At 40.0% G+C, this 45923-nt stretch carries 38 protein-coding genes (1 of these 38 only partly in view); 26 read left to right on the top strand and 12 right to left on the bottom strand.

Features of this window, described 5'->3' with window-relative positions:
• Both P20311_RS09965 and P20311_RS09970 read right to left on the bottom strand, forming a co-directional pair.
• Positions 1–1247, bottom strand: the beginning of a protein-coding gene (locus P20311_RS09965) for a TonB-dependent receptor (RefSeq protein WP_036985049.1). The gene continues 1960 nt to the left of window position 1, outside the view; only the first 1247 of its 3207 coding nucleotides appear in the window; its start codon is at positions 1245–1247; its stop codon lies off the left edge, out of view.
• Positions 1248–1290: 43 nt separating this feature from the next.
• Positions 1291–2145, bottom strand: coding sequence for a S1/P1 nuclease (locus P20311_RS09970; RefSeq protein ID WP_008112341.1), 855 nt, complete (start codon positions 2143–2145; stop codon positions 1291–1293).
• A gap of 236 nt (positions 2146–2381) precedes the next feature.
• On the opposite strand from P20311_RS09970, the gene P20311_RS09975 reads away from it, so the two are divergent.
• A complete protein-coding gene (locus P20311_RS09975; protein ID WP_008112343.1) occupies positions 2382–3251 on the top strand; it encodes a hypothetical protein in 870 nt (289 codons plus the stop codon).
• Positions 3251–4198 carry a hypothetical protein gene (locus P20311_RS09980; protein ID WP_008112345.1) on the top strand — a complete coding sequence of 316 codons (948 nt, stop codon included), beginning with the start codon at positions 3251–3253 and terminating at the stop codon, positions 4196–4198. Before P20311_RS09975 ends, P20311_RS09980 begins: the two co-directional genes overlap by 1 nt.
• Positions 4199–4323: 125 nt before the next feature.
• Here the strand turns inward: P20311_RS09980 and ushA are convergent, their stop codons facing one another.
• Positions 4324–5943, bottom strand: coding sequence for a bifunctional UDP-sugar hydrolase/5'-nucleotidase UshA (gene ushA / locus P20311_RS09985; protein WP_008112347.1), 1620 nt, complete (start codon positions 5941–5943; stop codon positions 4324–4326).
• A gap of 75 nt (positions 5944–6018) precedes the next feature.
• Complete coding sequence (locus tag P20311_RS09990; RefSeq protein ID WP_008112349.1) at positions 6019–6213, bottom strand: hypothetical protein; 195 nt, start codon at positions 6211–6213, stop codon at positions 6019–6021.
• Positions 6214–6509: 296 nt separating this feature from the next.
• Between P20311_RS09990 and P20311_RS09995 the strand changes: the two genes are divergently transcribed.
• Complete coding sequence (locus P20311_RS09995; RefSeq protein WP_008112351.1) at positions 6510–7253, top strand: peptidylprolyl isomerase; 744 nt, start codon at positions 6510–6512, stop codon at positions 7251–7253.
• A gap of 356 nt (positions 7254–7609) precedes the next feature.
• Here P20311_RS09995 and P20311_RS10000 read toward each other — a convergent pair whose 3' ends face one another.
• Entirely contained in the window at positions 7610–8029 is a 420-nt protein-coding gene (locus tag P20311_RS10000; RefSeq protein WP_008112352.1) for an MAPEG family protein, read from the bottom strand.
• A 153-nt stretch (positions 8030–8182) separates the two neighbouring features.
• Between P20311_RS10000 and P20311_RS10005 the strand changes: the two genes are divergently transcribed.
• Entirely contained in the window at positions 8183–11065 is a 2883-nt protein-coding gene (locus P20311_RS10005; RefSeq protein ID WP_008112354.1) for an insulinase family protein, read from the top strand.
• Between the two features lie 102 nt (positions 11066–11167).
• Here P20311_RS10005 and P20311_RS10010 read toward each other — a convergent pair whose 3' ends face one another.
• The gene (locus tag P20311_RS10010) at positions 11168–12550 is read right to left on the bottom strand and encodes a Na+/H+ antiporter NhaC family protein (RefSeq protein WP_008112356.1); all 1383 of its coding nucleotides are present in this window, start codon (positions 12548–12550) and stop codon (positions 11168–11170) included.
• Between the two features lie 302 nt (positions 12551–12852).
• On the opposite strand from P20311_RS10010, the gene P20311_RS10015 reads away from it, so the two are divergent.
• Entirely contained in the window at positions 12853–13368 is a 516-nt protein-coding gene (locus P20311_RS10015) for a GNAT family N-acetyltransferase (protein WP_008112358.1), read from the top strand.
• Here the strand turns inward: P20311_RS10015 and P20311_RS10020 are convergent.
• Genes P20311_RS10020 through P20311_RS10030 form a run of 3 tightly spaced genes read right to left on the bottom strand, consistent with a single transcriptional unit; the run spans position 13365 to position 16854 of the window.
• Positions 13365–13973, bottom strand: coding sequence for a PqiC family protein (locus P20311_RS10020; RefSeq protein ID WP_008112359.1), 609 nt, complete (start codon positions 13971–13973; stop codon positions 13365–13367). The genes P20311_RS10015 and P20311_RS10020 overlap by 4 nt on opposite strands.
• Positions 13973–15628: an intermembrane transport protein PqiB gene (gene pqiB, locus P20311_RS10025; protein WP_008112360.1), complete on the bottom strand. Its 1656-nt coding sequence runs from the start codon at positions 15626–15628 to the stop codon at positions 13973–13975. Before pqiB ends, P20311_RS10020 begins: the two co-directional genes overlap by 1 nt.
• Complete coding sequence (locus P20311_RS10030; RefSeq protein ID WP_008112361.1) at positions 15625–16854, bottom strand: paraquat-inducible protein A; 1230 nt, start codon at positions 16852–16854, stop codon at positions 15625–15627. Before P20311_RS10030 ends, pqiB begins: the two co-directional genes overlap by 4 nt.
• A gap of 139 nt (positions 16855–16993) precedes the next feature.
• Here P20311_RS10030 and P20311_RS10035 point away from each other — a divergent pair, with 139 nt between their 5' ends.
• Positions 16994–17200 carry a hypothetical protein gene (locus tag P20311_RS10035; RefSeq protein WP_008112362.1) on the top strand — a complete coding sequence of 69 codons (207 nt, stop codon included), beginning with the start codon at positions 16994–16996 and terminating at the stop codon, positions 17198–17200.
• Positions 17200–17763 (top strand): transporter substrate-binding domain-containing protein, encoded by a 564-nt coding sequence (locus P20311_RS10040; protein ID WP_008112363.1) that lies wholly within the window; start codon positions 17200–17202, stop codon positions 17761–17763. Before P20311_RS10035 ends, P20311_RS10040 begins: the two co-directional genes overlap by 1 nt.
• Here the strand turns inward: P20311_RS10040 and P20311_RS10045 are convergent, their stop codons facing one another.
• On the bottom strand, positions 17764–18573 hold the full coding sequence (locus P20311_RS10045) for an acyl-CoA thioesterase II (protein WP_008112364.1): 810 nt from the start codon (positions 18571–18573) through the stop codon (positions 17764–17766).
• Positions 18574–18812: 239 nt separating this feature from the next.
• Here P20311_RS10045 and dnaK point away from each other — a divergent pair, with 239 nt between their 5' ends.
• The 11 genes from dnaK to P20311_RS10100 all read left to right on the top strand — a co-directional run bounded on the left by dnaK (position 18813) and on the right by P20311_RS10100 (position 31495).
• Positions 18813–20729: a molecular chaperone DnaK gene (dnaK, locus tag P20311_RS10050; RefSeq protein ID WP_008112365.1), complete on the top strand. Its 1917-nt coding sequence runs from the start codon at positions 18813–18815 to the stop codon at positions 20727–20729.
• A 215-nt stretch (positions 20730–20944) separates the two neighbouring features.
• Complete coding sequence (gene dnaJ / locus P20311_RS10055; RefSeq protein ID WP_036932825.1) at positions 20945–22084, top strand: molecular chaperone DnaJ; 1140 nt, start codon at positions 20945–20947, stop codon at positions 22082–22084.
• 104 nt (positions 22085–22188) lie between these two features.
• Positions 22189–22650 carry a Cys-tRNA(Pro) deacylase gene (ybaK, locus tag P20311_RS10060; RefSeq protein WP_008112368.1) on the top strand — a complete coding sequence of 154 codons (462 nt, stop codon included), beginning with the start codon at positions 22189–22191 and terminating at the stop codon, positions 22648–22650.
• Positions 22651–22832: 182 nt separating this feature from the next.
• A complete protein-coding gene (locus P20311_RS10065) occupies positions 22833–23201 on the top strand; it encodes a response regulator (protein ID WP_008112370.1) in 369 nt (122 codons plus the stop codon).
• 136 nt (positions 23202–23337) lie between these two features.
• The gene (locus tag P20311_RS10070) at positions 23338–23589 is read left to right on the top strand and encodes a hypothetical protein (protein ID WP_008112372.1); all 252 of its coding nucleotides are present in this window, start codon (positions 23338–23340) and stop codon (positions 23587–23589) included.
• A 163-nt stretch (positions 23590–23752) separates the two neighbouring features.
• Positions 23753–24016 carry a hypothetical protein gene (locus P20311_RS10075; RefSeq protein ID WP_008112375.1) on the top strand — a complete coding sequence of 88 codons (264 nt, stop codon included), beginning with the start codon at positions 23753–23755 and terminating at the stop codon, positions 24014–24016.
• Between the two features lie 170 nt (positions 24017–24186).
• Positions 24187–25917 (top strand): ATP-binding protein, encoded by a 1731-nt coding sequence (locus P20311_RS10080; RefSeq protein WP_008112377.1) that lies wholly within the window; start codon positions 24187–24189, stop codon positions 25915–25917.
• Complete coding sequence (locus tag P20311_RS10085; RefSeq protein WP_008112379.1) at positions 25910–27271, top strand: sigma-54 dependent transcriptional regulator; 1362 nt, start codon at positions 25910–25912, stop codon at positions 27269–27271. The genes P20311_RS10080 and P20311_RS10085 overlap by 8 nt, the downstream gene beginning before the upstream one ends.
• Before the next feature lie 173 nt (positions 27272–27444).
• Entirely contained in the window at positions 27445–28401 is a 957-nt protein-coding gene (locus P20311_RS10090) for a porin (protein ID WP_008112381.1), read from the top strand.
• Between the two features lie 11 nt (positions 28402–28412).
• The gene (locus P20311_RS10095; RefSeq protein WP_008112383.1) at positions 28413–29888 is read left to right on the top strand and encodes an SLC13 family permease; all 1476 of its coding nucleotides are present in this window, start codon (positions 28413–28415) and stop codon (positions 29886–29888) included.
• Between the two features lie 188 nt (positions 29889–30076).
• Complete coding sequence (locus tag P20311_RS10100) at positions 30077–31495, top strand: coniferyl aldehyde dehydrogenase (protein WP_008112384.1); 1419 nt, start codon at positions 30077–30079, stop codon at positions 31493–31495.
• Positions 31496–31558: 63 nt separating this feature from the next.
• Here P20311_RS10100 and P20311_RS10105 read toward each other — a convergent pair whose 3' ends face one another.
• The gene (locus P20311_RS10105; RefSeq protein ID WP_008112386.1) at positions 31559–32284 is read right to left on the bottom strand and encodes a tetratricopeptide repeat protein; all 726 of its coding nucleotides are present in this window, start codon (positions 32282–32284) and stop codon (positions 31559–31561) included.
• A 316-nt stretch (positions 32285–32600) separates the two neighbouring features.
• On the opposite strand from P20311_RS10105, the gene P20311_RS10110 reads away from it, so the two are divergent.
• The gene (locus P20311_RS10110) at positions 32601–33464 is read left to right on the top strand and encodes a DUF6279 family lipoprotein (RefSeq protein WP_008112388.1); all 864 of its coding nucleotides are present in this window, start codon (positions 32601–32603) and stop codon (positions 33462–33464) included.
• A gap of 111 nt (positions 33465–33575) precedes the next feature.
• The gene (locus P20311_RS10115; protein WP_024600916.1) at positions 33576–34598 is read left to right on the top strand and encodes a GGDEF domain-containing protein; all 1023 of its coding nucleotides are present in this window, start codon (positions 33576–33578) and stop codon (positions 34596–34598) included.
• Here P20311_RS10115 and P20311_RS10120 read toward each other — a convergent pair.
• Positions 34595–35533, bottom strand: coding sequence for a LysR family transcriptional regulator (locus P20311_RS10120; RefSeq protein ID WP_008112392.1), 939 nt, complete (start codon positions 35531–35533; stop codon positions 34595–34597). The genes P20311_RS10115 and P20311_RS10120 overlap by 4 nt on opposite strands.
• 118 nt (positions 35534–35651) lie before the next feature.
• Between P20311_RS10120 and P20311_RS10125 the strand changes: the two genes are divergently transcribed.
• The 6 genes from P20311_RS10125 to P20311_RS10150 all read left to right on the top strand — a co-directional run bounded on the left by P20311_RS10125 (position 35652) and on the right by P20311_RS10150 (position 45607).
• Positions 35652–36821: an efflux RND transporter periplasmic adaptor subunit gene (locus P20311_RS10125; RefSeq protein ID WP_008112393.1), complete on the top strand. Its 1170-nt coding sequence runs from the start codon at positions 35652–35654 to the stop codon at positions 36819–36821.
• Between the two features lie 9 nt (positions 36822–36830).
• Positions 36831–39980: an efflux RND transporter permease subunit gene (locus tag P20311_RS10130; protein ID WP_008112395.1), complete on the top strand. Its 3150-nt coding sequence runs from the start codon at positions 36831–36833 to the stop codon at positions 39978–39980.
• Positions 39973–41385: a TolC family protein gene (locus tag P20311_RS10135; RefSeq protein WP_008112396.1), complete on the top strand. Its 1413-nt coding sequence runs from the start codon at positions 39973–39975 to the stop codon at positions 41383–41385. The genes P20311_RS10130 and P20311_RS10135 overlap by 8 nt, the downstream gene beginning before the upstream one ends.
• A gap of 8 nt (positions 41386–41393) precedes the next feature.
• Entirely contained in the window at positions 41394–42419 is a 1026-nt protein-coding gene (locus P20311_RS10140) for a zinc-binding dehydrogenase (protein ID WP_008112398.1), read from the top strand.
• Positions 42420–42709: 290 nt separating this feature from the next.
• On the top strand, positions 42710–44965 hold the full coding sequence (locus tag P20311_RS10145) for an acyl-CoA dehydrogenase (RefSeq protein WP_008112400.1): 2256 nt from the start codon (positions 42710–42712) through the stop codon (positions 44963–44965).
• A gap of 324 nt (positions 44966–45289) precedes the next feature.
• A complete protein-coding gene (locus P20311_RS10150; RefSeq protein ID WP_008112402.1) occupies positions 45290–45607 on the top strand; it encodes a heavy metal-binding domain-containing protein in 318 nt (105 codons plus the stop codon).
• The last annotated feature ends 316 nt before the right edge of the window (positions 45608–45923 follow it).

Consider the following 45923-nt stretch of genomic DNA (forward strand, 5'->3'; position numbering starts at 1 on the left):
CTTGATGCAAACTGAACTGATGTGCCACCAGTACCAAAGTTTGTTTCATCTTTGTCATCTTGCCACTGATAGGTAAAATCTAAGCGATGATCATCAGCAATGTTCCAGCTTAATTTTACAAGTAATGTTTCGTTGGTGTCTTTAGGGTCGCCTCCAAGAGAGTCTGTTAAGCCGTATTCGTTATTTAGAATATTAAGGAAACGGTTATAGCTTTCTTCACTCACATCGTATTCGTTGGTTGCGCCTGAACCTTCAAAACCATAATCTAAATCTAGTTCGCTTGACCATTTATTGTAGTTAACAAAGTAAAATAAGGTATCGTCTATAAGTGGGCCGCCAACATTAAAACCGTAGCGTTTTTCAGTTTGGTTAGGTTCTACTTGTTCAACAATGTATGTGCGGTGACCATCGTCATCTAAAACAGGGCGGTTATCAGCAAACACTTGAGATATGCTGTCTACATCGCCAGCAATATCTGGTGTTGATGTTTCGTAAAAACCAGAAAACTTAAGTTCGTTAGTACCTGACTTAGTTACCGCGTTAATAGTACCACCACCAAAGTTGCCTTTAGAGGCTGAAAATGGAGAAACATCAACAGAGATCTGCTCAATCGCATCAAGGGCTACAGGGGGCTGCGAAGTAGGGTAGCCGCCGTAACTTAAACCAAAGTCGTCATTTTGGCCAATACCATCTACAGTTAAACCATTTGTACGTGGGTTGCTACCGGCAAAGGTTAGCTCGCCGCTACCATTAATACTAGCAAGTGGGTTTAAACGTGCGATGTCTTTAATGTCACGATTAAAGCTAGGCATGTTGTTGATGGTATCTTCACCAAACGTGCTGCTAGAACCACCCGATTGTTGGACAATTTTATAACCAGACACTTCAATTTTTTCAATATTGAGTGGTGCTAATTGCGACGTTAATCGGTAAGTTTCGCCAAGGTTTAAAAAGATATTTTCAACGGTGGTATCGTTAAACGTATCAGAGTCGATGATCACAGTGTAAGGTCCACCAACACGTAAACCATTTGCAATGAAAGTACCACTTTCATTGGTCGTTAGTTCACTAATTGTGCCAGTTGGTTGATGAACAACCTTAATTTTAACGTTTGCAGCGCTCGCACCTGAAGGTGTGGTTATTTTACCACGCATTGCAGATGAAGTGTCAGCAGCCATAGCGCTTGTTGAAACTCCTAGAGCAAGAATTACTGCTCCAGTTAATTTCGAAAGGCGAAGCTTAGTCATAATGTTGATTTCCCATTTAGATGATTTAAGTTAGAAACTGAATTTATTTTTGTGTTTGCTGTGTTAAGGCCATTTTTGATTGCGTGTTAGCAGGATCAAATAATGTATTTAACAATCCAGCCAAGCGAATTCCCGCTTGTTGCAAGCGTGTTTTCACAATAGGGGTGTTGTTGTAGATATAGTCGTAGCTAATCTGTTCTTCTGTTGATTCATATATTTTTAGGGCTAAGTTGTGCGACTCTTCAAGCCAGCTTGTTGGTGTACTTTGTAAATATTCACTAATTAGCTCGCTGTTGTTGGTATTTATAAACTGAGCGTATTCAGTAAAAGATAAGTTTTCGTTTTCTACTAACTTGGTATCCCATAGGCTATGTAGATTGGTTTGTTGGTTAAAAAAAGAAACCTTAACGCGATTGCCGCCTCTATCTTCTGCTCTTCCTGCATGAAATGGTTGATGGCTGTCACCCACTAAATGCACCAAAAAACGCAAGCTAAACTGTTTGGCCGCAAGGCTTGATTTATCATCTTTCAACACGCGGATAGAGTAGTGAATGCCTTCTAATATGTTTGTTACTGATTCTTTGTGTTTAGTGTGGTCGTGGTCAAAACTAAAGGTCGCGTTGTCATCAGCATTAATGTAATGCCAACGAGATGATTTTTTTTGCCAAAAGTCACCTGGTGCAGATCGCATTTCGTCAGGCCATGTTGAAATCTGAGCTAAAGATTCACCGTTGAGATAGGGGATAAGTACAGTCTTAGTAGTTTCGCTTATGTGCGACTCTGCAATTTTACCCACTACACGATGCCCGTTTTGGCCCCAAGCATTACAATCTGTGCTTGCAAATATTGCACTAATTAAAAGTGTTAAAGAAAGCGAATATTTTACATTTTTGTACATTGAAGCATCCTAGTTAGTGTGACATTTATTTTGTAAACGCTGATAAGGTCAATTGTCCTCATTTTTTTAGTTGATAGAAAGGACTCAATAAAATTCATATTTTCTTGTTTAAAATTGTTTTTATTCAATGGTTTGGGTTTGACAGGTAAAATTACCTGTTGTAATAAGTAATTAAAATTGTTCAAATGAGCTATTACTCTAATTTAAACGGGTGCTTTTTGAATATTAAGAAGTTAATGTTGCATAAAATATCAATTGTTACATTTATGTTTCTAGGCGTGTTGCTAAGTTGGTTTTCAGGTCAAGTTATTGTGGGCGAGGAAGATATAACGTTTCCAGTAATAATAGAGACATCAACGACATGTCAAACAACGGCAACGGCTAATAAGAGTCAACTTATAGTATTTACCCCCTCAAAATACGTTGCTCAATTACTTACTAAAAACTTGTGTGATGATAAAGTTGTGGCTAAGCAATATGGCTCTGTCATTGGCTATTGGGGATATAGAACCGTTGATAGCTTAGAGTTTGTAGGTAAAGGTATTGCAGATTTAATTTTAGCGAAAAATAATATTATGGATGCGTTTAAGGCTGAATCTACTTACAACTATCAGCCTGTGGTTGGCTTTTCTGATTACACTGCGTTTTTTATCTCTTCAAAAGAAAAACCAAAGATCAGCAAACAATATTTTTTAGATAAAAAAATCGGTCTGTTAGATTATCCAACGAGTCGCTCAGGACACATTTTACCCAAACAAGCCTTTAAAGAGCTAGGCCTAAACATTGCTCAGCTAAAAATAACCTATGCGAGTTCACACAATGAGTTGAGAGAATTATTGGCGAACGGGGAAGTAGACCTTATTGCCTCTTTTTGGAGAGAAAGTGACAGTCAGCGTTTTTCAAAAAATTATATTACGCCTATTAGTAGTAATGTGGCAGGCACCCGTTGGTACTTAAAAATGCAGCATAATAATACTGATTTACTCTGTGCTGTACAGTCTCACTTATTGAGTATGTCTAAAGAACAATCGTTTCAATATTATCAAAATGTTGAGCCATATTGGCAGTGCAACAGTTACCCCGTTACCTTTATAGGGGAGTCGTAATGAATAGGTTAATATGGATAATATGCACAATTTTTTTATTCTTGTTTTTCTCGTCTGTTTTTTATATTTCGACAATACAAAAACAACAGCAAGTAAATAAATTACAAATAATACAAATAGAAAAACAAATCGCTTTAGACTTACCTTTGTTAGATTTATCAAATGAGCTGCTTAAACACTCAGGTAATAAAGCAGCTTTACTTAATTATATTCAAACCTTAAACACCTTTATTAATAGTACCGATATTGAGGTTGTAGCTATAACGCCACAACATGAATTTGATGCTTCTTTAAAAACTTCCACAGAGTTTATTCGAGAGTTAAATAGTAATAATGGTGTGGTGTTCATCGTTTTCTCTTTGAGACAGCCGTATTTTACGGGTGATGTGGTAGCTATTTATGGGATGCTTTTTATTCTTAGTATATTACTTACGTACTTAATAAAATTAGCCTATATCAACAAAAATGATGATAAGCAGGTTATTCACGCAGAATCAAATACTACAGAGTCAAAACCATTAACCCTGATTATTGATTTAAAAAGTAAAACATTATCGAGTAGCGTTTCTTTGGAGCACCAAGTAGCTCTGGCAAACAAACCGTTATGTTTTTATTTAGCGCTTGTGGAATACTGCACTAACAATCCAGAGATCAAGCTTAATCATAACAAGAATGTACCCGAGGAATTGATAGAGCTTGCCAATAAGTATTTCTATCGTTTAGTTGAGCTTGGTCATACAGTAAGAAAACGTCCAAACTTTAATAACAGTCTAGAGAAAACATTGAGTGAAATTCGTGCGTCACTGGATGATGTGTTAAACGATTGCCCTGAGCAAAAGGGATTATACTACCCACCGAAAGCATTTGGAGAGGGCTCACGCTCACGAATGCACAGTTATGGGTTAGCAAATGTGGGTCAAGGAAATATAGAAATAATAGGAAAGTAATCGTGCTTTGCTACTTAACCATAACTCTGATTAAGAGAGCTTAAATTGGTTTGGTTAGCACATAAACCTCAACGATGAGTGTCATGACTATATCAATGACACTCATCACTGTTCAATACAGATTACTATTTAGGTGCAAACTCATGTGCATCAACAGGGCTGTGCTCTGCAAAAAATCGTTTTAATGCCTGAGCGTCCGTTTCATCGGTGCTTACGAATCCTTTCATGTGAGTAATTTTAGGGTAACTATCGCCACCAGAAGCATTATATTCATTAATACTCATGCGGTATGTTTTGTTTATATCAAGCGGCTTGCCGGCGATGAACACGTTAGTTACTTGATCCTCTTTAAGTTCAAAGGCTAAGTTGTGGTATTGCATGTAGGCTCCAGAGTCTGGTGGGAAACGCGTCACGACATTTAAATAGGTTAAAATATCATTGCCTTTGAAATCGATATAAGCGACACGGTTTTTAAAAGGCTGTACTTTGAGTATGTCTTTATAACTCACGTCACCCGCATTGATGCTATCGCGAACACCACCACCACTGATAATGCCAAAATCGGCACCTACGGTATTCATTTGCGCTCGAATAATAACGCGAGCAAGGTTAGTTTGCTCGAAGCGTACTTTGTTACGATCACCCTCGAGTCTGTCATTCACAAAGCCAATTTTACCTTCAATTTGTTTTGCCCCTTTTTGTTGGTACGCCGCTAAAAAGGTTTGTAGCGCTGGATCTGGTTTAATGTAATTTGCAGCAAGTACGGATTTTACGCTACCGTCTTTTTGCTTTTTATCTACGTATAAATTAACGGGCAATAATTGATAACTTAGCAGTGATAATTGACCGTTTTCTAATTTAAACTCCGCTTTACCCACATACTTACCCCATTCATGGGCTTGCATTATCCAGGTTCCATTTTGTCGATCAGGTTTACAGGCTAAACCTGGCTTAAAATTCTCATCTGTGACATTTTCTGCAGCCATACACACTGGCTCTTGGGAATGGCCACCAATAATCATATCAAGGGCATTTTTATCTAAAGAGCGGGCAAGCGTAACATCACCTGGAGCATTTATTCCATAATTGGCATCTACATAATGCCCCATGTGCGTTACCGCAATGGTAATGTCAGGATTGTATTTTGCTTTTAATGTTTGGGTAAGTGAGGCGGTTATTTCAACCGGATCTTTAAATTCTAAGTGGCCAATGTATTGCGGGTTACCAATTTTAGCGGTGTCTGTCGTTGTTAACCCAATTACGGCAATGGTTAAGCCGCCTTTGTTGAATATCTTATAACGTTCAAAAATAGTTTCGTTAGTTTGTTTATCAAAGATATTAGCCGATAAAAGAGGGAAGTTAGCCCATTGCTGTTGCTGTCTTAATACACTTAATGGATTATCAAACTCATGATTACCTAATGCCATTGCGTCATAGCCAATTTTCGACATGCCTTTGAAATCGGGCTCAGCAAATTGCAGGTCTGATTCAGGGATACCAGTATTAATATCGCCACCAGATAATAATAACACCTGATGCCCTTGTGCTTTTGCATCGGCTCTTAGCTGGTCGATTAGGGTTTTACGCGCGGCCATACCATATTCGCCTTTTTCATTATGCCAAAAACGACCATGATTATCATTGGTATGAAGAACAGTTAAATAGTGTGCTGCAGGTTTATTGACAGAGTCACTGGCACAGCCATATAAACCAAGAAATAAAATGAGAAAAACAAGAGTACGCATAAAATACCTATCGATTAACAAAACTCAGTATAGTAGGCGGCTAGTTTAAACTAGTTCGAGGTTAAAAAAACGCACTTATTCATATTTTTCAGCCAATAAGGCTTCACGTTGCTGCTCTACAACCCGTTTTCTGCGTGCGAGCTCATCATGTGCGTATTGAGATTTTTGATGATTTACATCAATCATCCATTTCAAAAAGCTGACGGGAAGCTGGGTGTATGGTTCACCTTGGTGTAGCCCAAAGTCACAAATAGTCGTGTTGTTTGCCATTATATTTACTCCTATCACTGTGTAGGCTGATAATAACAAAAAAAGAGTGATTGATAAGGGGCTTTTTAAGTACCTTGCTAGGCTTAAAGTTAATTTAAAAAAGAGTCACCGTGATGTACATCAAGGCACTCAGACAATTAACTCTCCATAATGTGTTTAAAATTAAAATGTAAACAGTTGTAACTGCAGTGTAATTACTTTGATATGAATTGTAGCGTTAAGTACTTATGTATCGATTTATAAAATGAATAACACTACTCTATGACGCCTAATGACAATAAAAAATAGGAATAATAATGAAGAAGCTTATCTTAGCGTCAATTTTAACTGCAGCGAGCTTTTCAAGCGCAGCAACCATAGTCGAAATGCAAACGAGTCAAGGAACGATAGAAATTAACTTGTTTGATCAACAAACACCTAAAACAGTAGAAAACTTCCTAAGTTATGTTAATGATGCAGCGTATAACCAAACAGTAATACACCGCTCTGTTGATAAGTTTGTCATTCAAGGAGGAGGTTTTACTTTTTCTGATGAAATGGATCCCATTACAACCAAGCCAGCGGTTATTAACGAACCTGTTTACTCAAATGTAAAAGGCACAATTGCCATGGCAAAGCAGGGCGGCAACGAAAACAGCGCCACTAGCCAATGGTTTTTTAATATGAGTGATAACAGCCAAAACTTAGATTTACAAAATGGTGGGTTTACCGTTTTCGGACAAATAACAGCACAAAGCCAAGAAACTTTAGATAAAATAGCGGCCTTAGTTCATTGTGCAGAGGTACCATTGGTTGGTATTACTAAAGAGCAATGTTCAGATGAAAATGTGGTTATTAGTAATCAAAACTTAGTATCAATACAAACGGTGGTTGTGCTTGATGACGATCCTAATTCAGCACAAAATTTAACACCTAAAGAGAATACATTAATTGATAACGTAGAAGTGACACCACCACAAAGTTCAGACTCTAGTGGCAGTATGGCATGGTTATTAGGCGCACTATTGCTTGTAGCACCTAGGTTAAAACGCACTAAATAAGCCGTAAAAATAACGGCGACTTATCATAGCCGCCGTTTTTTTAGTTAGGGTCTGTTGATCTTTGCGGATTACAATTTGTTCAAACTAGGGGCGGTTTAATCGCGGCGCGAGGTTTGTAACCTAGTGGGCTAAGTAAAAACCGAGCAAAGCTTCCGCGTCCTGCTCCGCCCCTTACCTACATCCATGTAGGCAACAAAGAGTAAATCGCCTCTAGGCAGAACCCTTCGGGCAGCGCCTGTTTGGCATTGATGCTGCGTTATCGCCTATTTATGGGGAATAACCACACCACATAGGCTCTGCCTTGCCTAAATACCAAACAGACTGCTGCAAATTCAACCTTGAAAGGTCATCAGACCCTAGTTGTAAAGTACGCTCACCAGTAACATTACCCACATTACAAACACAGATAAGCAGCCTAGCAAAAATACTCTAAAACGAGCTCTTAAATGATTACTACCAAGGTGAATGAGGCTATGAATAATGCGTGTCGCTACAAATATACACGCCAATACTGCAATAGAGACACTCGCCATATTAAGCTGTAAAGCAAGCAAACAACCCGCATAAAAAAGCACAGGTATTTCAAATTGATTGCTAAAATTACGATCCGCTACTCTCACATGATCGCCCGCATTATCGAGGCGCATAGCAGCAAAGTCGCTTAACTGTATGTGTTTATTTTTAGCCGCTGCAAAACGACGTTTTCCCATAATCACCATAACAACTAATGAAAGTGTTACCTGCACAAACATGGCTATTATTATTATCTTTTCCATAACTTACCTTATTATTTATATTAACTATTCACAATGTGTTACACAATTAAGTACTAATTAGTAGCATAGTATTAATTGATAATGGTAGTTTATAAGTGATTTAGTCTTTTTATAACACTAAGCCCGTATTTAACAGCAATGGATATAACTAAAATGAAACACATCATCGGCTTAAGTGCAATTGCACTGGCAATATTAAGCGGTTGTTCGAATACCGCCACTCTTTCTCAATCATCACAAACATCACTTTTATCACCAGCGCTTGTTGTAAGCCCTAACGATAATCGTGAATACAAAACACTAACACTTGCCAATGATATTGAAGTGATTTTAGTTTCTGATCCAAGCGCAGAAAAATCAGCTGCTTCATTGAGTGTCGGTGTCGGCCTACTGCACGACCCAATGAGCCAGCAAGGTATGGCGCATTATTTAGAACATATGTTGTTTTTAGGCACTGAGCGCTACCCTGACACTAAAGGGTACTCCGATTTTATGACTAAAAACGGCGGAGCGCATAATGCCTATACGTGGCTCGATATTACAAACTACATGTTTAAAATTAATAACGATGCGTTTGATGAAGGCTTAGACCGCTTTTCAGACTTTTTTAAAGCCCCTAAGCTTTACCCAGAATATACAGAAAAAGAAAAAAACGCAGTGAATGCTGAGTGGTCAATGCGTCGTGAAATGGACTTTTTTGGCCAATTTAAACTTGCACGTAAAATGATGGGTGAACACCCAGCTAATCGATTCTTAATTGGTAACCTTGAAACGTTAGGCGATAAAGCTGATAGTTCATTACACAGAGAAACTGTTGATTTTTATAATAAATATTATTCATCAAATATTATGAAAGTGGCGTTAATTTCTAATTTACCACTTGAAGAAATGCAGAAAAAAGCAGAAAAATACTTCGCTGATATTAAAAATAAAAATATTGAAAAGCCAAAAGTATCAGCCAAGCTAAATTTTGATAATGCCGGTGGTAAACGTGTTTTTTACTCGCCAAACGAAGACGTTAAACAATTACAGCTCGACTTTACAATCACTAATAATCAAACTGAATTTGCAGTAAAACCTAATCGTTTTGTTGCCTATTTACTTAGCAATGAAATGCCAGGTAGCCCAGCACAAATATTACGTGATAAAGGCTGGGTATCGCAGTTATCAGCATCTGCTTCACCAAATCAATATGGTAACTATGGCTCTTTAAATGTGAACATAGAGCTGACTGATGAGGGCATGAAAAACCGCGAAGCCATTGTTGCGACTATTATGCAATATATTGATTTAATTAAACGTGAAGGTGTTAATAGTAAGTACTTTAATGAAATTCGCACCTCTTTGAATAACCAGTTTAAATTTTTAGAAAAAGGCGATGAGTTTAACTACGTCAGTGCGCTGACTCAAAGCATGCAAGATTATCCGTTAAATCATGCGATAAACGCACCATACTACTACGCTAAGTTTGATGCTGATGCGGTTAATAATGTACTAAAACAACTTAACGCAGATACCTTACGTGTTTGGTATATTTCTCAACAAGAAGACACTGATTCACAATTACATTTTTATGATGGTAAATACCGAATTAGTGATATTAGCGACGCAGAAATTGCCAGCTGGGAAAAACCAAGTGAATTTAATTTAGCCTTACCAAGTGTTAACAACTTACTGCCAGAGAGTTTTGCAATTAAAACGCAGGCTTTTAAAGAGCAAAAACACCCAGAACTTAGCTATGATAAAAACGGTGTAAAAATCTGGCGCCAAGCAAGCCAGCAGTTTGCAGAGCAACCCAAAGGTTTAGTTGAGGTGTATATCAACACACAAACAGGGTTGCGTGATATTAACTCAACCGTCCTTTATTCTGTGTGGGCAGATTTATATAACACTCAATTAAGTCAGCTACGAACCGAAGCGGCTATTGCCGGTATGAATGTTAATTTAAGCTCAAGCAATGGCTTAGTTTTATCATTAAGTGGTTTTACCGATAAACAAGATACCTTACTTAAACAAGCGTTAGCTGGATTTGACGATAAAATTTCAGCGCAAGCATTTAATCAAGCGATTGACCGTTATCAACGTGATTTACTCAATCAGCAAAAACAGTTCCCGTATGCACAAGCGTTTAGTGAATATTCAAAACTGACTCGAACCGGTAGTTTTGATACTGACGCGCTTATTAAGGCAGCTCAATCACTGACGCTCGCTGATTTACAAGCATTAAAGCAAAGCACATTAGCGAATAATAACTTACGCGTATTTAGCTATGGCAACTATAACCAAAAAGATATTGATGCCATTGCTGCTGAGTTAACGGCTATTTTACCAAATAATCATACAAAATCTGAGTTTGCTCGCAGTAAAGCCTGGTTACCACAACAAGGTGAAGCGCGCGTATTACACAAAGATATTGATGTAGCCGATGTAGCCGTTGTCGATATGACCATTCACCCAACGCCAGGTTATAAACAAAAAGCGCAGGCGGCGGTTTTACAAGGGCACTTTAGAACAATCGCGTTTGACAAAATGCGTACCGAAGAACAACTAGCTTATGCGGTAGGGGCATTAGCGCGTCCTATTGAGGATTACTCTGGTATTGGTTTGTTTATTCAAACGCCGGTCAAAGGGCCAAAAGAAATTCAAGTACGCTTTGATAAGTTCAAAAAAGAGTACGCTTCTGAGCTTAATGCTATGAGTGAAGAAACATTTGCACAGCTTAAAAATGCAACGTTGGTTTCGTTAAAAGAACAGCCAAAGAATTTAAGCGACGAAATGAGCCCATTGATTAACGATTGGTACCGTGAAAACTTTGATTTTGATTCAAAACAAAAGCTAATTGCAGAAGTAGAAAAGGTCACCCTTGCTGATATTAAAGACTACTACCAGCAAACCATGTTAAATCCACAAGCAGCCCGCTTAAATGTGCAGCTACGCGGCACTAAGTTTAGTGATAGCGAGTTTGCTGATTTACCAAACCAAACTAAAGTGACGAGTTTAGATGCTTACTACAGCGATATAAAATTGCAAAAGTAAGTTGAAATTACTCAAAAACCAAACAAAACCCAGCCATTGTTGACTGGGTTTTGTTTTAACGGCGTTAATTATGGTTTTAGTAAAATGGCTACCATTGCCATGTTAGGCCATAAGTAAAAAGCCAATTATGGCAAAGCCTGCAGCAATTAAGGTATAAGGTAATTGCGTTACAGCATGACTGATCAAATTACAGCCAGAGCCTTGTGCTGCTAGTACGGTTGAATCAGAGTAAAAACAGGCTTGGCTACCAAATGAAGACGCTGAAAGTAATGCGCCAATCACCAATGGAATATTTGCATCAACCGCCGTCGCAAGGGGCATGACAATAGGAATTGAAACCGCAAAAATCCCCCAACTTGAACCCGTAGCAAACGCTAATATCGACATCGCAATAAATACCACCGCAGGTAAATAGCCAGCGGTCATATACGGGCTTAAGCTGCCAATCACAAATTGTGGTAAGCCAATTAAGTCGCATACATCTTTAAAAATAAAGGCGGCAATCACGGTTCCAATTGCGGGGATCATACTTTTAAAACCATCCAGCATACGCTCAATCATTTCGCTAAAGCTCATTAATTTTTGTAACGCATAAAATGGCAAAGTGACAGCCATTGTCGCTAATAGACCTTTGTACACATCTATTTCAAAATATACGGTAAATGCGACTAATAAAATAATCGGCAACAAAAAGTTATATAACTTACCTTTAGGATCCGCATCTTCAAAGTGTTCCTCCGCTGCTTTTACTGCATATTCATCGGCGGTTTGTACTTGAGTATAAATCGCAGGCTCTAAAGTAGGAGCGTGAGTTAGCGCCTGTTGCTCGGCTTTTTTCATGGGGCCAAAAGTAGGGATCACGCCGGCAATAACCAGCACCACAGTCAACACCGCAAACCAGGCATAAAACATGTACGGAATGGCTTGAATGTAAACGGCAATGCCTTTGCCTTCTTCTGCAATGCCGTTATCCACTAACAGGCCACCAAAAAATACAGCCCACGTTGACAAAGGGACGAGTACACAAATAGGCGCTGCCGTTGAATCAACAACGTAAGCGAGCATTTCACGACTCACTTTAAATTTGTCGGTGATCCGCTTCATGGTTTCACCCACGGTAAGCGCGTTTAAATAATCGTCAATAAATATCACGACACCCAAACAAAAGGTCATAAATAAGGAGGATCGTTTACCTCGGGTGTACTTTAAAGCCAAACTACCAAACGCAGAAGCCCCTCCAGTGCGCACTAATAAGGCAATAAGCGCACCAAAGCCGCCACACACAAGTATTAACCAACCAATGGTTTCATCAGTCATTACTTTGAGTGATGTGCTGGCAAAATTTGAGAGAACTTTGCTAGGGTCAGCTAAAACAAGGCCAACTAATGCACCAATCAGTAACGATAAAATAGGGCGGCGTAAAACAACAGCCAATACAACCACTACCGCAGGCGGCAGTAGAGTTAACGCAGAAGGTTCAAGCATTTATAAGATCACAAAATTAAAAGCAGATTTAAAAAGTAAACTGCTTATACAAAAACAAAGAAGATGATAAGTTTGTTGTTAAATCATTTTCCAAGTCACTGCTTTTGCACGCGTGGAGGGCACTTAAAAAATTATGTTAAATTAATAGTTTTAGTGAAACGCGTTGGCTTTGGCGCCAGACGGCGCAAGGAATGCATGCCGCTATTGTTGTGCCTTTAAAAACATCGGCGCAAAAATAATCTTCTTTTTTATTTCAGTCAATAAAAAAATATCGGGTCGTTAAAAATTTATCAGGAGTTATTTTGAATATTGCTTTTACAACAGAGCGTTTATACATACGCTTCGCACAAATAGCAGACGCGGCAGAGTTATTTAAGTTGGTTAATCAGGATAATTTCACTAAATACATTGGTGATAAAGGTATTTACACCTTAGACGACGCTAAAAAATACATCAAAGACAGTTTTATATCTGCCCATAAGCAGCATGGCTTTGGGCCTTATATAATCGTATTACATGATGAAACACTGGTTGGTATTGTTGGGTTTTATCAGCGAGCTGTTCTGCAATATCCCGATTTAGGGTTTGCGCTAAAAGACGGTTTTGAAAAAAAGGGCTATATTTTTGAAGCGGCAAATACCTTGATAAGCCATAGACAAAACTTGGGGATTAAACAAGTTACGGCGATCACCCGCAATGATAACCGTGCATCAAAAAATGTATTACAAAAGCTCGGTTTTAAAACCCAAGGTCAAGTGATTATAGAGAACACTAACATTGCGGTAGATGTATATTTACTTAATACAGAGCGAAATTAAATTCGCGCTTTTTCAATTTCTTTTGCCGCAAGGATGTTGATTTGTTGCCACATTTTTTCAAGAGTCGCCACCAATGAATCATAGCCATCATCATCAATTGGCAAAACAGATGAGAAATTATGGATGCTTATTAAACGCCTACCCGATTCTGGGTGAGTGTAGTATAAACGCCATAGCCCTGAAATATCTGCATTACCTTGCAGATCACCGTTAAAGTGGTGTAGTTCGTATTCTAATTCGTAAAATGTTTGTTGCTGTTGGTCAGTAATAACGGGTAAGCCTTTAATAACCATCCAGTTGGTCATGGTATTAAATAATGTTTGCTGCGCGCTGGCACTGAGCATAACATCTGGCGACTCGCCCCATAGATGATAATTAGCAGCATGGATTTGATTACTATCTACTTTCATAGCAATACCCCGGTTATTCAATGCGCCTCTTAAGGTGACTGTTTGCACGCGCAGTTGTGCCTGTGTATCTTGCACATTTCGCGAAGAGTCATTAATGGGTTGCTCAAATTGGTAATACTGAATTGTTGTTTGAATAGCAGAGCTGCAACCACTGATAAAGATCACACCCGTTAAAAGTAAAAATAGTGCTTTCATTATTGCTTCCTCGGTTGTGGATCGTTAGGTAGTGATTTGTCAAAAATGAGCATATTAGGTTGCTCGTTTAAGCCACGGGTAAGAGGCTGAAACTCTTCTGTTAAACGCTTAATTTGTAGCAGTGTTTGCTCAAGTTGATAGTGCATTTGAGAGCCTGCTTGATAGCTTGCCATGGTTTTGTCAAACTGGCGCATGGTTATTTCAAATTGTTCCATACTTTTAGTTATTTTTTCGAGATTACGATTAAAGTCGCCCGGTAAATTTTGTGTATCGGGCTTATTTAATAACGTGCGCATCTCACTTGCCAGAGCTTGATACTCGCTAAACGTAGTTTGCATTTTGGCTAAACTGTCTTCAATTTTTAAATTATTTACCTTATTCAGTACATCAGACACTTGGTCAGCAAGCACCGTTATCCCGCTCGATACACTAGGAAACACATCGTATTGAGCAAGCTTTTTAAGCTCGCTTTTAGGGGGGTCGGTATAAAAGTCAAAATCAACATAAACTGCACCGGTTAGCAAATTACCCGGTTTAAGTGACGCTCTCATGCCATTTTTTATCCACTCGATTATGCTTGATTTCCAATACTCTTTAGCTAAGGCGTTGTTGTGGTATAAACGTCCATATTCCACTTTGATCAATACAGGGACAGCGGTACTTTTAGCGCGAAAATGAGCCGGTTTTCCATCTATAATTACATTGGCGGGCGCTTCAACCACTGTGCCGACGCGTGTACCTCTATACTCTACTGGCGCACCAATACGGAGTCCTCTAATCGATTGTTCAAATTCGATAAGGTAATAATCAAAGTCATAAAAGCGCTCTTCTAGAGCTTGATTGTAACTTTGACTTAAAGAAAAGCTATGACCGTCTTTTGCCAAATCGCCGGGAGCTTGCTGGTCAGGTAAACCGACAGAAATACCACCTTTTAATAACTTGCTCAGTGAACCGGTGTTAATATTTATGCCATCAGCAGAAAGATCTATTTCTATTCCTGAGTTAACCCAAAAAATAGAGTTTAAGGTGATCAAGTTCTCGTAGGGAGCTTTAATAAAAATACCGTATTGCATTGCTTGGTTTTTCCAATCAAAGGTGGCGGTTTCTATTTGGCCTATTTTATAGTTTTTAAAAAATATGCCAGTACTCACATCGAGTACTTCTGCATTGTAACTGAGCAACTTAAAGCGTCCACCTTGTACATCTTTGCCTATTAATGCAGGCTCTTCTTGAAGTTTAAACTGCTTCTTTAATTGTTTGCTCTCGCCTGGTGAAAACTCTAAATAAACCCCTGAAAGTAAAGTACTCATACCAGTAATGCCGGTTTCATCTATGCGAGGTTTTACAACCCAAATGCTGGCATCTTCGGTAAGTAAATTATCGTAATTTTTATCTATTTGTGCCCGAGCTATTACGCTGTCTTGGTTGTTGGAGAGGCGTACGTGATCTATTTGACCTATTTTTACACTACGCACTTTAATTTCTGTTTTACCAGCAATAATGCCCTCGGCTTGCGGCATAGTGATGTAGATTGTTTGCCCTTTATTTAATTGATACTGATAAAGCATCCAAATACCAACAAATAAGGCAACCGCTGGAATAATCCAAATCGCAGAAATCCGTGTTTTTTGTGCTACGTTGGCTGTTTTAGTCATGCTTTATTCTCTGCGTTTTTATTTTTAGGTGAATCCCACAGTAAACGAGGGTCAAATGCGTGTGCTGCCATCATTTGACATAATACCATAACAGTAAAAAAGACGATGCCTAAACCAGGTATAACCGACATTAAGTTTCCTAATTGCACAAGGGCGACTAATATAGCCACAACAAATACATCAATCATAGACCACTTTCCTATAAATTCAGTTAGTTGGTACACTTTTGTGTAACCTTTTGTATAAAGGTTGGCGGGCTTTGTAACCATAATGCACAAAAAGCTTAAAATAAGCGCCTTGGCTAATGGCACCACTACACTTGCAAAAAATATAATCAGCGCAATAGGGTATGAGCCACTATTCCATAAGGTAATTACACCGGAAATAAGGGTTGCAGGTGTTTCATCCCCTAGGCTAATAGTGTACATAATGGGCAGTAAATTTGCTGGGATATAACAAATAAGTGAAGTAACCAACCATGCCGCTGCCTTTTGTACGCTGTAGGGGTTTCTTAAATATGTTTTACTATGGCAACGAGGACAGATTGATTCAACGCTCAGCTGATGGCAAACATGGCAGGCTTTTATATTCTCATCAATAGCCCGCTCAGCGTTTGAAGTATTTTGAAGTGTAGTGGCAGGGCTTACTTGAGACCACAGCCTAGCACGATTTAACCGTGTTAACGCACTAACATATAAAACTACAAATCCCACATAGGCAAAAAAGCTAGTGCCAAAACTAACATCAGCTAATGACATTATTTTAACCATACTAACCAAAACACCAATCAGAAATATTTCTGACATGATCCAAGGCTCTAGCGTTAAAGTGAATTTTAATAGTTTTCTTGCAACTGCTTGCGGCAGTGCTTTAAGTGCTCCTAAGTGCAATGGGATTAAAATAATGAGTAAGCTCATAGGTAAAATAATAATGCTGATATCAATAAATAGGCCAAGTAGGTCACTATCATAATTAAATAAAATACGAGCAGCGTCAGGTAGGGTAATCGTTTGGGTAATACCGTTGCTACTAAAAGAAATAAATGGATAAAACATACTGCTGAGCAACATCAGCAGTGCGCTGAGGCTCAGGGCGACTATTTCGATGTCATTATTAACATTAATACCGCGAATCTTATGGTTGCAGCGAGGGCACAGTGCGACTTGCTTTGCATCAATGTCGGGAATATCAATGATAAGATCACAGCTTGGGCAGGCAGTTTGCAAAATGTTAGCTTATAGTTAATTCAATAATTTAAATATTGCTATAATTAATAGCTAAATACAAACACTGCGGCTAAATTACTAACAATATAATAAGAAAAGTAACCCCAACAACAGAAAAAAAAACGGATTAGGTGATAGTGTGAAAGTGCTATTTTTATTAGCCTTAGTGTGTTTATGTGGCGATAGCTTGGCATTTGTTAAAGGTATTAAGCAGCAACGAGTTATTATTGCGGCTAACCCTACTGTTGTGCCTTATGTAATAAGTGAAAATGATTCAGGTATTCAGCTCGAGATTGTAAAGGCAGCACTTAACAATCAAGACATAAATGAGGTTGATGTACATTAATGTCAAATCAGCGTGCAGATGCTTTATTGAACCAAGGCCATGTTGATATTGCATTAAATTACTCGGGTATTTTAATTGCTGGCATATATCGAAGCCAATCGGTTGTTAGTTATGAGAATGTGGTGGTGAGTCTTAAAAAGAGTAACTTCACTATTAATAGTATTTACGATCTGGCGACTAAAAGTGTTTTAGCATTTCAAAATGCGCCTGCTTATTTACCCAAAGAATTTGGTCATAACTTGGAAAACTTGAGAGGCTATAAAGAAGTATTCAATCAACAAGCGCAGATACACCATTTAATGGCAGGGTGGGTTGATACGATTATTCTCGATAGGCGTATATTTCTTCACTACTTAAAGGAATATCAAAAAACTAATGCCACTAAAGATTTTGTTATTCATGCTATTTTTCCACCTGCGGCAAGGCCTGCGTATTTTAACAATGATTTGCTGAGACAGCAGTTTGACAAAGGCTTAGCAAATATAATTCAAAGCGGTGAATATCGCACCATAATGCTTAACTTAGATAAGCAATATACCCAGCGCGACTTCACTCGTTTTTAATTAATCAAATAAGGCAACCGTTTGACGGGTGAGTGCAATAAGCTCACCCGATTGCGACCAAATACAGCCATCTTCTAAGCCGTAGCCATCTTTTGAATGATGAGTGATTGCTTCAAAACCCAACCATTCACCTGGCACTAAATTAGGCGCTTGTACAAATTCTAAATACCACGACATGCTACTAGCCGGTGCAGGTTGCTTAAACATTTGTAGTAATGTTGGCGGCCATGCGTCAGTAAGAGCAATAACATGAGCTTCTGTAATTTCTTCAGGCGTGTGTTTAAATCGCATCCAACCACCAAGGTGAGAGGTTTGCGCACTACTAAACGGCATGGCACCTTGCTGTGGGCATAAATCAACATGCTGAAAAAACTCTGGCACTTTCCCAGGTACAAAGCCTAAACAATGGCCTTCGTTTACAGGGTGTAAGGTTAACGACTTTGATACCGGCACATTAATTGATGAGTTACGATTTTTGGCAAAACAGGCCTGCACGATGACACATACCGCATCATCTTGGATCGCTTTGGCGAGCACTTGGGTACTGCTTTTACCTTCACGTAATATTTCTACCGATAATGAAAACGGTTTTTCAGCTAATAATGGCCCTACAAAGTTTGTACTTAAAGAAAGCAGTCTTCTTGATGAATCAACTTTATTGCGCATTGCTTGATAAAGAAGCGCCGCAGAGAGTCCGCCAAAAGCCGTTCTACCTTGGCACCAATTAGCAGGGAACTGCATAGTATTGGTTTCTGGGCCTGTTTTCTGACTTACTTGAGAGGCGAGTTGTAATAATTGTTCAAAGTGCACAAATAATGTCCTTTTGCTGTTGTTTGCTAAATTTATATCACACCCAAACTCATCAGACCAGACAATAAATAAGCTCCCAAATTACAAAAAATGAGCAATCCCTACTCTTTTTAGGGTTATTTAGTAAATAAATTAAAAAAAATGCGTTTTTTTTCATTTTTACAGTTGAATTAAGTTTGTGGCATCCCTATTAACTAGCCATCGAACGTATTAACGAATTTAGAAGTTGGAGAAGATTCATGGGTAGAATTATTGGAATCGATTTAGGTACTACTAACTCTTGTGTTGCAGTACTTGATGGTGATAAAGCACGTGTTATTGAAAATGCGGAAGGCGATCGCACAACCCCGTCTATTATTGCTTACACGCAAGACGGTGAAACGTTAGTAGGTCAACCTGCAAAACGTCAAGCGGTAACTAACCCAACAAACACATTGTTCGCAATTAAGCGTTTAATTGGTCGTCGTTTTGAAGACGAAGAAGTACAACGTGATATCGGCATCATGCCTTTCAAAATTATCAAAGCTGATAATGGCGACGCATGGGTTGAAGCGGGCGGCGAAAAACGCGCTGCACCACAAATCTCTGCTGAAGTACTGAAAAAAATGAAGAAAACAGCTGAAGACTTCTTAGGTGAAGAAGTAACTGAAGCGGTAATCACAGTACCGGCATACTTTAACGATTCACAACGCCAAGCAACCAAAGATGCGGGCCGTATTGCGGGTCTTGAAGTAAAACGTATTATTAATGAGCCAACTGCTGCAGCGCTTGCATACGGTATGGATAAAAACCGTGGCGAAAACGTAGTAGCGGTATACGACTTAGGTGGTGGTACTTTCGATTTATCAATCATTGAAATTGATGAAGTTGAAGGCGAGCACACATTTGAAGTTCTAGCGACTAACGGTGACACTCACTTAGGTGGTGAAGATTTCGATAACCGTGTAATCAACTACTTAGTTGCTGAATTCAAGAAAGATCAAGGTATCGATTTACAAAATGATCCGCTTGCAATGCAACGTGTTAAAGAAGCAGCAGAGAAAGCAAAAATTGAGCTTTCATCAGCACAATCTACAGAAGTTAACCTTCCGTACGTAACCGCTGATGCATCAGGTCCTAAGCACATGAACGTGAAATTAACACGTGCTAAGCTTGAGTCACTGGTTGAAGACTTAGTGACTAAGTCGATTGAACCGCTTAAACGCGCATTAGCTGATGCTGACCTGTCTGTGAACGATATCAACGATATCATTCTAGTGGGTGGTCAAACGCGTATGCCACTTGTTCAAAGAACAGTTGCTGAGTTCTTTGGTAAAGAGCCACGTAAAGACGTTAACCCTGATGAAGCGGTAGCTGTGGGTGCTGCGATTCAAGGTGGTGTACTTGCAGGTGACGTGAAAGACGTACTATTACTAGACGTATCACCATTATCTCTAGGTATTGAGACGATGGGGTCAGTAATGACAGCACTGATTGAGAAAAACACCACGATTCCTACTAAGAAATCGCAAACATTCTCAACAGCAGAAGATAATCAATCTGCAGTAACTATTCATGTGTTACAAGGTGAGCGTAAACGTTCAAGTGATAACAAATCGCTAGGTCAATTTAACCTAGAAGGCATTCGCCCAGCACAACGTGGTACGCCACAAATCGAAGTAACATTCGATGTTGATGCCGATGGTATCTTACATGTATCTGCAAAAGATAAAGATACAGGTAAAGAGCAAAAAATCACTATTCAAGCCTCTTCTGGCTTAAGTGATGAAGAAGTTGAAAAAATGGTTCGTGATGCAGAAGCGCACGCTGAAGACGATAAAAAGTTTGAAGAGTTAGTAGCTGCACGTAACCAAGCTGATGCACTTGTTCACGGTACACGTAAGCAAATTGAAGAAGCGGGTGATGCTCTGCCAAGCGAAGACAAAGACGCGATTGAAGCGGCTGTTGTTGACCTAGAAGCAGCAATTAAGAGTGATAACAAAGCAGAGATTGAAGCGAAAACGCAAGCGCTTGCTGAAAAGTCTCAAAAGCTAATGGAAATCGCTCAAGCTAAAGCACAACAAGCTGGTGGTGACGCTGGTGAACAACAACAGTCAGCTAAACAAGATGACGATGTTGTTGATGCAGAGTTCGAAGAAGTTAAAGACGACAAGTAATTGTTGCTAACGCTTCTCGCTAATTTAAAACACATGACCAAATCAAGTGTTTGAGTTAGGATGAACACATGAGGCGCGTAGGCTAAAGCTTAACGCGCCTTTTGCATGTAAAGAGAAGTGAATAAAACGCTTTAAAAATTCAATGATAAATCGATATGATTTATCGGTTTGTCCAGCAGCTAACGCTGTAAATAGAAAAGAGTAGTGTGATAGATATGTCAAAACGCGATTATTACGAAGTCCTCGGCGTAAGCAAAGATGCGAGTGAGCGAGACATAAAAAAAGCGTATAAACGCTTAGCGATGAAATATCACCCCGATCGTACCGCCGGTGATAAAGACCTTGAAACTAAATTCAAGGAAGTTAAAGAAGCTTACGAAATACTGACTGATGCGCAAAAGCGTCAAATGTATGACCAATACGGCCATGCAGCCTTCGAACAAGGTGGTGGCGGTGGTCACGGTGGCTTTGGCGGCGGCCAAGGTGATTTTGGTGATATTTTTGGTGACGTATTTGGTGATATTTTTGGTGGCGGCGGTGGTCGACGTCAATCACGCCAGCAACGTGGCTCAGATTTACGTTACAACATGGACTTAAGCTTAGAAGAAGCGGTTCGTGGTAAAGACGTTGAGATTAAAGTACCTACTTGGGTTAGTTGTGAACCATGTGATGGCAGTGGTGCAAAAGCGGGCTCTAAACCAAAAACATGTACAACCTGTCATGGTGCAGGCCAAGTACAAATGCGCCAAGGTTTTTTTGCCGTACAGCAAACATGTCCAACGTGTCATGGACAAGGTCAGATCATTTCAGATCCTTGTAATAAATGTCATGGGCAAGGCCGTGTAGAAAAAACTAAAACGCTATCGGTTAAAATCCCGGCAGGCGTAGATACTGGCGATCGTATTCGCTTATCAGGTGAAGGCGAAGCAGGCATGCATGGTGCACCAGCAGGTGACTTGTATGTGCAAGTATCTGTTCGTGAACACAAAATATTTGTTCGTGAAGCTAATAATTTATATTGTGAAGTACCAATAAGCTTTACCACCGCAGGCCTTGGCGGTGAAATTGAAGTGCCAACGCTTGATGGGCGTGCAAAGCTTAAAATACCGTCAGAAACACAAACGGGCAAAATGTTCCGTATGCGTGGCAAAGGTGTTAAGTCAGTACGCAGTGGCGCTCAAGGCGATTTAATTTGTAAGGTTGTGATTGAAACGCCAGTTAATTTAAACGAGCGTCAACGTGACTTACTTAAAGAATTAGATGAAAGTATGGGCAGAGACAGCTCAAAAAACCGCCCTAAAGAGCAAGGCTTTTTTGATGGGGTTAAAAAGTTTTTTGATGACTTAACTAAGTAATTAGTCGGATCAATAGACCCTAATAAAAACGGCGCTTTTTTAGCGCCGTTTTTTTATGTTTAATGTGCTAAATTATTAGGGAAATTTATTTTGGACTTTATCAGATGACCCCCGCTATAGAGCAGCTAAAAAAAAGCGATATTAAGTTTGACATACTCAGTTACGAGCACGATATAAACAATACTAATTACGGCCTTGAAGCGGTTGAAAAGCTTAATCTTAACAGCGCCCAAGTATTTAAAACCCTAGTGCTAGAAACCTCAGAGCAACAGCTTATTGTAGCGGTGACTCCCGTCACTCAGCAGGCTAATTTTAAACAGCTTGCGAAGCTTTGTGCAGTAAAAAAAGTGATGATGGCAGACCCACAAAAAGTGCAGGCGAGTACCGGTTATATTTTGGGAGGAGTAAGCCCCCTTGGCCAAAAAAAACGGCTAAAAACATACATACACTCCAGTGCGTTAGATTTTGAAATAATATATGTTAGTGCCGGAAAACGAGGGTTAGAAGTAACACTAAGTGCAAAAAGCTTAGCACATATAACCCAAGCTTCGTTTGCAGTTTTTTAAACTTTTGTTTAGCTAAAATAAGGGGATACAAGTATCCATCTGATTACTTGCGGCAATAGGTATTGTTAACTAATGTTGTTACTACACATAACACGTTTTTGTTAATACCTTTTAGATTGGCGTGTTGCCTTTACTTTGTTTTAATGAAAATTTGCTCGCAGCTATTTTGGTAAAACATACGCATGAAAATACTTGTTGTTGATGATATGCCGTTAATGCGTCATGTATTAATTAATATGTTAAGGCAGTTAGATTATAAAGATATTGTTGAAGCCACAGATGGGCTTCAAGCATTAAACATACTGCAAAATCAAATGTTTGATTTGGTTATAACAGATCTTCATATGCCTAAAATGGATGGCATTACTTTACTTGATAATATTAGAAAAGATGCCGAGCTGAAAAACCTTCCTGTACTTATGGTGACCTGTGAAGATAGTTCTTCGACTGTCAAAAAAGCGATTAATGCTAAAGTGTCAGGGTTTATCGTAAAGCCTTTTAATATGAATGTGTTATCAGCTCAATTAACCCGTTTATCGATAAAAGCCTAAAGCTAATCGTTTATAAAGTAGAGTTATCTACCGACTGTTTAAAAAATGTATTAGCGCAACAGCCATTCATTATTTTCTACCACTGATGTGATAGCATTATGCTATTAACTAATCGTAAAGTAATTATTGAGGAAGTATGGCTAAGCCCAATAAAAAAGGGCCTACAAAAACGGTCGATATATTTTGTTCTGCGTGTAAGGCACCGTTATTCAAATACCGTAAAGGTGGCAAAGGTGCTTTAGTAAAATGTTTTATAGAAAGAATAACCCAAGATCACACCCATACTGAATGCGTATGCCCAGGCTGTGAACGACCTTTTGCCCGCACCACAATCATAAGAGGGACCCCCGCCTATAAAATGATTGGTGGTAAAGTTACTTTTAAATAAACGTTTTGTTTATAGTCTAAAGTAGTGAGGGGCGGACATAAGCCCTTGTTTGCTTTTATTTCACTGGTAAACTTCGCTGGTTTTGCTGTTTCAATGATTGAAAAAAACCCTCCCCATGGATTGGGCCAGTCAGTTGGGTTTTAAAATGGAAAAGGATAGACGTGTGATCGCACTTTTATTTGATATTGTTGGTATGAGTGGTACTTTTTTAGTGGTTGGTTCATTTTTTTTGCTGCAACTAAATAAAGTTTCACCTAAAAGTTTAACGTATAACTTAATGAATTTAAGTGGCGCTATTTTGTTACTTATTAGCCTTTGTTATAACTTTAACTTAGCAAGCTTTGTGATTGAAATATTTTGGATTGCAGCCTCATTAATTGGCTTATACAAATATTTTAAAGACAAACCTGTCGTTGCAAAAGCGTAAATTAAGCTAAAACAGCACACCTTAAAAGGTGATTAAACCGTGGAATGTAATATTTCACGGTTTTTTAGTTTCAGTACAATTGTTAACAAAAAGTTTCTTCTGCAAAGGGGGATAACTCGTTACAATATTGGCTATTACTTATTATTGGCACCTTGGTGTCATAGGCGTTTATGTTCTCCATCCCCAAAAAAATTATTTTTGCCTGTATATTGTTAGTACTATTATTGGTGGTCACCTTTTCGTTTGGTCGTGCTTATGATTTAGGGCAAGCTAAAATTCAAGCTGTTCAACAAGTTATCCAATTAAATAATTATATCGATAACGAACTCGCTCGATTTGCGGCTATCCCTCAGCTGCTAACTGAAAATAACGTATTGATTCGTTTTACTAATAATGAATCACAACACTTTAATGCAATTAACAATTACGTTGCTGATATTCAACAAGCCAGTGGTGCCTCAGATGTATACATACTAGATACTCATGGCGATGTTATTGCCAGTAGTAACTGGCAAACCGACTATACATTTTTAGGTAGTAACTTTGCATTTAGACCTTATTTTAAACAAGCGTTTGCCGGTGAAAAGGTCGCATACTTTGCACTTGGTCAGCGCTCAAAAGAGCGCGGGATTTATTTTTCCCAAGCTATTTACCTAAATGGAAAAGCCATTGGCGTGGTGGCGCTTAAAATTAATGTCGCTAAATTTGAAAACGATCGTTCGCTTTTAAATACCTCAAAAGGAAGCCATTTTTATTTGCAACTTGCCGATAATATTATTGCCATGTCAGATGAACCCGCATGGCGTTTAAATAGTTTTACAGAGCTTGATATTACCGCGCGTCGTGATATTAAACAGCGCCGTGCTTACTTAGATCATCAACCGCTACAAATTAAACAACAGCGCTACAAAAGCCAAGGCATTGAGCAATTTAAAATTGCTAAAGATGAATACGTTTCCGCCTCAAGACCCTTAACTCATCTGAATGCAACCATGACAGTGCTTGTTGATATTTCAAACATTAACGCCTTACAGGTGCCTAGATTACTATGGCTAGTGTTATTTTATTGGGTGTTTATTTTTGTTGGATATAGCTTATTGACACGCTTTGCCGGGTATAAAAAATTACTGTATTCGCGTCACAGTTTAGAGCTCGAAGTACTAGAGCGTACTCAAGCACTCGAAAAAGCCCAAACCGCACTAGTACAGTCGGCAAAATTAGCCACTATTGGGCAATTGAGTGCGGGCATTAATCACGAAATTAACCAACCGCTCAGCGCAATGAACACCTATTTAGCCAGTGCTAAAATTTTCCTAAAAAAGGGAAAGCTCAACGCATTAAGTGAAAACTTAATCATTATCGAGAATTTGGTAGAGCGGGTGCATAAAATAGTGGCGCAGCTTAAACACTTTAGTAAACCGGCGGCCATGCAACTGCGACCCCATCCACTGTCGGCGTTATTAAACAATGCGTTGATGATCACCCACCCGCAACTTAAGCAAGATGATGTAAACGTTAGTGCACCGCAGTTTTCGCAAGAGATCACCGTGTGGGTCGATGCGTTAAAGTTTGAACAAGTATTGGTTAATGTGATCACCAATGCATCACAGGCAATGAAAGGTGAGCCAGTTAGAGAGCTCAGTTTTGATGTTGAATGCTTTGAGGAGCGCGTTAAGCTTTCTATATTAGATAGTGGCCCTGGTATTGAGCATCATGTGCTGGGCTCTATTTTTGAACCCTTTTACAGTACCAAGTCAAGTAATGGCTTAGGGCTGGGCTTATCAATATCAAAGCAAATTATTGATTCATTTAATGGTTACTTAACGGCACACAATCGCCCTGAAGGCGGTGCGCAATTTATTATTAGTTTATTAAGCATAGAGGCCCCAAAAAATGATTGAAGCCGTTGTTTGTAAGCAAGTGGTTATTATTGATGATGAAGCGATGATCCGCGATTCGTTAAATCAGCTATTAACGCTCGAGGGGTATGAGGTACAGTGTTTTAGTGATGCAAGTGTTGCCTTAAGTCGCTTAAATCGTAGTTTTTGTGGCATTGTACTTAGTGACATAAACATGCCCACTATGGATGGTTTAACCTTTATTGAGCAGGTAAAAGCATTCGACAGTGAACTTCCGGTAATATTTTTAACCGGTTATGCCGATGTTTCTGTTGCGGTAAAAGCGATGCAATTGGGCGCGTATGATTTATTTGAAAAACCACTGAACGAAAATTTATTAGATTGTATTGCCAGAGCCTCAGATAAACGTGCCTTAGTAATGGAAAACAGAGCGCTGAAGCGCGCGGTTGAGAAAACGTCGGCGCCCGGTGTGCGTATTTTAGGTGAGACCCTTAAAATGCAGCATATGATGAACCTACTCAACACGGTGATTGATACTCCGGCTGATGTGCTGATTGAAGGTGAAACTGGCACAGGTAAAGAATTGGTTGCCCGTTATTTACACGATCATAGTAACCGTTCAAGCTGTCAGTTTGTGGCTATTAACTGTGGCGCAGTCCCAGAGCAATTAATAGAAAGCGAACTGTTTGGGGCTATCAGCGGAGCCTTTACTGGCGCAACACACGATCGCAAAGGTAAATTTGAGTTTGCACAAGGCGGCACCGTTTTTTTAGATGAAATTGAAAGCACTCCTTTATCGCTTCAAGTTAAATTACTACGGGTACTCGAGGAGCGAAAAGTAACCCCCGTTGGTGCTAATAAAGCGATAGAGCTTGATATTCGTATTGTCGCAGCCACCAAAGTCGATTTACTTTCGCTGGTAGAAAAAGGTGAGTTTAGAGCCGACTTATATTACCGATTGAGTTTAGTAAAAGTCAGTATTCCTGCATTAAGAGACAGAAAAGCAGATATTCCACTGTTATTTAAGCATTTTAGTTCTATTGCTGCGACCCGCTTTCATAAACCGTTAGGGGCGCTCAATATAGAACTACAACAACGTTTACTAGCGCACGATTGGCCTGGCAATGTGCGGGAATTGAGAAATCAAGCCGAGCGCGCGGTATTGCTAGGCCCCGATCTGGCATTTGCACAAAGTGACTCAAGCAACAGCACGCTATCATTAGATTTGAGCCTAGCCGAAAAGGTCAGCTTTTATGAGCAGTCTTTAATTGAAGAAGCCTTAGAGCTTAACCATGGCAGCATTAAAGACACCATGACAACCTTACAAATTGCGCGTAAAACCCTCTACGATAAAATGAGTAAATATAACCTTAATCGAGATATGTTCACCGATTAATGGGTGGAAATGGTGATATTGAGTGTTTTTTATGTGTGGAAACCCGCACATTTCAGTGTTTGTTTTTAAACCTTTATTTTTTAAATTACTGAAAATATTTATTATTTTTAGTTGGTCATGTTCTTGCTTTGTAGGTGCAGACAACAAGTAGCATCACATAATTAGGATACATAATGAAAAATAATCTATTCCAAGGTTCAGTACTTGCTGCGTTATGCAGTGTTGCCACGTTACCTGTAACAGCGTTTGCTGCAGATTACACAGTGTATGGTAAAGCCGAAGTACAAATTGCCAACACCGATACTGGCATTATGCGTTACGCAGATGAAGGCACACAAATAGATGCCCCTTTTTCGCGTATTGGTATTAAAGGGGACCATAAATTAAATGAGTATTTTACTGCCGTATTTAAATACGAAGTTCAAGTAAAAGGTTTTGAACACGACGACACCAATGAGCCTTTTGCAGCACGCAATACTTACCTTGGTCTAAAAGGTGCTTTTGGTGAAGTGGTGGTTGGGCGAAACGACACGCGCTTTAAATATTCAGAAGGTAAGCTTGATAACTTTAACGAAACCCAAGCAGATATTTCACAAGTTATTGCCGGACAAGACCGATTAGGCGACACCATTACTTATACCTCTAAATACTGGCACAATGCACAGTTTTCATTTACCTATGCGCCAAAAGATGACAACAAAGATAACGAAGCAGGATTTGCTGCTACGCTAATTTACGGCGACCGTAATTTAAATAAAACACCTTACTCTATTTCAATCAGCCACGTTGACTCACTTAATAACATTAAAGCAAGCCGTATTGCGGGTGTGTATAAGTTTGAAAAATTACAATTAGGGGCATTGTACCAGCATTCAGAATCGATTGACGGCGCTAAGTCTGGCAACGGTTATGTACTAAGCGCAAGCTATAAGTTAGACAAATGGGTACCTAAAGTACAATTTGCAAAAGATGATTCAAAACTACGTCAAACCTCAGACGCTTCACAGTGGACTACTGGTGTAGACTACATTTTTGATAAGCAAACTACCGCTTACCTTTTGTACACTGACCTCGACCTAGAAGAAAATGCTGATAACAGTGTTGCGCTTGGTCTTAAATATAAATTTTAAGGGCTGAACAAATGACAAAACGTATTTTAGAAAATAACGCGAATAAAAAGCCATTTATGCAATGGCTGTTATTGTTACTTGGCCCATGTGTCATGCTACTTACTTGCTTAGTTGAGCCGCCAGTAGGTATGTCGGCGGCAGCATTTAAAACCGCAGGCTTAGCATTTTGGATGGCCTCGTGGTGGGTGAGTGAGGTAGTGCCTATTCCTGCTACTGCGTTACTCCCTTTAGTGATTTCGCCGATTGTTGATATAGCCGCGATAAAAAGTGTTGCAGCGCCTTATGCGCATCCGCTGATCTTTTTATTTTTAGGTGGCTTTTTAATCTCAATAGCGATGGAGCGTTGGGGATTGCACAAGCGTATTGCATTAAGAACTATGCTTTATGCAGGTAAAAAACCAAGCTTACAGATTTTAGCGATGATGTTAGTGACTGCATTTTTATCAATGTGGATGTCTAATACCGCTACAGCAGTAATGATGCTACCTATCGCTTTATCTATTACCCATTTAGTTAAAAGCTCAGATCCTAGTAATGAAGGTTTTGGTAAAGCCCTTTTACTGTCGATTGCTTATGGCGCGAGTATTGGCGGTATTGCTACTTTAATCGGTACTCCACCAAATGCATTAATGGCGGCGTACCTATCAGACAGTTATCAGATTGAAATTGGCTTTGCCGAGTGGATGATTGTTGGTGTGCCTTTAGCGCTCGGTATGTTGCTGATCAGCTGGATTTGGTTAACTAAATTCACTTATAAGGTCGATGCGAATGTACAAGCGAACAAGCGTATTGATACCAAAGCGGTATTCTCTTCACAATTAAAAGACTTAGGCCTAATGCAACGTGCTGAAAAGGGCGTGTTGTTTGTATTTGTGCTTGCCGCTATTTGTTGGATGTTTAGACCTTTATTAGGCGATGTTACCGGGCTTAAAATTTCAGATACCGGTATTGCTATTGCCGCTGCATTATTACTGTTTGTACTTCCTGCAAATAAAGGCAGTGATGCGCGTATTTTAGATTGGGAAAGTGCCGCTAAAGTGCCGTGGGGTGTGTTGCTTTTATTTGGGGGGGGCTTGACGCTAGCCTCGCAAATTAAATCATCTGGATTAGCTGTCTACATTGCCAAAATGATTGAGGGGGCCAGTGCAATTCCTTTAGTTATGAGCATTCTTGTGGTGGTGGCACTTATTACTTTCTTAACGGAAATTACCAGTAATACGGCAACAGCCGCAGGCTTTTTACCATTGCTGGGGCCTGTTGCTGAGTCAATAACTGGCAGTCCGTTAGTGTGGGTTATTCCAGCTGCGATTGCGTGTAGTTGTGCGTTTATGATGCCAGTAGCCACACCACCCAATGCGATTGTGTTTGGCTCGGGTGAAATTAAAATGAAAGACATGATCCGTGCTGGCTTTGTGTTAAATATTGTCGCTATTGTTTTAATTACCTTAGTAACAATGACCATAGCAGCTCAGGTTTTTGGTTTTTAAAAACCCACTTTAATCAACTAACAAAACAGATAACCGATGCACACAAAAGCAGTGCATCGGTATGAGTTCCAACCAACCTTATGAGTGTTTTTGCAACGCTTTTCATTATGTTGCAAAATCACTCTTTATTGCTCGTGTAACAGATCAAGGTTATAGTCTTGAAAACGTTATAAATCGAGTAGCCTATTTTGACCACTGATACATTATCTACAGGGACTTTGCGTTCACAATTTAATGAACTAAAGCATGCTTTTGAAGACACCCCTTACTTACCCATTGAGCAACGCCTTGCTTTACTTAAGCAAGTACGCGCTAACATTGTAACGTTAGAGCAAGACTTAATTGCTGCAGTATCTAAAGATTTTGGTTACCGAACGGCCTTTGATACCTTAGTAGGTGATATTTTGCCCACCATGCAGGGGCTTGCGCATATTATTAAAAAGCTACCTCGCTGGTCTAAGCCTAGTCATCGCAGCGCGGGGTTAAGCTTATGGCCCTCAAAAGTAAGTGTCACCTATCAGCCTATTGGTGTGGTGGGTGTGATTGCACCATGGAACTATCCTATTCAACTAGCATTGGTACCTGTTATTACTGCGATTGCAGCGGGTAACAGGGTGATGTTAAAGCTCAGTGAATTTACGCCTAACACCAATGCCGTTATTGAAAAAATATTTGCAGGTGAATTAAGGCAACACTGCACCATTATTCAAGGTGGTAGCGACGTGGCAAGTGAGTTTTCATCATTGCCGTTTGCGCATTTACTGTTTACAGGCTCGACGGCTGTTGGCAAGTTAGTTATGGCCGCGGCCAGTAAAAATTTAACACCAGTCACTTTAGAACTAGGCGGAAAATCGCCCGTTATTGTGTTAGAAAAAGCCGATGTAAATAAAGCCGCGCGTGCTCTATTATTTGGCAAAATGGCCAATGCAGGGCAAATATGTGTGGCTCCTGACTACGTATTTGTTCCTGAAGCATTAGAGCATCAATTCATTAAAGCGCTTTGTACCCTTTATAAAAAACACTTTAAGCAAGGTGTAGAAGGCAAAAACCTGACCTCGATTATAAGCCCTGCACATTATCAACGTTTGTTAGGTTATTTAGAGCAAGCACAAGAGCAAGGCGCTAAAATTACTAAACCGCTTGAACAAAACCAGCAAGATGGCGAAAAGCATCGTATGGGTCTGCATATTGTGACGCATGTCACCGACGAGATGCAATTAATGCAAGAAGAGCTATTTGGTCCCATTTTACCCATTATGAGTTACGACAAATTAGAGGACGTGCTTAATTATATTCGATTACGCGACCACCCATTAGCCCTTTACATTTTAGGTCAAGATAAACAGGCTCAACAGTACATTATTAAGCAAACACTCAGCGGAACAGTTGCGGTAAACGACACATTAATACAAGTAGCTGCCGATGATGTACCGTTTGGTGGCGTGGGGCATTCGGGGATGGGGCATTATCACGGCAAAGAAGGTTTTCTCACCTTTAGCCATGCAAAAAATACCTTAGTCTCTGGCTCGGTTAACCCGCGCATTGGTTTATTACTTAAACAAAATAAATTACTGATCAAAGTGCTAAAGTGGCTTTATGTAAAATAGCCTGCAACGCTTAAAACAAAAAAGCTGAATGAATCACTTCATTCAGCTTTTATAATAGCTAACTTAAAACAGGCGTCCTTCGCCAGCATAAGTACCCGCTAAAATTTTGGTATAAATTGCATCGGCTTTTTCTTTGGCCTCAGCTACCTCTTTAGGAAGCATAGTACGTTCATCAAGTTTACGGCTGTGACTGGCTTGCATGTTGCCGTTATACTCGGCAATGGTATTCCACACATACGACATTTCAAGATTTTTTGGCATTCCTAAGCCTTCAAAATACATCAGTGCTAAATTAAACTGCGCCAATGTGTAATTATTAGCAGCGGCTTTTTCATACCATGTTCTGGCGGCTTTATAATCTTGGCTAACACCATCGCCATTTGCGTACATTACACCTAAGTTATACTGTGCTGCGGGAAGGTTCTTATTTGCTGCTTTTTCAAATAAGGTTATGGCCATTTGTTTGTCTAATTTAACGCCATTGCCTTCGTCATATAAAACCGCAAGTGCAAACATTGAATCTACATGGTTCTTTTTAACGGCTTGTTGGTACAGCTCAGCTGCTTTGTAATAATCACGGGTAACGCCATGGCCACCTTCGTATAGCTTACCTAATTCGTAAATCCCCGGTGCATAGCCTTTGTCAGCTAAATAATTAAACTCTTTAAGTGCTTCTTCAAATTCACCCGCATTAGCAGCTCTGATCCCTTCTTCTAGTCCAGCATAGGCAAGAGGGGTAGCGAGCATAATACCGGCCAGTAGCAGTGCTTTAAAATTAGACTGTGACATAAGCATGTCTCCAAATTAGTTGTCGTTCTATGTAAGCGCCATAAAAGTAAAACTTACCTAGTGAATCTATTAGGGATAGGTAAAAAATTATGAGCTAAATTAATAACGCCAACGTTTATAACCTAGGTATACAAACGTATTAACAAGTAGCTTTAACTATAGCTCAAAAATTCTAAACTTAAGCATATAGTCATGATATAAATTGCGTTAGCTTGCGATTCTATAGAAAAATGAAAAAAATAAAAGCGAGCAATAGCTTACATAATTACTTATGATGATTTTTGGCAACCAAAGCATCATAAAACGGGGTCTGTTAATGTTAAATAATTTAAAAAATATAAAACTAAGCAAAATTATTTTTATAACCAGTTTATTGTTTATTGCCAGTTGTTCTACCTCCTTTGCTTATAACAACCTTGGTTGGCTGTCTTCGTTTTGGATAGACGATTATGTCGACTTAAACAAAAGCCAATCAACGCAGTTAAAAGTGATTATTAATAACACCCGAGATTGGCACCGAGAGGTTGAGTTACCAAAATATAAAGCCGATTTACTCGACTTAAGGCAGTTGCTCGATAAACAAGCCGATACAGCGCAGTTAATGGCAAAAATAACGCAGGTAAAGCAGCATTGGCGCAATTTACTTTTGTACGCGAGTGATCCCTTAATCGAGCTGGCAAAAACGTTAACTCCATCACAACGCAGTGAAATGATAGAAAACATTCGCGATCAAATTAATGACGAAATAAAAGAGCACGCTTCATTAACCAAAGAGGAGCATCAGCAGTCTCGTTTAGACAGGCAACTAGACTATTACGAACAATGGCTTGGTAAGCTCACCTCAGAGCAGCGAACGCTAGTGTCACAAGCCAACAGTGAATATATCAGTACCAGAAATTTATGGTATGACTATAAACTAACTCGGTTAGGTGCACTTGAAGCGCTTTTTAATCAGCAAACCCTTGATGATGCCCAATTTGCGCAGCAGTTACGCACTATCATTACAGAAAGAGAGCTGTTTATGAGTGCTGAACTCATTGAGAGAAATGAGGAAAATTTAAGGGCATACGCACAGTTGCTGGTTAAATTAAATCAAACCTTAAGCCCTAAACAAGTCGCACATGTTGATGAGGAATTTGCTGACTTGGTTGGCACAGTTAATGAACTGCTTACAGAATAGCTGCATTTAACCAATCCTTTTTGCTTATTTTAAAGGGGGTTGTTAAGCATAAAATTGTGATTATTGCATTTCAGGGTTAATATAAACGATTAGTTTTGATTTAAGTTTTTTATGGATATAGCCGCTCTTAACAGTACAAAAATATTACGTAAGCATGTCTTAAAATGGATGTGTTTATTTTTTGGTTTGCTGTCATTTATTTTTGCTGTGTTTAACCTATCAAAAAATCATTTTTATATTGTAGGCGGCTTAGAGGTGTGTTTTTCCGCACTTTGTTTTTATATTTTTATACAATTGGTTAAAAACAAGCAACGAAACTGGTATGCCATAACGGTTTGTATGACTGTAACGCTCGTTATACTATGTGGAACCTTTTTGGCACCACTTAAAAATGGTTTGTTTTTGTGGGCGTTTTCTTTACCCATTTTGTATTATCTACTTCTTGGTCGAAAATACGGTATTGTGTTATCGGCCACACTTTTGGTTATGCAATCATCAGTGTTGCTTTATAAATTACCAAGCCCTTATTTTTCCTCTTTTAACCTAGCGATCAACTTACTGTTTATTTATATTATTATATGGGTCATTTCTCATGTTTTTGAAGGAAATAGGGCCGAATTTTCGAAGCGACTTAAAAACTTGGCTTTACTTGATCCTCTCACGGGAGCAGGAAACCGTTTATCTATGAGTCATTATTTTGAAGTGGAGATAAAAGACAAGTCACAGCTGTACTTGTTTTTAATTGATCTTGACCACTTTAAACAAATAAATGATGAATATGGCCATGATGTAGGAGATAAAGTGCTGGTTGAGTTGGCAACTCTATTTAGGATTACTTTTGCAAAAGGGTATGTGTTTAGGGTAGGGGGTGAAGAATTTTCTTTAATGGGCAATTTTGATAGTGCACAATCCGCGCTGGCAATGGCTGAAAATCTTAGACAAGCCGTTGCAACTAAATATATTGAGGCCAATGGTATAACCATAAATTTAACAGCCAGTGTTGGTGTAGTTAAGTACCAACAACAAAATTTGGCTGAATTAATAGCGCAAGCAGATAAGCAGCTTTATAAGGCAAAAGATGCGGGGCGCAATGCGGTTTTTTCTGATATTAACCTCTGTGCAGATGCGGCTTAATACATTTGATCAAAATTAGGAATACTGTTTTCCCAAATCGGTCTTTCTTTGCCAATGTATTCACGCACGGCATCAAAAAACAATCGTGTTCTTACCGGTAAATCTCGGTGTGGGTATACAGCATACATTGCACTGTGTTCCATTAATTTTACATCGGTAAGTAAGGGCACCAGTTGCCCATCAATCACTTCTTTATCTAAAATAAATGCCGGCGCTAAAAAGTAGGTGGTGCCAGAGAGGGTTTTCATCAGTAATACTTCTGCATCGTTTGCTCTAAACACACTTTTTATTTTTTGCTCGCAGTGCTCGCCAGTGTGGTTATAGTAATTTATGCCTTCTACCCGCAGTGAGTTGCTGGCATAACTGGCTGCTGGCAATTGTGCCAAATCAGTGATTGTTGTTGGCATACCGTATGTTTCTATAAACGCTGGCGCGGCTAATAGTAACAGACGATTACGGGCAATTTTACGAGCAATTAATGATGAGTCTTTGGGTTCACCCACTCTAAACGCTAAATCAAATCCTTCAGATACAATATCAACCAGTCGGTCATCTAAACGAAGTTCTACTTCCACTTGCGGAAAGCGTTTTTGGAAATCGTTGATCACTGGCTGTAAGTAGCGTCGACCTATTAAAGTAGATGCGGTCACTTTCAATACGCCGCGTGGCTCTTGGTGGTAGTTTTCTGCCATGCGCACCGTTTCGCCAAGCAGGCTTCGCAGCTCACCCGCTTTTTTTATCATTTCAGCGCCCGCTGCTGTAAGAGAGAATGAGCGGGTTGTTCTGTTTAATAGTCTTACCCCAAGTTCATCCTCTAACCGACTAATTTGCTTAGAGATCACTGAGCGGTCAATATTTCGTATTTCGGCTGCTTTTGCAAATGAGCCTTGCTCTACCACTTCAAGCAGCATTAATAGTCGACTGGTTGTATCCATTATTTCATCACTTAGTGAGTATTGATGCCATTTTGGCACTAATGAATTTAAAGATCTATTGTTTTTGTCATCAAGTATGTTCCGTATTATGCAATGCTAAATTAAAAGGAGCGTCGTTATGAACAAACACTTAATTGCTACAGCACTATCTGTTGCATTAATCACACTGGCCGGTTGTGCCGATGAAAGTACAGCGCAATCAGCCCCCGCACAGCAACAACAAGCTATTGATGTAGCCGAAGTCTTGGTTAAGCCAGTTCAAAGTTGGCATACCTATACAACACGCTTAGAGTCACCGCAGAAAGTGGCATTAATGCCGCGTGTATCCGGCATTATTGAGCAAATTGAATTTAAAGAAGGGGATAGCGTTAAACAAGGCGATGTATTATTTCGTTTAGACGATCGCTCATTCGCTGCAACCGTTGACAGTTTAAGCGCTCAGGTAAAAAGTGCTCAAGCAGCACTTGAACAAGCAAAAAGCGAAGCATCGCGTGCGGTACGCTTAACTGAGCGAAAAGCCATTTCGACTGAGCAAGCACAAGCGCGTACATCGACTCTGCGTCAGCGTGAAGCACAACTTGCTGCACTGCAAGCGCAGCTTAAAGCTGCAAAGCTCGATTTAGAGTTTACGTCAGTGGTTTCTCCTATTGATGGCGTGATTTCTCGCGCAAATATTACCAAAGGTAACAACGTACTTGCAGGGCAAAGCGTGCTTACTTCAATTGTTTCTAATGACAAAATGTACGCTTACTTTGATGTAGATGAACGTACTTGGAATAGCGCATTTGACGAAGTAACAGCTGCAAGCAAACAGCCTGTTGTAATGCAAAAAGTAGGGCAAGACGATTTTAACTATAGCGGCCATATTAACTTTATAGATAATCAAATTAACGCATCTACAGGCACTTTACGCGTTCGTGCGGTATTTGATGATCGTAGTAACGAGCTGCGTTCGGGCTCATTTGCACGCATTAAATTGGCAGCTAATGCAATACGCGAAACTGTCATTATTCCAGACAGAGCCATAGGCACAGATTTAAAAAATCGCTTTGTGTTAACGGTAGGCGAAAACAATGTGCTGCAGTATAAGCTTGTAACGGTAGGTGAGCGCTATGGATCGTTGCGAGCCATCACATCAGGACTTGAGCAAGGCGATGTTATTGCTGTAAATGGCCCAGCTCGTGTAGGACCCGGTATGCCAATATCACCAAATAAAGTGGCAATTAATACCCAAGGCGTTGCATTTACGCTAAGTGCTAACCCTGCCGATTTAGTTGCTAAGCAATAAGGTTGTTAGATGAAATTTTCACACTTTTTTATACAGCGACCGATTTTTGCGGCCATGCTGTCGTTGATTATTTTAATTGCAGGTAGCATTTCATTATTTCAGCTGCCTGTCAGTGAATACCCAGAAGTTGTACCACCAACAGTGGTTGTGACTGCAAGTTACCCAGGTGCTAACCCGACGGTTATTGCACAAACAGTGGCAACACCGCTTGAGCAAGAAATAAACGGCACCGAAAACATGCTGTATATGTTTTCACAAGCAACCAGTGACGGACGTATGACGCTCACGGTGACATTTGCGTTAGGCACTGATTTAGACCGTGCCCAAGTGCAAGTGCAAAACCGAGTAAATAGTGCGCTGCCGCGTTTGCCACAAGAAGTGCAACGTTTAGGGGTTGTTGCTGAAAAATCATCACCCGATTTAACCATGGTGGTGCATTTATATTCACCCCAAAACAGCCATGACACCGCATATTTATCAAATTATGCCGATTTAAATATTAAAGATGAAATAGCGCGTTTACCTGGTGTGGGTGATATTCGTTTATTTGGTGGTGGTAAATATGCAATGCGAGTTTGGCTTAACCCCGATGCGCTAGCATCACGTGAGCTTACTGCAAGTGACGTGGTCAATGCACTACGCTCGCAAAATCAGCAAGTTGCAGCGGGTAGTTTAGGTGCGCAACCGATTTCAAATGACAGTCAGTTTCAAATTCTATTAAACGTCAAAGGACGCCTTAATAGCATTGAAGAGTTTAAACAAGTCATTATTAAAGTTGGGGAGCAAGGGCAGCTTACCCGTTTGTCAGACGTGGCACGTGTTGATTTAGGCCAAGATTCTTATGCATTGCGTGCTGAGCTTGATAATCAACCTGCTTTAGCGATGCCAATATTTCAACGCCCAGGGTCAAATGCCATTGAGCTCTCTGATCAGGTGCGTGAAACCATGGCACGTTTATCAAAAGACTTTCCTGCAGGTGTTGAATACGACATTGTTTATGATCCAACGGTATTTGTGCGTGGTTCAATTGATGCGGTAATCGCCACTTTACTCGAAGCAATCGTGCTGGTGGTGATTGTGGTTATTGTGTTCTTACAAACCTGGCGCGCGTCTATTATTCCGTTAATTGCGGTGCCTATTTCACTCATTGGTACGTTTGCCGTAATGCAGTGGCTTGGGGTGTCTATTAATACCTTATCGCTATTTGGTTTAGTACTGGCAATCGGTATTGTGGTTGATGACGCAATTGTGGTTGTAGAAAATGTTGAGCGAAACATAGAAGATGGCTTATCACCGCTTGAAGCCACCCGCGTGGCAATGACGGAAGTAACCGGCCCTATTATTGCGATTGCATTAGTATTATGTGCGGTATTTATTCCGACGGCTTTTATTACTGGGCTTTCAGGGCAGTTTTATAAACAATTTGCATTAACCATTACGATTTCAACGGTAATTTCGGCGTTTAACTCATTAACGCTGTCGCCAGCACTGGCCGCTTTATTGTTAAAATCACATGATGCCGAGCCTGATGCGTTTACCCGCGTGCTTAATAAATTATTTGGCCGTTGGTTATTTCAACCTTTTAACCGCGTGTTTGACCGTGGTGCTAAAGGGTATGAAAAGCTGGTACAAAAGCTTATTCGCATGAGTGTTGTGGTTATGGTTGCGTATATTGCTTTAGTTGGCGGTACGATTAAATTGTTTGATGCAGTACCGGGTGGCTTTATTCCACAACAAGATAAGCAATACTTAGTCGCCATTGCGCAGTTACCTGACGCTGCAAGTTTAGACCGTACAGAAGCGGTGGTAAAACAAATGCAGCAAATTGCATTAGAGGTACCTGGGGTTGCGAACACGGTAGCGTTTCCTGGTCTTTCAGTGAATGGTTTTACTAATAGCCCAAATAGCGGCATCGTATTTACACCACTGGCGCCTTTTGCAGAGCGTACGGATCCGAGTATGTCGGCTTCGGCTATTGCAGCGCAATTAAACCAACGTTTTGCGGCCATTGATGAAGCCTTTGTCGCTGTGTTTCCGCCACCGCCAATTCAAGGCTTAGGCACCACAGGTGGCTTTAAATTGCAAATAGAAGATAGAGCTAACAAAGGCTTTGAAGCCTTATTTAACAGTTTGCAATCAGTGATTGCTGCGGCGCAAAAAGATCCGGCGTTAATGGGGCTGTATTCAAGCTTTAGAATTCAAGTGCCACAAATGGATATTGATATTGACCGTGAGCAAGCGCTTATTCAAGGTATTCCATTAGATGAAGTGTTTAACTCGTTACAAATTTATTTAGGCTCAGTGTATGTAAACGACTTTAATTTGTTTGGTCGTACTTACCAGGTTAATGCCCAAGCTGATGCTGATTTTAGGGTAGACCCAGAGCAAATACTAAACCTAAAAGTGCGTAATCGTGCCGGTAATATGGTGCCGTTAGGCTCAGTATTAACGGTAACGCCTACCATCGGCCCAGATCGTGTAATGCATTACAACGGCTACCCAAGTGCAGAGCTTAATGGCAGCCCAGCGCCCGGTTATAGTTCTGATCAAGCGCAATTGGCGATTGAAGCTGTACTAGCAAAAACATTGCCTACTGGCATTGAATATGAGTGGACTGAGGTAACGTACCAGCAAGTATTAGCAGGTAATACCATGGTGTATGTATTCCCTCTGGTTGTATTGCTGGTGTTTATGGTACTGGCCGCACAGTATGAAAGCTTACGTTTACCACTGGCCATTATTTTAATTGTACCTATGACTATTTTCTCAGCGTTATTAGGGGTGTGGTTTGTAGGTTCAGACAACAACATATTTACGCAAATAGCGTTGATTGTACTGGTCGCATTGGCTTCTAAAAATGCCATCCTTATGGTGGAATTTGCTAAAGATAAGCATGACACTGGGTTATCGCACCTTGAGGCGATGTTAGCGGCGTGTCGATTACGTTTACGCCCAATTTTAATGACATCAATTGCGTTTACCGCAGGTGTCATACCGCTTGTATTGGCAACCGGTGCCGGTGCAGAAATGCGTCATGCCATGGGTAATGCAGTGTTCTCGGGCATGATTGGAGTAACTGTGTTTGGACTATTATTTACACCGGTGTTTTATATGCTGGTGGTAAAAAAGCCGCGCGTTAAGGAGTCTTCGCATGACTAAATTTAACTTAAGCGCCCTTAAATTATCGCCATGGCTGAGTTCTGTATTAGCGGTTGCTGTGTTATCAGGTTGTGCGAGTAAAATTGACACAGCTGCTCAGCGACAACAGGTTGATGAGTTTGTTGCCAAGGCAATATCTGCAGAGCAGTTTATGGGTGAAGATGAGCAAAACTGGTGGCATAAGCTGGGCTCAGCGCAGCTAAACCAACTGCTGAGCAACGCACTTGCTAATAATTACGACTTACAAACAAGTCAGCTGGTATTAAAAAGCGCTTTGGCGCGTATTGGCGAGCAACAAGCGCAATACTTACCGCAAGGAGGTATTGAGGTTGGTGCAAAGCGAAGCGGGCTAGGCAATACCAATAGCCGACAATCAAGTGCGAATGTAGCACTTGATTGGCAGCTCGACTTATTTGGTCGAATTACTGCGTTAGTCGATGCCGCGAATTCACAAGCAATGAGCCAAGCTGAGCAAGTTAGGTTATTGCAAATTGAAGTGGTGTCGGCTGTGGTTAAAGGCTTTGTGAGTTATCAAGGTAATCTGCAAAAGCAGCAAATTATTGAAATGCAAATAGAAGCGCTTGAACAAAGCATTCAAGTGCTGCAGGCCCAAGTTGATGAAGGTGTGGCCAATGAGCTCGACTTAAACCGCACTATGGCGCAACTTAGGCAGCAGCAAGCCTTGGTGCCGGCAATTAAATATGCCAAGTACCGTGACTTATCTACTTTGGCCGTATTAAGCGCGCAAACTACGCAATCACTGATCATTAATGATGAGCGTACTATATTAACTAAGGCATTTGCGGTGTCATTGGCAAAGCCTAATGATGCAATAGCACTAAGACCTGATATAAGTCGTGCTTTATTTGATTTTAGCCAGGCAAATAGCCTGAGTGTAGCAGCCAGTAAAGCTTTATTGCCGGATATTAGCTTAAGCGGCTTTGCAGGCGTGTTAAGTTTGGGCAGTAATGGTTTTAGTGATACCCAGCAGCAATGGCAAGTAGCGCCGCAATTGCAGTGGTCATTATTAAGTTACCCTGCGCTTTTAGCACAACGCGATGCTCACCAGTTTTTAAGCCAAGCGGCGTATACTGACTACCAGCAAGTGGTGTTAAAAGCCATTAACGAGAGTGAACTTTCATTGCAATACTTAGTCAATCAAGCACAGCAATCGCGTTTTGCTGAGCAGCGTTATCAATTTGCTAATAATGCATTTTTACAAGCACAAGCAATGTATGAAGAAGGGCAAATTCCTTACTTAGAGTTGTTGGATGCACGTCAGGATGTTTTAATAGCACAAGAAAATGCCGTTGATTCAACTATTTCATCGTTACTGGCTAAGGTAAATGCCTACCAGTCATTTAATGGGCGATGGAGTTACGCGTTAAGTAATACTAACAAGTAGAGTTTTTGATGCCTAATACTGCAGATACAAACCCAAATACTATTCCTACATTAATGCGCTCTATTGTGTTAAATGAGCCTAATGAGGATATTCACTTATCGGATACTCAGTTACCTGTGCCTCAATGCACAGGTAATGAGCTGCTAGTAAAAGTAGAGTATGTTGGTTTAAACCCGGTGGATGCGCAATTTGCTAAATCTGGCTTTTGTTTATGGCAATATCCGCATGTTTTAGGCTTGGATGCAGTGGGGACAGTGGTTAAAGCGGGCAAAGGTATTTTTCCGGGGGTAGGGGAGCGTGTTATGTGGCACGCCAGCGTAGGTGAGCAAGGGGTACTGAGCGAATACGCAAAAGTACCTAATTATGCGGTGTCTATCATTCCCAAGCAATTAGCCAGTGACAAGGCTGCTACTTTGCCCTGCGCCGGAATGGCAGCGCTTATCAGCTTAGATAAACTATCAGTAACTGAAGGCGATACCCTCTTTGTTGAAGGGGGCGCAGGTGCTGTAGGTCAATTTGCTATTCAATTTGCAAAGCAGCGTGGTGCCGATGTATTTACAACCGCCTCCAAGCGTAACCACAAATTGGTTAAGCAGCTAGGGGCTGATGTAGTCTTTGATTACAATGACAAAACCTTATGTGACAAAATTCGCCGAGAGTTAGGACCACAAGGATTTGATGCCATTATTGATATTATGGGCGGGGAATCGACCATTCAAAATATTGAGTTAATGCGTTTTTGTGGCCGTATTGCTTGTTTAAATCCACTGCCTAAGTTTGAACAGCAGTTAATGTTTAGGCGTGCGCCCAATATTAGTATTGTCTCTTTAGGTGGCGCGTGGTTAGCCAACAGCCTATGTGCGCAGCAGCGTATGAGTTTTATGGGGAATTTATTGCTTGAAACAGTTTCTAATGGCGATATAAAGCACCCTGAAATTCTAGCTGTTGATTTTAATGCACAGGCCGTATCTAGCGCCTTAAACAACCAGTTAGCAGGTGGTTTTACTGGTAAGCAGGTGGTTAAAGTAAGCTAATTTCACCCAAATTCTCGTATTAAAAAACGCAGCCTAATTTTAGGCTGCGTTTTTTTGTTTCTACTTTATTACCAAATCCGTATTTGCGGCGCCAACAACCAGAATTATTAAATTTTTAACAAAAAAAATAATAATTCAGCGTACAGGTGTAAGCCTTTTTATTTCAACAGTTTACGTTCAGGTAAAGAAAATAAATTGCAAAAACTGTTAATTAATTGAATAGAGTAATTGATCTAAACCGATTTTTATGACGTAATGTAGGTATTATTATCTGGTCGGATGAGTTCGTTATGAGTTTACGTACAAAATTAAAAAAAGTATTACCAAGTATTTCAGTTACTGAGCAAGAAGCGCTAGACGCTGGCGATGTATGGCTAGAAGGGTCTATCTACCAAGGTAAACCAGATTTTAGCGCGCTACGCGATGTACCTGCGGCAAAACTAACCGCAGACGAGCAAGCGTTTCTAGACGGCCCAGTACAAGAATTACTTGGCATGATTGACGATTCAGTCATTCAAAATGGTATTCATTTACCAAACGACATTTTAGAGTTTTTGAAAAAAGAGCGTTTCTTCTCGCTGATCATCCCTAAATCGTTTGGCGGTTTAGAGTTCAGCCCATACGCTAACTCAACAATTGTAGGTACTATCGCAACGAAAAGCTCAGCGGTTGCGGTAACCGTAATGGTACCAAACTCGTTAGGCCCGGGTGAGTTACTACTTCACTTCGGTACAGATGAGCAACAAGCACATTACTTACCACGTTTAGCAAATGGTACAGACATTCCATGTTTTGCATTAACCAGCCCAGAAGCAGGTTCTGATGCAGGCGGTATTCCTGATGTAGGTACTGTTACTAAAGGCATGTATAACGGTGAAGAAGTACTCGGCCTAGAAATTACATGGGACAAGCGCTACATTACACTCGCACCAATTGCTACTGTACTTGGTTTAGCGTTTAAAGTAGTTGACCCTGATGGTTTATTGGGTGGTAAAGAAAACCTAGGTATTACTTGTGCACTTATTCCAAAAGAGCACCCTGGTGTAGAACTTGGTAACCGTCATGATCCTATGGGTATCCGTTTTTACAACGGTACTACACGTGGTAACAAAGTATTTGTACCAATGGACTTTATTATCGGTGGTCAGAAAAACATCGGTCGCGGTTGGCAAATGCTAGTTAGCTGTTTAGGCGCAGGTCGTGGTATTTCATTACCAGCATTGGGTGTAAGTACAGCTCAAGTTGCATTTAAATCAGCTTCTGAGTACGCAGCAGTGCGTGAACAGTTTGGTTTATCAATTGGTCAATTTGAAGGTATTCAAGAAAAGCTAGCTGACATCGCAGGTAAAACATACCTACAAGAAGCAATGCGAGTATTGACAACTGAAGGTTTAGGCATGGGCTTAAAACCATCGGTAGTAACTGCAATTGCTAAATACCATATGACAGAGCTTGGTCGTGATGTACTTGATTCAGCAATGGATATTCAAGCAGGTAAAGCGATTCAAAACGGTCCGCAAAATACATTAGCGAGTGGTTATGTCGCGCAGCCTATTGCCATTACGGTAGAGGGCGCGAACATTCTGACTCGTAACCTGATGATATTTGGCCAAGGTGTTATGCGTTGTCACCCATACTTACAATCTATGGTTGAGTCTATCCACAGCGATGACAAAAACGCAGATGCAGAATTTAATGGTATTTTACGTAAAACAATTGGCTACAGTACAGCAAATAGCTTACGTGCATTCCGTTTAGGTGTATTACCGTTTACTGCTGGTGCAAACTCGGCATTACCAGAAGTACGTGACTACGAAAAAGCAGTGCATAAACTATCAGCTAAATTAGCTGTATATGCAGACTTCTCGTTACTAGTACTTGGCGGTAAATTAAAGCAAGCTGAAATGCTTTCAGCACGTTTAGGCGATGTAATGAGCTTCTTGTATGCCGCTATGGCATCTATTAAGTATTACGAGCAAAAAGTAGCAAGCAGCGAGCGTGAGCAGGCGGCTCCTTACTTCCATTATGCGACTCGTTTTGCACTACAAAGTGCAGAAGAAGCATTGCACAAGTTCTTAGACAACTTCCCTGCAAGTGGTACTCGTAAGTTCATTCGTTTCATTACTATGAACTACTCAACTAAAATGCCAAAAATTAGCGATGATTTAATTCGTGAATTAGCAAAACAAGCTCAGCTAGATACGGCATTTAAAACGCAAATCACACATTTAGTTAAGCCAATTGAAGGTGATGGTCATCACATCAATGAGCAAGCTTACAAAGCTAAAATGGCGTCACTTGAGCTATTAGCTAAAGTGAAAAAAGCGCTACGTGCTAAAACCTTTAAGCCGGGTACGCGTTTTTCAATCACGCTTGAAAATGCACTTGCTGCAAAAGTAATTAACGACGCTGAATTTGTTCAGTTAAGTGATTACAACAAAAAGCGTGAAAAAGCGATTCGTGTTGATGAGTTCGACTTCGATATGAACATCCTAGACGACAACGCACAGCCAGTTAATCCGCTTAAAAGCGTGGTTAACCAATAAAATTCAATAATGCAAAGCGCCTGCAGTTTAGGCGCTTTTATTGATACAAAATTAGTGTGGAGTCCTGCTTGAGTAACATCAAGCGGGGCTTTTTTTATGGGTGTAATTCAAGCTCAGGGATAATGACGACTAATTTGATGGTACAGAACATTATTAAACGTTGTTTTAGTGTATTTTAACAATGATTGGTAAATAAGCTACGTAATTACTTGTTTACATTAGAGTTGTTTAGTGGAATTATTGAGCGTATATAATATACGCTGTTTTGAGGGTTATAACTCCCAAAGTGGTGTTTAATGAGCTGTTATCATCTAGGGAAAAATTATGATTTATACGACAACGGAAACTGTTCCTGGCAAGGAAATCGAAGCTGTATTGGGTATCGTCAATGGTAACATGGTTCAGTCTAAACATGTTGGTCGAGATATCATGGCTGGTTTAAAAGGTATTGTGGGCGGTGAACTCAAAGGCTATACCGAGATGTTGATGGAAGCTCGAAATGTAGCGGTAGAACGATTAATAGAAGATGCAAAAAAGTTAAATGCCGATGCAATAGTAGGAATACGGTTTACAACTAGCTCAGTTACTGATGGGGCATCAGAAATATTAGTGTTTGGCACAGCAGTTAAACTTCGAACATAACAAACAATTTAAGCAGATTCGCAACGCTTGTCATTTTTGGTGTTTCTTTCAAAGCCAAAAAATGAGGGCGCTTTCCTCTTTTCTGCACATTATAAAAAGAACAGCCTAACTAAAAGTTTAAAGTTGGCAATGTGTTACATGATTTGTAATTAATATTAAAAATAATGAAGAGGACATACATTGCTCATAAAAAGAGGAAAGTGTCCTTTGATAAAGTTGTTAGAGTGCGAATATGGATAGTGCCTACTTGAAAGTAAAACGTGCAGAAAAGCATTATGCTGAACTTGCACAGATGTTTAAAAAGAAAAAGCCGTTT

Origin of the sequence: Pseudoalteromonas sp. BSi20311 (assembly GCF_000239875.1) — a bacterium.
Classification (GTDB): Bacteria; Pseudomonadota; Gammaproteobacteria; order Enterobacterales; family Alteromonadaceae; genus Pseudoalteromonas.

What these genes read in the sequence shown, in the direction of transcription:
- P20311_RS09995 (WP_008112351.1), top strand. Translation starts at nt 6,510, where the DNA reads ATGAAGAAGCTTATCTTAGCGTCAATTTTAACTGCAGCGAGCTTTTCA.
- P20311_RS10115 (WP_024600916.1), top strand. Translation starts at nt 33,576, where the DNA reads ATGGATATAGCCGCTCTTAACAGTACAAAAATATTACGTAAGCATGTC.
- ushA (WP_008112347.1), bottom strand. Translation starts at nt 5,943, where the DNA reads ATGCGTACTCTTGTTTTTCTCATTTTATTTCTTGGTTTATATGGCTGT.
- P20311_RS10125 (WP_008112393.1), top strand. Translation starts at nt 35,652, where the DNA reads ATGAACAAACACTTAATTGCTACAGCACTATCTGTTGCATTAATCACA.
- P20311_RS10095 (WP_008112383.1), top strand. Translation starts at nt 28,413, where the DNA reads ATGACAAAACGTATTTTAGAAAATAACGCGAATAAAAAGCCATTTATG.
- P20311_RS09970 (WP_008112341.1), bottom strand. Translation starts at nt 2,145, where the DNA reads ATGTACAAAAATGTAAAATATTCGCTTTCTTTAACACTTTTAATTAGT.
- P20311_RS10085 (WP_008112379.1), top strand. Translation starts at nt 25,910, where the DNA reads ATGATTGAAGCCGTTGTTTGTAAGCAAGTGGTTATTATTGATGATGAA.
- P20311_RS10065 (WP_008112370.1), top strand. Translation starts at nt 22,833, where the DNA reads ATGAAAATACTTGTTGTTGATGATATGCCGTTAATGCGTCATGTATTA.
- P20311_RS10120 (WP_008112392.1), bottom strand. Translation starts at nt 35,533, where the DNA reads ATGGATACAACCAGTCGACTATTAATGCTGCTTGAAGTGGTAGAGCAA.
- P20311_RS10040 (WP_008112363.1), top strand. Translation starts at nt 17,200, where the DNA reads ATGTCAAATCAGCGTGCAGATGCTTTATTGAACCAAGGCCATGTTGAT.
- P20311_RS10145 (WP_008112400.1), top strand. Translation starts at nt 42,710, where the DNA reads ATGAGTTTACGTACAAAATTAAAAAAAGTATTACCAAGTATTTCAGTT.
- P20311_RS10140 (WP_008112398.1), top strand. Translation starts at nt 41,394, where the DNA reads ATGCCTAATACTGCAGATACAAACCCAAATACTATTCCTACATTAATG.
- P20311_RS10110 (WP_008112388.1), top strand. Translation starts at nt 32,601, where the DNA reads ATGTTAAATAATTTAAAAAATATAAAACTAAGCAAAATTATTTTTATA.
- P20311_RS10000 (WP_008112352.1), bottom strand. Translation starts at nt 8,029, where the DNA reads ATGGAAAAGATAATAATAATAGCCATGTTTGTGCAGGTAACACTTTCA.
- P20311_RS10130 (WP_008112395.1), top strand. Translation starts at nt 36,831, where the DNA reads ATGAAATTTTCACACTTTTTTATACAGCGACCGATTTTTGCGGCCATG.
- P20311_RS10070 (WP_008112372.1), top strand. Translation starts at nt 23,338, where the DNA reads ATGGCTAAGCCCAATAAAAAAGGGCCTACAAAAACGGTCGATATATTT.
- P20311_RS09975 (WP_008112343.1), top strand. Translation starts at nt 2,382, where the DNA reads ATGTTGCATAAAATATCAATTGTTACATTTATGTTTCTAGGCGTGTTG.
- dnaJ (WP_036932825.1), top strand. Translation starts at nt 20,945, where the DNA reads ATGTCAAAACGCGATTATTACGAAGTCCTCGGCGTAAGCAAAGATGCG.
- ybaK (WP_008112368.1), top strand. Translation starts at nt 22,189, where the DNA reads ATGACCCCCGCTATAGAGCAGCTAAAAAAAAGCGATATTAAGTTTGAC.
- P20311_RS10090 (WP_008112381.1), top strand. Translation starts at nt 27,445, where the DNA reads ATGAAAAATAATCTATTCCAAGGTTCAGTACTTGCTGCGTTATGCAGT.
- P20311_RS10020 (WP_008112359.1), bottom strand. Translation starts at nt 13,973, where the DNA reads ATGAAAGCACTATTTTTACTTTTAACGGGTGTGATCTTTATCAGTGGT.
- P20311_RS09990 (WP_008112349.1), bottom strand. Translation starts at nt 6,213, where the DNA reads ATGGCAAACAACACGACTATTTGTGACTTTGGGCTACACCAAGGTGAA.
- P20311_RS10010 (WP_008112356.1), bottom strand. Translation starts at nt 12,550, where the DNA reads ATGCTTGAACCTTCTGCGTTAACTCTACTGCCGCCTGCGGTAGTGGTT.
- P20311_RS10080 (WP_008112377.1), top strand. Translation starts at nt 24,187, where the DNA reads ATGTTCTCCATCCCCAAAAAAATTATTTTTGCCTGTATATTGTTAGTA.
- P20311_RS10135 (WP_008112396.1), top strand. Translation starts at nt 39,973, where the DNA reads ATGACTAAATTTAACTTAAGCGCCCTTAAATTATCGCCATGGCTGAGT.
- P20311_RS10005 (WP_008112354.1), top strand. Translation starts at nt 8,183, where the DNA reads ATGAAACACATCATCGGCTTAAGTGCAATTGCACTGGCAATATTAAGC.
- pqiB (WP_008112360.1), bottom strand. Translation starts at nt 15,628, where the DNA reads ATGACTAAAACAGCCAACGTAGCACAAAAAACACGGATTTCTGCGATT.
- P20311_RS10105 (WP_008112386.1), bottom strand. Translation starts at nt 32,284, where the DNA reads ATGTCACAGTCTAATTTTAAAGCACTGCTACTGGCCGGTATTATGCTC.
- P20311_RS09980 (WP_008112345.1), top strand. Translation starts at nt 3,251, where the DNA reads ATGAATAGGTTAATATGGATAATATGCACAATTTTTTTATTCTTGTTT.
- dnaK (WP_008112365.1), top strand. Translation starts at nt 18,813, where the DNA reads ATGGGTAGAATTATTGGAATCGATTTAGGTACTACTAACTCTTGTGTT.
- P20311_RS10150 (WP_008112402.1), top strand. Translation starts at nt 45,290, where the DNA reads ATGATTTATACGACAACGGAAACTGTTCCTGGCAAGGAAATCGAAGCT.